The organism is Odoribacter sp. AF15-53 (genome assembly GCF_003479425.1).
Classification (GTDB): Bacteria; Bacteroidota; Bacteroidia; order Bacteroidales; family Marinifilaceae; genus Butyricimonas.
Genome location: NZ_QUHC01000004.1, coordinates 288357 through 346027 on the forward strand (window position 1 = coordinate 288357; position 57671 = coordinate 346027).

The following is a 57671-nucleotide window of genomic DNA, read 5'->3' on the forward strand; positions in this document are numbered from 1 at the left end:
AGGACAAATGATTTTTATCCTGATTTTGCGAAGAGTTTGAATCTGGCGGATGAAGTGATATTACTGGATATTTATCCGGCCCGGGAACAACCGATTCCGGGGGTGACATCCGGGTTGATCGCAGAGCGTCTGACGGTTCCTTTCGTACAGGTAAGCAAGGATGAATTCCCCGAGTACGTGCGGAAAAACGTGTCGGAAGGTATTTTTATGACCATGGGTGCCGGAGATATAGATAGGTTTATTCCGGTTTTTACTGAAATGTTTAATTATCCGGCTCGTTGATCCGGGTTACAGGTTGAATCTGAGGTTCTGCAAGTTGTAAATTGCAAGTTTGAGTACAACCGATAGAGAGAAATTTGATTCAACCTGTTATTTAAAATAAGAAACTTTAAATTTGTAGCCTGAGAATAGAGATGAAACGCATTTTACCTTACATATTATCTTGCATTTTGCTTGTATACCTGATAATTGTGCTTACCTTTGTGGCGACAAAATCGGGGGAGGTAACATGTAGAGGGGTACGGGTGACTGTCAAGAATACAGATGTCAACGTGTTTGTCGATGAGGAAGATGTAATGAAAGCAGTAAAGAAGGGGTACGGAAACATTATGGACAAAAGTATATTGGCGGTAAATAAAGATAGTTTGGAAAGAGTGCTTGTCAAAAATCCGATGATTAAATCGGCTCAGGTTTACTACAGTTTAGACGGTTATATTCATGTAAATATCCAGCAACGTGAACCTGTTTTGAGAGTGATGACAGGTGAAGGGTATTACGTTGATCGTGATGGGAAAGTGATGCCGTTATCTTCTAAGTTTACTTCCAGGGTTGTTGTAGCAACCGGAGATATAAATAAAAAATTCGCATGCGAAAAATTAGGACCTTTTGCGATGAAGCTGAAAAAGGAACCGTTTTGGGATGCATATATCGAACAGTTGGTCGTCAGATCGAACGAGGATGTTGTGATGATTCCTAAAGTGGGAGATTTCCGAATCGTTTTGGGAAAGGTCGAGGGTTGCGAGGAGAGGTTGGAAAAATTGATGCTATTTCTGAAAGACGGGATCGCAAAAAAAGGGTGGAATCGTTATAAGGAGATAAATTTAAAGTTTGATAACCAAGTAGTTTGTGTTAGAAAATAAATATAGATATTATGGGGTTTGTAGCTTCTTTGGATATGGGATCTGAAAAAATGGTGATGGCTCTCGGGGAAAAGTCCGGGAGTGATTGTCGTTTGGTCGGTATCCTGAGTGTTGCCTCGCAAGGAGTTAAACGAGGCAAGATCGTGGATAAACTTCGAGCGAAAGCGTGTATCCTGCGTTTGTTGGATCGTTTCAAGGAGGAGTATCAGGTGCATATTGATGCGCTGAACGTAGCCTTGGGAGGTGCGTGGGTGAAGCAGATCGAGGATCGAGAGAATATCAAGTTTCCTCGCCCGAAAAATATCGATCCGAGTGATTTGCAGGAGACGGAGAAAAAGTGCCGGGGTGCGGTTGCTTCCGGGGATGAAGAAGTGGTGGATGTCGTTCCGTTTGCTTACTACGTGGACAAAGAAAGTGAAATTGACCCGATAGGAGTTACCGCCAGAAGGTTGGACGTGCATTATCACGTGTATGTGGGGCGGAGTAGCGAGTTGAATGTATTGAGAGATTTGCTCGGAGGTTTAGGTATTGATAAAGTTGACTTTTATTCTGTTGCGGGAGCTTCACAGAAAGCTTTAATTACGCCGAATTCCGACATGCGTAATTTCACGTTGTTGGATTTAGGGGCGGATAGCATAAAAGTTCAGGTTTTTCAGGATGGTCTCGTTTATTTTGACGAGGAATTACCCTTGGGATGCAGTGCCGTGGATAGAGACATAGATACGGCCTTTTCGATCAATGATCGGGAAAAAGCCCGAAAGTTGAAAGAGGAATTTGGTATGGCCTTGCGGGCAGCTTGTAAGAATCGGAAGTTGATGATTCCTGAAACAAAATACTGTATAGATAGTCACGATCTGGTCCACGTGGAGCAATGTCGTTTGGAGGAATTGTTGGAAGGGGCTATTTTCCAGATGCAGGAAAGTGGTTGTTACGAGGATTTGGATGACGGTATTTTGTTGACGGGTGGCGGTAGCCGGGTTACGGGGATCGAGGTGTTGTTATCCAAATTGTCCGGTCACTCGGTGAGTTTTGCCAAAGTGGTGAGTGTAAAATCAGATCGAGAGACTAATTTGAAGACTCCGGAGTATTTTACCGCATTGGGATTATTGCAATGCGAGCGTAAGGAAGTGAAGAAACCTAAAACCGGTTGGTTTAGTAATTTTTTTAAAGAGTAAAACGATATAATACCTTTCAGCTATGCTTAATGAAGATGATTTATTGGTTGTGAACATTCCCCCGCAGGAAGAATCGATTATCAAAGTAATTGGTGTCGGGGGAGGCGGTAGTAATGCCGTGAACCATATGTGCCGTCAGGGTATTCGGGGGGTAGAATTCGTGGTGTGTAACACGGATATACAAGCGTTGCGAATAAGTCCCGTGAAGAATCGGATTCAGATTGGTAAGGAACTTACCGAGGGACGCGGGGCGGGGAGTTTGCCGGAACGTGGTAAGCAGTCTGCTATTGAAAGTTTGGATTATATCAAAACCATATTGGAACGTAACACGAAAATGGTGTTTATCACGGCAGGAATGGGAGGTGGAACCGGAACAGGAGCCGCGCCTATTATTGCCAAGCAAGCTCGGGAGTTGGGGATTCTGACGATAGGGATTGTTACGATTCCTTTCAATTTTGAAGGACGGAAACGCGTGGAGCAAGCGATGGAAGGGGTGGATGAGCTGTCGAATTACGTGGATGCCTTGTTGATTATCTGTAACGAAAAGTTGCGGGATATGTATGGTAACCTGAAATTGTCAAGAGCGTTCGAGATGGCCGACAACGTGTTGACAATTGCAGCCAAGAGTATTGCCGAGATTATCACGTTGAAGGGATTCGTGAATGTCGATTTTGCCGACGTGGAAGTGGTGATGCGGAATAGTGGTGTGGCGTTGATGGGTGCCGGGGAAGCAGTGGGAGAAAACAGAGCTTTGGAGGCCGTGAAGATGGCTTTGGAATCACCGTTACTGAATAGTAATGATATTCGCGGAGCATCAAATATATTATTGAATATGTTATACGGTAGTAAGGAGATCACGATGGATGAGATTACCCTGATTACCGATTACGTGAAAGAGTTGGTGGGGAATGAGGTTGACGTGATCTGGGGAGCCGGAAAGGACGAGGCGTTGGGTGATGAGTTGCATGTAGCCGTGATAGCTACCGGTTTTAACGGTTCGCCGATAGAGAGAAAAAAGACTAATATTTCCTTCAAGGTGGAAAAGGTGGAAGAGTTGGAAATGCAGACGATCGATGCCCGTAAATTGGAGGAAGAAGAACGTCAGCGTAAACAAAAGTTGGAGGAGAGTCGTAAGTTGCGTCAGCAACGGGAAGAACAACGCGGGGAGCGAAAGCGTCGGGAAAGAGTGATCGTGTTTGACGACGATGATGATGAAGAACCCGAAGTTGTGCAGGAGAAGGAGGTGCGTCCTCGTAGTCGGGTAGAGGAGTATGATCGAGAATTCGAGTTGGAGAATGGACGGAAGCGGGGGAAAAATGAGGTGCCCGACGTGGACAGTTGGTTCAAGCGTAAGCTGGGGAACATGTTCAATGAAGATATGAATAGGGATTCAAAAATGTAATAGTGGACGATCATGGTAGACGGATTGATAAATTTTAACCAGTTTGAGATTACTACCCCGATTATAAAAGTGATCGGAGTTGGGGGTGGTGGCGGTAATGCCGTGGAATACATGTACAGACAAGGGATTTGTGACGTGGATTTCGTGTTGTGTAATACCGATTCGCAGATATTGGAACATAGTCCTATCCCGACCATTATTCAATTAGGGAAGACCCTAACCGAGGGACGAGGAGCAGGAAACCGACCGGAGATCGGGGAGGCTGCCGCTAACGAGAGTATAGACGAGATCAGAGAGTTGTTGAGTACCAACACGAAAATGGTATTCATCACGGCGGCTATGGGGGGAGGTACCGGAACAGGTGCGGCCCCGGTGATCGCCAAAGTAGCCAAGGATATGGGGCTTCTCACGGTGGGTATTGTCACGATACCTTCTCGTTTCGAGGGTCCGAAACGCTTGGATCAGGCCCGTGAAGGGGTAAAAAAATTGAAAGAACACGTGGATTCTTTAATTATCATTGATAATGAAAAGATACAACGAATATTCGGATCGCAGACATTGTCGAGTGCTTTTGCCAAGGCTAACGACGTGCTGAATATTGCTGCCAAAGGTATTGCAGAAATTATTACGTTACCGGGATATATAAACGTCGACTTTGCCGACGTGCGAACGGTAATGACGGATAGTGGTATCGCTATCATGGGAGCGGCGCGGGCTTCCGGTGAGGACCGGGCTAAAAGAGTGATTGCCGATGCATTGAATAGTCCTCTGTTGAATAAGAGCGATATTTTGGGAGCCAGTGACATCTTGTTGAATATTACATCCGGGACGGATGAAATTACGATGGATGAGATGAGTGAAATCACGAATTACGTGATCAAGGAAGTAGGTGATAATGCGGCTATAATCTGGGGTGTAGGGACGGATGAGGCGCTGGGAGATGCAATATCCGTGACGGTGATTGCAACCGGTTTCCCCATGGAGGACGTGGAAAACACGTTCACGACACCACTGAAAGGAGTTGTACCCGGAGGTGATTCTTCGGAGGCGGTAGATGCCGCCCGGACGAAGAAGATCAAGGACGGGGTGAAAGATTACGTACAGGTCATTTTAAAGGAATCGGAGGTTGTGCTTCAACCGGATCTGTCACCCGAAAAGATAGAAGAATTGGCAACGACTCCGGCGTATACACGGAGACATTTAAAAATTGACAGACCCTAGCGATTTAGTGATTTAATGATTGCATGATTAAGTGATTCCCTGTTTGTATTTAAAGACATTAGCCTTGTGGGGAGGAATCTAAAATCTAAAATCACTAAATCTGAAATTGTAAGGGGGTAATTTAAAAAAGTTTAATGGAAAAATTTAAAGAATTAGGATTAGACGGGGAGATTCTTAAAGGAGTCGCAGATTTAGGGTTTGAAACACCGAGTCCTGTACAAGAGAAGGCTATCCCTGTTATTTTGGGCGAAGAAAATGATTTAGTTGTGTTAGCCCAGACCGGGACGGGAAAAACAGCGGCTTTCGGATTGCCGTTGTTACAGAAAATAAATCCGGAATGGAATAATGTTCAGGTGTTAATCCTGAGTCCCACGCGTGAGTTGTGTATGCAGATCGGAAGTGATTTGAAAAAGTACTCGAAGTATCGTCCGGATATCCGGGTTACCTGCGTGTATGGAGGTACGGATATCAGAAAGCAAATGAAAGAGTTGCAGAGGGGGGTACACGTGGTGGTGGCTACACCGGGACGTTTGGTCGATTTGTTGAACCGAAAAGCTGTGAATATCGAGTCCGTGTTTGCTGTCGTGTTGGATGAGGCCGACGAGATGTTGAACATGGGATTCCAAGAAGACTTGGATTTTATTTTGAGTAACACGCCGACGGAAAAGAATATTTACTTGTTCTCGGCTACCATGCCTAAAGAGGTTGAACGGATTGCCAAGAATTATCTGGTGAACCAGAAAGAGATTTCCGTGGGGAAAAAGAACCAGGGTGCCGACACCGTGTCTCACCAGTATTATATGGTGCGTGCCAAGGATTGCTACGAGACATTGCGCCGTATCGTGGATTGCGCTCCGAGTATGTACGCTATTATCTTTACCCGTACGAAGAATGATGCGCAGGATATTGCCAAACATTTGCAGCGCGATGGAATTGATTGTGATGCTTTGCATGGTGATCTGAGTCAGGCCCAGCGAGATAGTGTGATGAATGCCTTCCGGGCAAAACGCTTGAAAGTGTTAGTGGCTACGGACGTGGCTGCCCGCGGTTTGGATGTGGATTGTTTGACGCACGTGATCAATTATAATTTACCGGAGGACGTGGAGAGTTACACGCATCGTAGTGGTAGAACCGGACGTGCCGGAAAAGAAGGTATTTCAATCGCTATTATTCACTCGAAAGAGAAAGGTAAGTTGCGTAGGATTGAAGGAATCTTGAAAAAGAAGTTCGAATATAAATCGGTACCGGGAGGGGAGGAAATTTGTCGTGCCCAGTTATCGTTCTACGCGGATAAGATCGTGGCTTCCGAGGATCAGGAAGAGATGGAAATGTATGCTCAGGGCGTGTATGATAAATTCGAGGATTTTACGAAAGAGGAGTTGATCCAGCATTTGGTTTCTTACGAGTTCGGTAAGTTGTTGAAAAAATACAAGAACACGGTAGACTTGAATATCGAGGATGATGATCGGGGAAATCGTTCCGACCGGGGAGATAGAGGAGGTGATCGCCGTGATCGGGGGGATCGTCGAGATCGAGATCGCCGCGGACGCGGAGACGAAACGGCATATAGTACCTTTACCCTTAACATTGGACGTGAAGATGGTTTGACGCCTCGTGATCTTATGGGGTTGATTAATCAATATTCTCGTCGTCGAGGTATAGGTGTTGGTGGAATCAGAATTTTTGATACCGATACAAAATTCGAAATTGATGAAGATAGTGCATCTGATTTCGCTGTAGACTTCAGCAAAGTAATCTTTAATGGAATTCCGATAGAGATGAAAGCAATCCCGACACGGGACAGAGGTCGTCGTCGGGATGATCGGGGAAGAAGCGAGTTTTCTGGAAGAAGTGATCGTCGTGATCGTGACAAGCGGGAAAGTAGTGACCGCGGAGGACGACGGGAAGATCGGAATGGGGGAAAAAGGAGAGGTAGACCGGGAAGTGATCCGAAAAAGCCGAGAAACTTTAATAGATCGTCTTCTCGTAGCTAAATAATTTGTAAATTTGAAAATGCGAAAACGGGAAATTCACATTTCACGTTTTCGTATTTTCAAATTGCTACATATTCAAATAAAAAAATTATGGAAGTTTACAGTGCCAAATTTGTGACAAGTAATACGGAGGTAAAGAAATGTCCGGAGCCGGATAAACATGAGTACGCATTTATTGGGAGATCGAATGTGGGGAAGTCATCGTTAATTAATATGTTAACGAACCACGGTAAACTGGCCAAAACGTCTGGTACTCCGGGAAAGACACAGTTGATTAATCATTTCTTGATTAATGATGAGTGGTTTCTGGTCGATTTACCGGGATATGGATATGCTAGAACGTCAAAGTCTCAACGGGGACAGTTCAGTGCCATGATACGAAACTATATTTTGCAACGGGAAAATATGATATGTCTTTTCGTATTGATAGATAGCCGACATGATCCTCTGAAGGTCGATTTGGAATTTATGGAATGGTTGGGAGAGAATGGGGTTCCTTTTGTCATGGTTTTCACGAAGGCGGATAAACTGACTACTACCGAGCGGATGAATTGTATTTCCAAATATCAAGAAAAGATGAAGGATACATGGGAAAGTATGCCAATGGCTTTTATCACTTCTGCCGAAACCAAGTTGGGACGTGTGGAATTACTGTCTTATATTGAAGAGCTGAATCAGTTGGAAATGGAATAGAGTTTATAAAGTTTATAAAGTTAGTGGATCTCTGCGGGGCGCTTTGTTTATGGCTGCTTGTGCTGCCGAATCACGGAATGGGGATGGTTTTGTGAGGGGAAATCTAAAATTTAAAATCTAAAATTCTCATGGAGTCTATCGGATTATACCAATTGAATTGTTTGGTGAAACGAGAGTTAAAGAATCGTTTCTCGGATAGTTTTCTGGTTGTTGCCGAGATTGCGGATGTGAAGGAAAATCGCTCCGGGCATTGTTATTTGGAACTAATAGAGAAGAGGGAAGAAGATGATGCGATTATTGCCACGGCCCGGGCCACGATCTGGTCCTTCACGTATAGAATGTTGAAGCCTTATTTTGAGACTACGACGGGAAAATCTTTACAGAAGGGAATCAAGGTGCTTGTTAAGGCCGAGATCGTTTTTCATGAGTTGTACGGTTATTCTCTGAATATAAAAGATATTGATCCCACGTTTACGGTTGGGGATCTGGAACGTAAACGGAAAGAGATTCTTGATCGCTTGACACAAGAGGGGGTGATTGATATGAACAGGGAGTTGGAATTCCCGATGCTTCCGAAAACTATTGCGATCATATCTTCACCGACGGCTGCCGGGTATGGCGATTTTGTGGATCAATTACATCGTAATGCTTACGGGTATGCATTCCATACCAAGTTGTTCCCTGCCGTGATGCAGGGGGAGAAAACGACGGAATCTATTATTGCTGCGTTGGAAAGGATTTACGAGTATGAATCGCTTTTTGATGTGGTTGTTATTATTCGTGGAGGTGGTTCCCAGACAGATTTGGGAAGCTTTGATTCGTATGAATTGGCTGCCAATGTGGCTCAATTCCCCATTCCGATACTTGCCGGGATCGGGCATGAGCGGGATGAAACGATCGTGGACCGGGTGGCCTATCGTAGTGTAAAGACCCCCACGGCTGCTGCTGCTTTTCTGATAGAGTGTTTCCACGAGGTTGATGCCCTGTTGGAAGAGGCTAAAGAGAGTTTGACTCGGGAGACGAAAAGAATATTGCAAGAGGAAAAGACTCGTCAGGTTGTAAAAATCACGGAGTTTAAGCAATTTACCCGTTTGTTTCTCGAAGGACAAGCGAATAAATTGGTGTTGTCTTCACGAAGGGTTGAACATGCCTCGCAACTTTTTATCCGGAATCGAATGAGCGGGTTCGAGCAACTGGGAGTGAAGGTGGAAGGGAAACTGGGTGTGTTGTTTGATCGTCAGAAAAGTCGCTTGGAGGATATACAGAAAACGTTGGCGCGTAAGACAACCGAAGTTTTTACTGCCAATCGTTATGTTTTGGAGTTGGCTGAAACGAAGATGAAATATGCCGATCCGAAAAATATACTGGAGAAGGGTTTTTCAATTACCCGGGTGAACGGAAAAGCTGTCCGGGAGACTGGTAAGGTGAAGAAAGGGGATATGCTTGAAACCGAATTATTCAAAGGGGTGATTCGGAGTGAAATTAAAGATATTGAAACAAACGTCTAATAGAATTGATTATGGAAGAGAATTTGACATACAAGTCAGCCATGGAGGAAATTGAAAACCTCGTGAAGTTGTTGGAAGATAATAAATTGGATGTAGATGAGTTGAGCGAAAAAGTAAAAAGAATAGCAGTGCTTGTTGAATTCTGTAAAGGGAAGTTGCACCGGACTGAAGAGGATGTGAACAATGTGTTGAAATCCATTGTCGAGTGATGAGATTTTGTGGGTTGGGAATAGGATTCCTGTTTGTGGTTTCTCTCGTTTCCGGGCAGAATCAGACCACGGTGCAGCACTTCTGGAATCAAAAAGAGGTAAAACATGCGGCGATTGGCGTGTGCGTGAAGCATGTGGAGAGCGGGGATGTCGTGTATGAATATAATGCGGGTATGGCTTTGCGTCCGGCTTCCGTGGTTAAATTACTTTCTTCCGCTTTGGCCTTGAAACGGGAAGGTGATTCTCTGACTTACAGTACAAATGTTTTTTACTCGGGAAAGTTAGAAGAAGGTGTGCTTGCCGGGAATATTATCGTGCGGGCGGGAGGAGACCCGTCTTTGGATTCGAAATATTTCCCAGAAGCTTGTTTCGTGGATAGTGTCGTTTCGGCGGTACTAGGTATGGGAATCAGACGAGTTATCGGGAATATCATCGTGGAAACAGGAGATTCTCCTTCTCGGATTCCGGGTTCGTGGCCTTGGGAAGACGTGGCGAATTATTACGGGGCTTTATATCATTCTTTTAATTACCGAGATAATACTTACACGCTTAATATGAGATCGGGAAAAGCGGGTACTCCCGCCCGGTTGCTATCTGTTGTACCCTCCGTTCCGGGGGTTAAATTTCGGAACGAGGTTTTATCTTCCGTGAAGAACTCGAATGATGCGTGGATATATGGAGGACCGGAGGCGGCGACATTATTAATTCAGGGGACAATTCCTGCCAATCGTTCCTTGTTTGCGGTAAAGGGAGCGATGCACCGTCCGGAAGATTGTTTTCTGGTTGAAGTAGAGAAGCGATTAAAGAAAGCGGGCGTGGTGGTGGACAAGCAAGAGGTTGAGAAGGGAAACAACGGACGGCAACTCTTGTTGACGATGATTTCTCCTTTATTGAAGGATATCGTTTTTTACACGAACAAGAATAGCGTGAATCTTTTTGCTGAAGCGTTGGGTTATTTGATCAGCCCGACAGATTACGCGAAAATTGTGAAGGAAGAATTGAATCATATCGGGATTGATTCTTGCGGGATTATCTTGAAGGATGCCTGTGGGCTTTCCCCGGCGAATGCTGTTCCGGCAGAAACTTTTACGGATTTGTTACTTTGGGCAAGAGAAAGTTTGGGAGATGCCTTTCTAGCTTCGTTACCCCGGGGAGGGGTGGATCGGGGGTTACGGGTATATTCTGATCATCCGGTTTTGCGAGGGAACGTGGTTGCTAAAACGGGTTCCATGTTTGGCGTGCGGGCGCTTTCCGGTTATTTGAAAAACAAGAAAGGGGAGACGCTTGCTTTTACGATTCTTGTTAATAATTACGAGGGTGATCCCGTGAAGGTGCAAGAGATTATGCGGGATTTTCTAAGAGAGATGGCAGAAAAATAAAACCGACTTCTAAAAGTCGGTTTTATTTTGTATTGAAATTATTCATTTTTAAATTGAGCATCCCCGAATGCTAATATCGGGTATGTGATGAAGGGGAAGAAGATCGTTGCAATCGTGAACCCGATACCTTTTCCGAATTTAGCTAAGAATTCCTTCAATGCGATGATCATCATGATAACGTTAGCGATCGGGATAAAGATCATGATCAAAAGCCACCACCACGGTCTGTTAATGATTTGAAGCATCACGTAAAGGTTGTAAATAGGGATAATGCCTTCCCAGCCTTGTCTTCCTGCTTTTTCATAGACTTTCCATGAAGATACGAGCATTAACACCACGATCAACAAGTAAATAATAGAAGTTAACATAGGTTTGATTTTTAGTTAAACATTTTATGTGTCTGAAATAAATAAATTCTTCCCTAATACTGTACACACTGTATTTTCGGGACAAATGTACAAAAATAGGAGTGATAACCCAAAGATTTTTGCGCTAATATTAGGAGTGTTTTGTTACAAAAAGTAAGTTTTGTTTGCTTCTTGTGTGAGGTGAGTTTCTTTTGTGCCTGTTTTTGGAATTGAGTGAAGGGGGAAAGATATGAGTATGCTGATAGATGGGAACAGGTTATTTCAAATACGGTCTTCGAATTCCACGGGGAAAGGATTTGTTCGCTGCGCTTATCGAATCATGGGCGATCTAGTGGCGTTTTTCGTGGAGGATTCCGGGTGTGGAATTCCCAAAGATAAAATCCCGACAATCTTTGATCGTTTCACAAAATTGAATACCTTTGCCCAAGGTTCGGGGTTAGGATTGGCTATATGCAAAATGCTTGTTGAAAAAATGGATGGAAGCATAGGGGTACAATCCGAGGAGAATGAAGGTTCTATATTTAAATTTACAATTCCTTATCAAGAAATTGTTATCGAAACGGATATAAACGATATGGAAAATAACGATATTAAAGAAAACATAAGCGCGGGTAGAACGATTCTTGTGGCGGAGGATGTGGAGAGTAATTTTCTTCTACTAAAAGCTATTATCGGGAAAACTTATAATCTGCTTCATGCGTGGAATGGGAAAGAAGCTGTCGAGCTATACGAAAAATCCCAGCCTGATCTTATTCTGATGGATATCAAGATGCCGGAAATGGATGGATTGGAAGCCACTCGGATCATTCGTCAATCTTCTCAGGAAATTCCAATTATTGCTTTAACTGCATTTGCGTTTGATGACGACCGAGTGAAGGCTCTGGGGGCTGGATGTAACGACTACCTGACCAAACCTCTGTCGGCCGTGTTGTTGAAACAGACAATCGCTAAATATTTAGTATAGAATAGCCTTTGGCGAGTTGCAGGTTTTGTAGGTTACAAGTAGCAAGTTATTTCCCTGCAAAGCAACTCTTTTTATAATCACAGAATCTATTCGCTTTTAGTTTTTTAACTTTTAGCTTTCTATCAACCCCTTTGGCTCCTCTTAAACAGGGGAGGGGATATTTTCGTGTAGAGTTGGAGCGTTTTCTTGTGTTCGTTACTCCTCTTGTTTATTTTGGATTTAACTATTTTAGATTCCAACCGCACAAGGGATAGCCTGCGGTGAGTTGCAGATTATAAGTTTAAAAATTTTTGAATAAAAAAGGTTGGCAAGTAATAGGTATTAACCTGTACTTGCCAACCTGTATTTATAACTTGTCTTTGGAGGTTATTTCACTTCCTCGAAATCGACGTCTGTTACTTCCTGGTCTTTTCCCCCGTTAGCTGATTGTTGTTGATCGGCGTGAGGAGCTCCTTGTTGTGCGCCGCCTTGTTGTTGTTGGGCGTTGTACATTTCCTGAGAAGCGGCTTGGAACACGTTGTTCAATTCGTCGATAGCTGAATTGATCGCTGCAACGTCCTGAGCTTTGTGAGCGTCTTTCAGTTTTTGCAAGGCAGCTTCAATCGGTTGTTTCTTGTCGGCAGGTAATTTATCTCCAAACTCTTTCAATTGTTTTTCAGTTTGGAAGATCATGCTGTCGGCTTTATTGATCGTGTCAATGCGTTCTTTTTCCTGACGGTCGGCTTCCGCATTAGCGGCTGCCTCGTCTTTCATTCTCTTGATATCGGCATCTGAAAGTCCGGACGAAGCTTCAATACGGATGGATTGCTCTTTTCCGGTAGCTTTGTCTTTTGCGGATACTTTCAATATACCGTTGGCATCAATATCGAAGCTTACCTCGATTTGTGGTACACCACGCGGGGCTGGTGGTAGTCCGTCCAGATGGAAACGTCCGATCGTCTTGTTGTCTTTTGCCATGGGACGTTCTCCTTGCAGCACGTGAATCTCTACGGACGGTTGGTTATCTGCAGCCGTGGAGAACACCTCTGATTTCTTGGTCGGGATCGTCGTGTTGGATTCGATCAATTTCGTCATCACTCCACCTAATGTTTCGATACCCAAAGAAAGCGGGGTTACGTCAAGCAATAACACGTCTTTTACTTCTCCGGTCAATACACCACCTTGGATAGCGGCACCTACGGCAACAACTTCATCCGGGTTAACTCCTTTTGACGGGGCTTTGCCGAAGAAATCCTGTACCTTTTTCTGAACGGCCGGGATACGGGTAGAACCACCCACGAGGATCACCTCGCTGATATCCGATGCACTCACGTTGGCATTCTTCAATGCCCGACGGCAAGGCTCGATCGTGGCTTGTACCAGATGATCGGTCAGTTGCTCGAATTGTGATCTTGTTAACGTTCTAACCAAGTGCTTTGGAATTCCGTCTACCGGGAATATGTACGGCAGGTTGATTTCCGTTGAGGTAGAACTTGACAATTCTATTTTTGCTTTTTCGGCAGCTTCTTTCAGACGTTGGTGAGCCATCGGGTCTTTACGGATGTCCACGTTCTCGTCTTTCTTGAATTCGTCGGCCAACCAGTTAATGATCACGTCATCGAAATCGTCACCTCCTAGGTGAGTATCACCATCGGTTGATTTAACCTCGAACACGCCATCTCCCAGTTCCAGGATAGAGATATCAAAGGTACCACCTCCCAAGTCGAAGACGGCAATTTTCATATCTTTATCTTGTTTGTCCAAACCGTAAGCCAATGCTGCGGCTGTCGGCTCGTTGATGATACGTTTTACGGCTAATCCGGCAATTTCTCCGGCTTCTTTGGTCGCTTGACGTTGCGCGTCGTTAAAGTATGCCGGTACGGTGATCACCGCTTCGGTTACTTCTTGTCCGAGATAATCTTCGGCCGTTTTCTTCATTTTCTGGAGAATCATGGCAGAGATTTCCTGGGGTGAGTATTTCCGGTCACCAATTTCGACACGTGGGGTGTTGTTTTCCCCTCTTACAACTTTGTAAGGAACACGGCCGATTTCTTTTGATACTTGATCATAGGTTTCACCCATGAAACGTTTGATTGAATATATTGTTCTCGTCGGGTTCGTGATAGCCTGACGTTTTGCAGGATCACCTACTTTTCTTTCGCCGTTATCAACAAAAGCAACAATAGATGGTGTCGTTCTCCTACCCTCACTGTTAGGGATTACCACTGGTTCGTTACCTTCCATAACGGCAACGCAAGAGTTCGTGGTTCCCAAGTCTATTCCAATAATCTTTCCCATATTGTTTAATATTTATAATGTTATTATTTTCTATTTACTTTTTCGTTCTTTGTCCCTGAATAGTTTCAAGAACATTTATCTTTTATCAAACCGTGTGCCAGTTGCCAAATAAGACTTATTTTCACAAAAATGTCTTATCACGTGGCTGTTTGATGTCATATTTACTGACAGAACGTCATAAATCGAAGTGTGGTATCGAGCCAACGTGACAAGCTGGAAGTTTATAAGGTCCATAAGGACACCCGTGACCTTATGGACTTTATAAACTTTATAAACCTTATGGACTTTATGAACTTATTTTATATCTTTATACCCTTTAAAGGTCTTATACAATCGGTATAGTATATTAAGTTGTAGTGTAAAAGAGAATATCGTGAAAGAAATAGTTAGTAAATCTATTCAAGTGATCGGTTTCACTGCGGATGTTAATTATCAACAATCTGCCACGCAAGTTGGTAAAGATGCGTGGCAAAACAATATAATTCTACTGCGAGCGGGAAGTGGAGAGGAAAAATTCCGGAAGGTTCTGGATGAGGTGGAAGCGGATGAAATTATGCTGGTCGACCTAGATCGGGTGGCGTTGTCCGCGTTGAATGTCTGGGAACAAGATTACCGAAAGACGAGACGGGGGGACCATGTCTATTACGTGAGTAACCGGAAACGTAAACTGTGGTTCGGATTCATGGACACAGAGTTGTGGCGTGGAGACCGGGTTATCACGGATTCACCCGTGTTGATCGGGGAAAAGTCCCTGTTCATGAAGGCCTATGCCGGCGAGGATCTGGATGGTAATTTATTGCGGGCGGTGAGTTATAGCCTGCAAAAAGGATACGTGAAGTTCGGGAAATTGGAGACGACCGTGACGTGGAAAGATGCGGTTATTGATTCGAACCCGGCAGTGAATTATTTTTGGAAGGTTCCTTTCCGATTTTTGATGACAGGACGTTTCTTCTCGACCCTGTTCAATCCGACAGAGCGGTCCCGTCGGGACATGATCTATCGTATGCTCATGCTATTGTTCGGATTGTTTGTTTTTTTCTACATGCCTTATATCAGCAAGGATTATGGGATTAGCGGGGATGAGTTCGTGGATCACCGTCATTCAGGTTACGTGTTGGATTACTTCACGAAAGGGGATAAGGCCGCGTTGAATCAGCCAAAGACGGCGTTGCATCTTTATGGTAATTCCATGCAGGTCGTGGCGGCTGTCGTTGCCAACATGATCGGGGCGGATGACGTTTATGCCGTGCGTCATGTCGTTTGTGCGTTGGTGGGGGCGTTGGGTGTCATTGCGATCGGGCTTCTCGGGTTGCGCTTCGGTGGTGGATTATGCGGGTTGATTTCCATGTTGCTACTTTTTTTCTCTCCTCGCTTTTTCGGGCATAGCATGAATAATTTGAAAGATATCCCCTTCGCGGTGGGCTATCTGGTTGCGATATTTTATTTTGTACGACTGTTTGACCGTTATCCGGTGATCAAGCTACGTCACGTGTTGGGAGCCGTGCTGGGTATTGCGCTGGCGTTGGGAACCCGTTCGGGAGGATTGCTATTGTTCCCGTATCTGTTCATGTACGGTGGGTTGTTTTATATCTTGTGGGTCGGTTTCAAAGAATTCTATAAATTCCTGAAGTATCGTAAGGATGTCGAGAATATTCTGTTTCTTATCGTGATCGTGCTGTTTGTCGGCTATTTTTTGTCGATTATTACATGGCCTTTCGCGCTGGCTCGTCCTTTCACGAACGTGGTGGTATCGCTAAAAGAGTTCACGAATTATAATATCGGGTTGCGTACGATATTCGAGGGACAGCAAATGATGTCAAACATGTTACCCGTGCATTATGCTCCGAAATATTTAATGATCGGGTCTCCGTTGGTAGTGGTGGTCGGTTGTATCGGGTACCTCTTTTTCATGTTCTTCCGCAAGAAAGAGTTTTCATTACTCTCTTTCTTCTTTCTCTTCTCGCTGGTTTTCCCCGTGTTTTGGGTGATCTACCAGAAATCGAATCTTTACGGGGGAATTCGCCACTTGTTGTTTGTCATGCCGTTTATGGTGTTGCTGGCAGCTCGTTTCTGGACATTGCTGTTATCCGTTTCCCCGAAATACTTGAAGGGGATTGCTACTGTCGTGTTTATCGGGTTGTTGTTCCTACCCGCTCGGCACATGGCCAAGAATCATCCCAATGATTACGTTTATTTTAACGAGCTGGTGGGTGGATTACATGGTGCGTACGGGGACTACGAGACGGATTATTACTATAATGCCTTGAAGAAAGGCGTGGATTGGTTCAAGAAGAACGTGGATTATAAAGGACATCCGGTCCGGATAGTGACGAATCATAGCGCTAACCTGGAACATTATTTCCGGAAGGATACGAACGTGAAGATTGTTTATAGTCGTTATTACGATAAGTTTAGCAAGGATTGGGATTACATGATTTTTGATAACGTGTATATCAATAGTTTTCAGTTGAAGAACGGTCTTTTTCCCGTGAAGGAGGGATTCCTGTATTCCGTGGATGCCGAGGGGTTGCCGATGTGCGTGGTGGGTAAAAGGACATCCAAGGAGGATTATCAGGCGATCAAGTTGGAAGAAGAGAAGAAGTACCCGGAGGCCATTGACAAACTGGAAGGTTATTTGAAGGCTCACCCGTGGAACGAGGAGATGTGGATGCGGCTGAGTAAATTATATTATGCTTCCGGAAAACCGGAGGAGGCTTTACGGTGTACGGGAGAATCCTTGAAATGGCAGCCCCAGTTGATGGATGCCTTGAACATAAGAGCGTTGAGTGCCCTGGATTTGAAGCGTTTTGCCACGGCTCACCAGGCTGTGGACGCGATGTTGGCGCAAAATAACGTGGCTTCTTCTTCCTATTATTTGAAAGGATTGATTTATTATTCCGAGGGTAAGGATAAAGAGGCACTTGATTACGTGAACAAGGCCCTGAGGTATCATGGCGGAAACGTGCAGGCATTGGCTTTGGGCGGTGATATTCTGAGACGGAACCGGAGTTATTCCAAGGCGATCGAGCCTTACGAGAAGGTGGTGCGGGCCAAACGAGCGGATGAACGTGTTTTGCTTGCCTTGGCCGAATGTTATTGCCGCACGAATAATTATAAATTGCTGGATCAGATAACCGCTTTGTTGCGCGATCAAGGACGGGACAAAGTGGCTTTGCAAAAGATAGAGCTCCGGGCCTTGATACAACAGAAACGTATGGATGAGGCCGAGAAGTTGATGACGCGGATGAACGGGGTCGAGGAGGATAGCGAGTTGCTTCTGTTGCGGGCGTTGTGTGATCTCGCTGCCGGGCGTAGGGCTGCCGCGGTGGAGAACGCGGGGAAGGCGATAAAATTGGATCCTCGAAATGGCGAAGCGCTCGAATTGCAGCGTTTTTTGACGAAAGAGGTAGAGATTCGTAAATAAATAAGCAGCGGATGGAAAAAATATGTGTTATCATTCCTTGTTATAACGAGGCCCAACGCCTGGAAGTGGACGTGTTCCGGGAGTTTGTGAAAAGGGAGGGACGTTTTGACTTCTGTTTCGTGAATGACGGTAGTCAGGATAATACTTCCGAGGTCTTGCAACGGGTCGTGGAGCTGGAGCCGGAACGGTTCTTGCTGGTGGATAACGCCGATAACCGGGGAAAGGCCGAGGCGGTCAGGTGTGGAATGCTGTATGTCGATTCTTTAAATCGCTACACGGTCGTGGGATACCTGGATGCAGATCTGGCCACGCCTTTGGAAGATTTGTATTTGTTGGCCGACGAGATGGATCGGAAGCCGGAAGTCGGGATGGCGATGGGAGCTCGTTTGAAACGTCTGGGTGCCAACGTGCAGCGAAAAGCTTATCGCCATTACCTGGGACGCGGGTTTGCTACCGTGGTTTCCATGTTGTTCCAGCTTCCCGTGTATGACAGTCAATGCGGGGCAAAGCTTATGAAGAGTGAACTCATCCCCGTGGGTTTTGGAGAGAAATTCAATTCCGGTTGGCTTTTTGACGTGGAGTTGCTTTTGCGCGTTCGGAAAGAACATGCCGATTATGACCGGATTATTCATGAAGTTCCCTTGAATACGTGGATAGAGAAAGGGGATAGCCGCATAAAATTCAAGCATTTGCTGAAAATGCCTAAAGAGTTGTTCCATATCTATTGTCGCTACATGTGACGGGCATTAAAATTGGCTTCAAATCAAAAGCCGATTTTATATTATTGCAGGTATTCCGGGTGTCTTTTCAACCATACGGCAGCATACGAGCAGGTGCCTTCCGGTTTCAAATGGTTGGCTCTGGCATAATCATAAGCGGCTTCCGTGAGGGCTCCGGCAATTCCTTTTCCTTCCAGGGAGGGAGGAACGAAAGTGTGAACGATATCAAGACTGTTGTCCGTTAATCTGTATTCGGCGTAAGCGGTCATGCCTTCCAGTTCTATTTCAAAACGTTGCCGCGTGGGGTAGTGGGTGACTTTGTAGTTCATAAGTTTCATTTTTTTGATGTAACGAAAGTAATCAATAAAATGTTTTGTATCGCTTTTTCTATTATATTTGATTGAGAAAAGAGGATAAATTCAAACGAGAGATTATGATTGAAGCACCCGAAGCACTGTGTTTGGCCGAGCAATTGAATGAAACCATAAAAGGAAAAGTTATCACGGACGTTATTGCCGGTTACACGCCGCATAAGTTTACTTTCTTCCATGGAGACCCGGAAGCGTATCCCGCCAGATTGCTTGGTAAAACAGTGGATGGAGCCTGCGCGTACGGGGGAATGGTACAAGTAAACGCCGGGGATACCCGGATGGTTTTCAGTGACGGGGCAAACCTTCGCTATTACGCTCCTGAGACAAACCTTCCGAATAAGCATCAATTCCTGTTAGGGTTTGAAGATCAAAGTTGTATCATCGTTTCCGTGCGGATGTACGGTGCCGTGTTGTGCTTCGAGGAGGGGGATTTCGAGGGGAATTTCAAGGAATATTACACGTGTGCGAGGAATAAACCGCAGGTTTTGTCCGATGCTTTTGATAAGGATTATTTCATGGGGTTGATAAATGACGAGCCGGTGCAAAAGAAGAGTGCCAAGGCGTTTCTGGCTACTGATCAGATGATTCCCGGTCTGGGAAATGGTGTGTTACAAGATATTTTGTATATCGCCAAGATACACCCGAAAACGAAAATTGCGTCGCTTCCGGCGGAAAAGAGAGAGGAGTTGTTCTATTGTGTCAAGAAAGTGATGCGGGAGATGTATCAACAACGAGGACGGAATTCGGAAAAGGATTTGTTTGACAATAAAGGCGGGTATATCCCATACCTGTCTAAGGATACGATGGGGACCCGTTGCGTGCGTTGTGGTGATCTTATTCTGAAAGAGAATTATTTGGGAGGTAGTATTTATTACTGTAACACGTGTCAGGTATGAGATATTTTATTCGTCAGGCAATCGAAAGTGATATTTCCGCGCTGAAACAGTTGTTCCGGCAGACGCTCGCGGTCGTGAATATTGAAGATTACACGTCCGAAGAGATTGCCGATTGGGTTTCTTGCGGGGATAATGACGAACGTTGGCGGGAATTGGTGAACGATTATTACATGTTGGTTGCGGATGATCGTCTCAGTGATAAACTGGCTGGTTTCTCGGCTTTATCTTCACAAGGGTATCTGAATTCGATGTTCGTGCATGTAGATTATCTTAATCAAGGGGTTGCCTCGGCTTTGTTAAACAGGTTGGAGGAATGGGCCATGGAGCAACATATACGGGTGGTTACCGCCGACGTGAGTATCACGGCTTTAACTTTTTTCCAGAAGCAGGGGTTCGTGATCGAGAAGGAACAACTCTGGAAAGCGAACAAGTTGTTGTTGAAGAATTACAGGATGAGTAAATGTCTATAAATGAAAAATCCCGGAGGTTAATCCGGGATTTTTCATTTTATCTGTTGTGATCTTTCAAAATGACATCGTGAGCTCCACCTTCCACGATACTGGTGGAAGATACCAACGTGATCTTGGCTGTTTTCTGTAATTCCGTGATGGAGGTAGCACCGCAACTGCACATGGTAGACCGGATTTTACCGATCGTTACATCCAGGTTATCTTTTAATTTCCCGGCGTAAGGCACGTAGCTGTCAACTCCTTCCTCGAATTTTAGTGATTCGCTACCACCCATGTCGTAGCGTTGCCAGTTGTGGGCACGATTTGAACCTTCGCCCCAGTACTCTTTCACGTAAGAGTTATTTACCATTAATTTCTTGGTGGGAGACTCGTCGAAACGGGCAAAGTAACGTCCCATCATCAGGAAGTCGGCACCCATGGCGAGAGCCAGTACCATGTGATAATCGTGTACCAGTCCACCGTCACTACAGATCGGCACGTAAATACCGGTGTCTTCGAAGTATTTGTCACGGGCTTTTGCCACGTCGATCACGGCGGTAGCCTGTCCGCGTCCGATACCCTTTTGTTCGCGGGTGATACAGATGGAACCTCCACCGATACCCACTTTAATGAAATCGGCCCCGGCTTCTACGAGGTAGCGGAACCCGGCTTGGTCAACCACGTTCCCGGCACCCACGAGTACTTTTCCGTTATATTCTTGTTTGATCCATTGTAGCGTCTCTTTTTGCCATTCCGAGAAACCGTCGGACGAGTCGATGCACAAAACGTCAACTCCGGCTTCCACCAGGGCGGGGACACGTTCCTTGTAGTCGCGGGAGTTAATCCCTGCACCCACCAGTAACTTTTTGTCCGTCGTGTTCAACAATTCGTTCGGGTTATCCTTGTGGCTATCATAATCCTTGCGGAATACGAAATAAGCAAGGTTCTGGTCTTTATCAATAATCGGCAATGTATTTAATTTGTGATCCCAGATGACTTGATTGGCTTCGCTAAGAGTCATACCGATTTCTCCCACGGTTAGTTTGGAGAACGGGGTCATAAATTCCTTTACTTTCCTGTCTTTCGGGTCTTTCTCCCCGCGGTAATCCCGGCTGGTTACCAATCCCAGTAATTTACCGTTGGGTGTTCCGTCGTGCGTTACTCCCATCGTGGTATGTCCCGTCCGTTTCACCAAGGCGAGCACGTCTGCTAACGTGGCTTCCGGGGTGATATTGGAATCGCTGGTCACGAATCCGGCCTTGAATTTTTTCACCTTGCGAACCATTTCTGCCTGTGATTCGATCGGTTGCGACCCGAAGATAAATGACAATCCTCCGTTGCGGGCAAGTGCTATTGCCAATCCCGAGTCGGAAACCGATTGCATGATCGCTGAAACAAAGGGTATGTTCAGTTCGATGGCTGATTTCTCGCCTTTTTTATACTTTACCAAGGGTGTTTTCAATGAAACGTTGGTAGGAATACACTGTTTCGTGGTTAAACCGGGAATAAGCAGATATTCACCGAAAGTTCTTGATACGTCGTCTAAATAGATTGCCATAGAATTTATCTTTATACGAATTGATTAAAAATTGGGCAAAGATAGTCAAATTCCCGGAATAATCAGAGTCTCCCGGTTTATTTTTCAGAGTAAACGCGTGAAAACGCTTCTAACCCTTTGATTCAAAAGTTTATAAAGTCTATACAGTTCATAAAGTCCGTGGACCCTGCGGGAGCTTTGTCCATGGCAGCTAAGCTGCCGGTAAGCCTTGTCCGAAGGACACCCGTATCCCCGTATATTCTCACCGGAGACAAGTCGGTGATTCACTAGTGCTTCACTAATGCTTCGATTAGGCTTTAATTATACATCGATTATGCATTGATTGAATATTCAATCAATTTTCAGTCAACTTTCAGTTAACTTTCAATGAACTTATTAGCGAGACACTAGCGAGACTACGGTGCGGGTTACCGTCGTCTACCTTCCACCCTTGCTTCCTCTCGGGCAAATGCTTTCGCCTTGCTAGAGTCGAGAACTTGTTTTTTGTTCAATCATGTTTGACTCTAAAATACTAATCAGTTCACTAAAATTGTAGTAATTGCTAGTAACCATGTTGTTAATTAAATAAGTCGGTGTTTGGTTTATTTTATTTTTAGCGCACCAGGCGACGTGTGATTTAATCATGGTTTTAACCCGCTTGTCAATCTCCGAGGGTCTGGATAAATATTTATCAACTTGCGGGTAGGCAGAAATGTACCGGGGTAATTCGTCAAGGAATTTATCGGGATCTGCAAGATATAACATGGCGAAGTACAATATCACGGGTAAATCTTTTCCCAGGGTTGTTCGCCACGAGATGAACACGAATTCGATCACGATTGTTCATACACTTCGATGTTATAACTTTACAAATATAGTATATTTTGATAAAATCACCTGTCATATTTTAGATATTAAATAACCTAATTCCCTCTTTCTAGCGTATAAGAAGAAACAAATACATAAATAATTACACGAATGAAAACAAATGCATTTATCATTACTTTATTGATATGCTTGAGCGGTGTTATTTTATCCAACACGGCTGAGGCTTGTACCCGGGTGGTTTATCTGGGACCGAATGGGATGATCGTTACGGGTAGAACGATGGATTGGAAGGAAGACTTGCGTACGAATCTGTATGTATTCCCGAGGGGAATGAAGCGTGCCGGGGCAGATTCCGGTAACACGATTCAATGGACATCCAAATACGGCAGTGTCATCGCTGCCGGGTATGATATCGGCACGGCAGACGGGATGAACGAGAAAGGTTTGGTTGCCAATTTGCTGTATCTCACGGAATCATCTTACAATCGGCCTAATGACAATCGGCCCGTGATGGGAATCAGTATCTGGACGCAGTATGTACTGGATAACTTCGCGACGGTGGATGAGGCCGTGGCGGAATTGCGGAAAGAGACGTTTCGCATTGATGCGCCGGATATGCCTAATGGTGCGAAATCCACGATGCACCTGGCCATTTCCGATGCCACGGGAAACAGTGCTATTTTCGAGTATATCAACGGGAACTTGGAAATTCATGTCGGTAGACAAAATCAGGTAATGACGAATTCACCGACCTATCAACAGCAAATTACCTTGAATGATTATTGGAAGCAAATTGGCGGACTCGTGATGTTGCCCGGGACTAATCGGGCAAGTGATCGTTTCGTGCGGGCTTCTTTCTATATCGGGGCAATCCCGCAGACTTCCGACTGGCATATGGCCGTGGCTGGCGTGTTCAGCGTGATGAGAAATGTTTCCGTGCCTCTCGGAATTTCCACGCCGGATCAACCGAATATCTCTTCCACCCGGTGGCGTTCCGTGTCGGATCAGAAGAATCGGGTGTATTATTTCGAGTCCACGCTCACGCCTAATGTCTTTTGGATATCGTTGGATAAGCTGGACTTTTCCGAGAAGGCTCCCGTGCGAAAACTGAATCTTGCCAACGGGGAGATTTATGCCGGGGATGCGGCAGGTAAGATGGTGACCAGTGAACCTTTCCGCTTTTTGTTTCACTGATACACGCTCTAAAAGTCCGTAAAGTCCATAAGGTCCATAAAGTCCATAAGGTCGATTGCCCCCTGCGGGGCGCTTTGTTAACGGCAGTTTTAGCTGCCGACATATACTGTTCGAAGGACTTTTATGACTTTATGGACTTTTTCAGAAGTGCCTGTTGTGTAAATCTCGATTAAAGAGTACTTTCGCGGGTGATGAAGCATATCGAGTGGAATATTGATCCCGTTGCATTTTGGGTAAGCGAGGTACCGATCATGTATTATAGTATCCTGTTGATCGCGGGAACGATATTGTCCGTGTGGATACTGAAGCGGGTTTACCGGGCAAACGGGATTCCATGGGAGAATCTTCAGATTCTCGTGATGTTGAGTATTGCCGGGTTGTTTTTGGGTGCCCGGTTGGGGCATTGCTTGATATACGATTACGAGTATTATTTCGCGCATCCTTTGGAAATTCTGTTGCCTATACGAATAAAACCGGATGAAGGGGTGGTGTTCGTCGGGTATCAAGGGATGGCCAGTCACGGGGGGCTTGTGGGGTGGATTGTCGCGATGGTGGTTTATTCCAGAATGACGGGAGAGAAGATTTTACGTACCCTGGATTTGATAGCGTTAGTGTTGCCGTTAGCGGCTTGTTTTATTCGTTTGGGAAACTTTATGAACTCGGAAATTGTAGGAATTCCGACGAATGTCCCGTGGGCTTTCGTGTTCGAGCAGGTGGATGCTTTGCCGCGTCATCCGGCACAAGTGTACGAGGCGTTGGCTTATCTCGCGATCTTCGGGTTGAACATGTTGCTTTACCGGAGAGTCGGTTTGGATCGGTACCGGGGGATGTTTCTGGGTGTCACGTTGACACTCGTTTTTACGGCTCGTTTTTTGATCGAGTTTTTGAAGGAAAGGCAGGTGTCCTACGAGGATCAGATGGCGCTGGATGTGGGACAGGTGTTAAGTATCCCTTTTATTATTCTCGGTATATTTTTTTTCATTCGGGGAGTGTATAGAATGTCTTCCAGCAACTAATTACTCCCTGTATTCGAGCCGATTCGCTACGGAAGGAATATATCAGTACTACCATTATTCCAGGGTATAATCAGTTTTTTTCCAGACATTCTACAGGGCTAGCCGCCACTTGGCCGCCACCTAGCCGCCAGTTAACCGCCATTTTAACAGTAGTTATGCTTGTTGAACGGGGAATAGCTTTTGGCGAACGGAATCTATTGAAGATTTATTCCGAAGTTATAAGGATGGCACGGGGATAAGTGTTACTAGGGCAAGTGTTTTTTATCCGTTTCGAATAGTTGGGTTATTCGTAAGCCAGGCGGACGTTATCAACCCAGAATTTGTTTCCTATCGTCCCGATGTAGGCTTCCCCGTAACTGGATGATACTCGCACGAAAAGGTGGGTGGGTTTGTCATTCGTGTCGCCCCAGCCGACTTCTTCCACGGGTACGGATTTCCCTTTACTGTTGATGCAGTATAACGATTGTTCTTTAGGGATCAGTTGCATATAGCTTTTGTACCCGGCCTGTTTCGTGGGATCACCGTAGAGGATGGCCAGTCTGTAGTTGTTGTTCCAGTCGGGCGTGTTTTCGGAAATCCGCTCGACGGTAGTCCCGATCCGTTTGGCGTACACGTTTCCATTTTCATCTTCCCAACGTTTCTGGAGAATGACGTATATCTCGGCGGAATCACGTCCCGGGACATCAACGATCTTGCTGAAACCTGTTGCCTTGATACGGTGGTCCGTGCCGGGTGTTTCCATCTTGTAATCGAAGACTATGGCGGTGGGTGTTTCCGTGAAAGGAATTCCCGCGTTGAGTTTACTTTGCGGGTTCTTGGTATCCTTGATCGGTTCGAGCATCTCGCCCAAGTATATGGTTCCCGGAACGAGTACGGTAATATTCACGATCCCGAGTACTTTACATTTTTCCATGAGGGTTTCAACGCGGACACATTGGCCGTCATCCCGTTTCTCCGGGAACACGGAGATGCTGCATTTGGTTATGCCGCTGACTTTTGCCATCACGTTGGAAGTTCTCCACGGCGATACGGAAGAGCTGTTATAGGGTTTGTCTCCCCGGATCGTGTCAACGGGAGCCACCTCGTAAAGGATTTTCGTGTTTCCCCCGATCACGAAGGATTCGTCGATGATGCGTACCATCCAGCTATTGAAATCCCCGTACGGGATGAGCTTTTCAGTGCCTTTTTCCGGGGTCTGTGCTGTTACGAATAGGTTTATCCCGAGAAGGAAACTAAAACATAAGAATGCTTTTATTATCGTGGTCGTTTGTTTTTTCATTTCTTGTCGTTTTATATTGTTTCAATATTCTGTATTACGATAAAATGGTCTTGAGGTTGGCATGCAAGAAATGTGCCAGTGTTAATATTATGGTCGGATATTGTAAATTATGTTGTTATCGTGTTTATTATTAGGGGATACACGTAAATGTTAAATAAAAGAGCTATCTTTGAAGAGTTTTAAATATGTTGTAGTATGATAATGAAAAAATTAAATATTGGGAATCTGTCAATCTCGGTGCCCATTATTCAAGGTGGAATGGGGGTTGGAATTTCTCTCTCCGGTTTAGCATCGGCCGTGGCGAATGAAGGAGGAGTTGGCGTGATTTCCAGTGCCGGATTGGGATTGTTATACCGGAATATGTCGAAAGATTATATTCAGGCAAGTATCATGGGTTTGAAGGAGGAATTGCGGAAAGCTCGTGAGAAGACGAAAGGCGTGATCGGCGTGAATGTTATGGTGGCGATGTCGAATTTTGCCGATATGGTGAAGACGGCTATCGCAGAGAAAGCGGATATTATTTTTTCCGGGGCAGGTCTCCCGTTGAATTTACCGAGTTTCTTGCAAAAAGATAGCGTTACCAAGCTGGTTCCTATCGTGTCATCGGCACGTGCAGCGAAAGTGATTGCCGAGAAGTGGCATAATTTGTATAACTATTTACCGGATGCTTTCGTGGTGGAAGGGCCGAAAGCCGGGGGACACCTGGGTTTCAAGGATGAGCAGATTAATGACGAGCATTTTTCTCTGGAGCATATTTTGCCGGAGGTGATTGCCGAGGTGAAGGATTTGGAGGTGCATTACGGGAAGGATATTCCGGTGATCGTGGCCGGGGGAATTTACACGGGCGAGGATATCAAGCGTTTCATGGATATGGGTGCTGCCGGGGTACAGATGGGAACGCGTTTCGTGACGACGGACGAGTGTGATGCTTCCGATATTTTCAAGCAGACTTATATCGAGGCGAAACAGGAAGATATACAGATTATCAAAAGTCCGGTAGGTATGCCGGGACGTGCGATTTTCAGCAAGTTTATACAGAAAGTGAAAGAGGGCCAGAAACAACCCAAGACGTGCATGTGCAAGTGTATCAAGACGTGTGATATCAGTAAGAGTCCTTATTGTATTATCGCTGCGTTGTACAATGCTTTTAAGGGGAACATGGATAACGGGTACGCTTTTGCCGGGGCGAATGCATTCCGGGCAACGAAGATTGTTTCGGTGAAAGAGACTTTCCGGGCGTTACTGGATGAGTTCAGTCGTTCGGGAAAATAATAGATATTTATTACCTTCCTTTCGACAAGTCGGAGGAGGGTAATGCTTTTTTCATATTTTTCAACGGATTTAGGCGGGATGTAGGTTGTATGGTCTGCGTGTCGCCTATTCTTAATGGGTTTTCAACCAATTCGTGGAGTGATTCCCGATGATCCCTTGATTGTAAAAACGTAGGTCTTGTGCGATTGGAATCCTAAAATCTATAATTAAAAAGGTTGCCACCAAATGCTGTATATGGCGAATGCGGCAATGGTCAGTAATCCCGTGAAGATGATGACTGAGGTTTGGCGCATGTGGGTAGGATGTTTCACGAGTTTACGATCCCGGTGATATTGCAAGCTATGAGCGATGCTATTTACACGAAGGCAGAAGCGGTAAATCCCGTAAGTTATAGCCCCGGCAGCGAAACCGACAACGGTTCCGAAAAGTAAATCACCGGGATAATGTACACCCACGTATATCCGGGTGTAGCAAGTTACTATGGCCCATAGCATGAAAAACGTGGTGAGCGCTTTGTTCTTGAACAGGAGCATCACGAAGCAGGCTAGCGCGAACGTGTTGGCCGCGTGACAAGAGGGGAAACCGTACATGCCGCCTCGTTTACCGTTGACGATATGAACCAGATCGGCAATTTCGGGATTACGTGAAGGTCGGGGGCGTTCGAATATGGGGCGTAATATGGAACTACATGCCTGATCGGCAATCACTATCAGTAAGGCGAACATTAACGTGGTGAATATAACCATGCGTATGTTCATGTTTTTGTATAGCACGTATAGGATGGAGGCGTAGAGGGGTATCCACACGAGTTTACTCGTGAAGATATACATGAACGAGTCGAGGTATGGCGTGTGCATACCATTCAATGTGAGGAATATCGTACGATCGAGAGCTTGCAATGATTCTAACATGAGATTTGAATCTTGTGGTTAAAAATAAATTATAGTCAGCCGCTATTTAAGGGATGATTGAAAGGCAAATATATCATTTTTCGATATATTTGCAAAATGGTTTGAGGCAAACAAGTTTACTCAAATTATTTTGCAGGTTAACAGGTTACAAGTTGATGAATATATGGTAGTATTTCCGAATGCGAAGATCAATATAGGGTTATATGTCACGGAGAAAAGGCCGGACGGGTTTCATAATTTAGAGACTGTTTTTTACCCGATAGAGTTACGGGATATTCTCGAAATCACGGAGATAAAAGGTGAACGGGGGAGTTGTGTTTTCACATCCACGGGGAGTCCGATTGATTGTCCGCCGGAGAAGAATCTGGTTAGCAAGGCTTATTCTATCTTGGCGAGTGAGTATGAGTTGCCTTCGGTTGAAGTGCATTTGCACAAGATCATTCCTTACGGGGCCGGATTGGGGGGAGGTTCTGCCGATGCGGCTTTTATGCTGGTGGGGCTGAATCGACTGTTTTCGTTGGGGTTGAATGAGGAGCAGTTGATGGGATACGCTGCCCGTTTGGGGAGTGACTGTCCTTTTTTCGTGCGGAATCATCCCGTGTTTGCTTTCGGGAAAGGGGAGTTAATGGAGGCCATTGATTTGTCGTTGAAGGATTATGTTATGGTGCTTGTAAAACCGGATCGGGGTGTTTCCACGCCGGAGGCTTACCGGGGAATAACTCCTCGTGCCGCTTCGTTTGACTTACGGGAGTTGGGAAAATTGCCCGTGTGTGAATGGAATGGTGTTGTCGTGAATGATTTTGAAACTTCCGTGATTCCGAAGGTGCCTGAAATACAAGAAATAAAAGATACATTGAATGCTTTGGGGGCTGTTTACGTGTCCATGACCGGAAGCGGTTCTGCCGTTTACGGGTTGTTTGACCGCTCGGTGGAGGTGGGAGAGACTTTTCCCGGATACTTCGTGTGGAAGAGTAAATAAGGACGTGCGTTGCTTGCGAGTTAAATGCTTTTTGGGTTATATAGGGTGATTTTTGACAAGGGAAACGGGTGATATGCGGAAGTTGAACTGAAAGTTTCTAAACGAAATTACCGGAAAGGTGTGATTGATAGGAGCGGGAAAGAAGCTGTTCCTTGTGAATATATGTATACTTTTATCGTTGAGGATGGTTATTGCATAGTGAAACCGTATAATAATAACGGGCAAAATATATGGGTGAAGTTAAAAGAGGGATAAATACTTTATTCGTGTCAAGTTGGAAGTAAAAATGAGTGTGAGGTTTTGATAGAGCTACTTTCAAACTCCCTCTCCCTCCGGCTCTCCCCTTACACGGGGGGAGAGATGATCACCAAGCGGTTTCTCCGCCTGTGTAAGGAGAGGACAGGGGTAGTAATTCCAATAATGAGACTTTTTAAGTGTCTTCGTTTATTGAATTAAGTTTTTATCTCCCCACGAAAGCATACACGAATGAAGATATTCCGGCAAAGATGAAACTGAGTCCGGTCCAGATAATGATGTTCAGTATCCCGAACAGGGGAAAGAAAACAATCATGAAAGAGAAGAACAGGGTGACGATTCCCGCCACGAATATCCATCCCCAACCTCTGATTTTCAGTGAAGACATTTGCAGGGATTCGGCAATATAGTCGATGCTTTTGAACATGAGGATAAAGCCGACGATGTAAGGAAGAATGTCTTCGGTGATGACCGGATGGATCAACAGGATGAAACCGATGATCAAATCAAGTATACCGATAAACAGGCCCCAGCCCCAATGACGAGAGCTTCCCCCGGCGAAGGCGTTCATGACTTCGCTGATGCCGATCACGATGATGATAATACTGAAATACATGGCCAGCCCGTAATAGGAAGCTACCGGGTGGCGAATGATTCCCACGCCGAAAACGAATAACACGATACCCATGATAAGGTATAACCATCTGAATCCTTTAGATCCCGTAGATGTTGTTGCACTTGTTGTAGTCATTTCTTTTTTATTTAAGTTTAGTTTATTTCTTTATATGTGGAATGCTTCGAAAAAGTTGTTATATTGTCATTAAAAAATTAATAACTAATTGTCCGGGAAATACGTTTCACTTGGTAAAATGAGGGTTATGAGGAGAATATTATTATTACTAATGTTGTTTTTGGTAAATTATATGGTTATGGCACAAAAGAAAGAATTGACGGCAGACGAGAAACAAGTGATACTTCATAAGGGTACGGAAAGACCTTTCACGGGGAAATACTATGATTTTAAGGCAAAAGGAACGTATGTTTGCAAACAGTGCGGAACTCCGCTTTATCGTTCGGAGGATAAGTTTGATGCCCGGTGCGGTTGGCCTAGTTTTGATGACGAGATTCCGGGGGCCGTGAAGCGGGTACCGGATGCCGACGGGCGTCGGACGGAAATTGTATGCGCTCATTGCGGGGCCCACTTGGGACACGTGTTCACGGGAGAGGGATTCACGCCGAAGAATACGCGTCATTGTGTGAATTCGATATCCATGGAATTCATTCCAGATAAAGAGTTGAAGGTGGATACGGCTATCTTTGCCGGGGGGTGTTTCTGGGGAGTGGAGTATTATATGAAGAAAGCTCCGGGTGTATTGGCCGTGGAGTCCGGGTATACCGGGGGAAAGGTTGAAGATCCTTCTTACGAGGAGGTGTGTGAAGGAAACACGGGACACGTGGAGGCCGTACGGGTGTTGTTTGATGCTTCGAGGACTGATTACGAGACGTTGGCGAAGTTGTTTTTCGAGATACACGATCCCACGCAGCTGAATTATCAGGGACCGGATTACGGGATGCAATATCGCTCAGAAATATTCTACACGAGTCCGGAACAGAAGGCCGTGGCGGAAAAGTTGATACAACAGTTGAAAACAAAAGGGTATGACGTGGTAACTCGTTTAGCTCCGGCAACAACATTTTGGGTGGCGGAGGATTACCATCAGAATTATTACGAGCGTAAGGGGGCTTTACCTTATTGTCACGGGTACACGAAGCGTTTTTGAGGTTTAAAGTATCGGGGTGATTCGGATGATTCCTTTCCGGTCTTTCGTGAAGACAATACATTTCAACCGGATAGCTTGTTTCTCGAAATCTATGAGGATGGCCGGGTTAAAGTGTTTGCCATTGATGCGGGTTTCAAAATGCACGTGTTCGGTGGTAGCCCGTCCGGTACGTCCGACAAGGGCTAACGGGTCTCCCGCGTTTACCCGGTCACCCGATTTTACCAGATGCTTGAAGTTATGACTGTACACGGTTTCCAGACCGTTGTAATGACGCACGACAATCACGTTTCCGTATCCCTGTGCTTTGCCGGCAACTCGTACGATACCTGAAAAGGTGGCTCTCACGGTGTCTTTGGCGAATGTTTTCAGATCAATTCCCGTGTGCATCCTGCCATTTCGTTTTCCATAGGAGGAAAGTACTCGTGCCCCGGGCAACGGGAATGAAAATTCATCGTCCGGAATCTGATCCAGATCCAGAATGTGATTTCTTGCGCGTGAAAATAACAAGGGGTCTCCCGCTTGTACGTATCGTTTTTCCTGTGCATTGAAAGTTTCGGTTATCGGGTAGGTCTGTACAAAAAATTCAGTGATCTGGGGTTGAGTACAGGAATATAAATCAGGGATTTTCAGTAAGTCTGAAGCTTGTAAGACCGGGGTGGGAAAAGTTGCGGGAACTTTCGTCAGGTGTTTCTGCGAACAGGAACAACAGACGAAGAGCCATAGGAATATCCATCTGTATAATGATAAAGTGCCTTGCATATGTGAATTTATTGGGCGCAAAGCTATGAATTTTTATCTGTTTTTCAGTAAATTTGCAAGGGAATAAATACCGAAGTATTTATTCCCTTGCGTTACAAGTTGCAGGTTGCGCCAGGGGGCGCTGCAGGTTACAAGTTGAGAATTTACTTGTGGCTTTCAACTTGTAACCTGTAACTTGTTAACTTGTAACGTGGCGTTGCCACATAAAAATAGAATCATGAAAATTGCTGTACCAACTAGGGGAAATGTTATTGACGATCATTTTGGACATTGCGAGTTTTACACGTTGTTCACGGTAGATGATGCCAAGAATATCACGGATACGGAGACCTTGCCTTCTCCTCAAGGATGTGGTTGTAAATCGAATATCGCTTCCGTGTTGAAAGAAAAAGGGGTGAGCGTGATGCTTGCCGGGAGTATGGGTGATGGAGCTTTAAAAGTTTTAAGTGACCAGAATATCAAGGTGTTGCGAGGATGTAAAGGGGAGGTAAGAAAAGTCGTGGAAGGGTATTTGAAGGGATTCGTGCTGGATTCCGGTATCGGTTGTCATCATCACGATGAAGGGGGCGAACATCAATGTAGTCACGGACACTGAGAGTATTTAGAATGAAGGCGACGGGAAGGAAAAGTGTTAAAATATTTTGTTTTTTTCAATAGAAATTATATATTTGAGCAGGAAAAAACAGAGAAAGTCGTTTTTATAATGTATACCACAAATCTATTAAATGTTGCAAGGTATTGTGGGAGTGAGAGTAAGGATTTTTCATCCTTACTCTTTATTTATAGTGACGAGCACTTTATCAATCCGGGCTGCATCCATGTCCACGATTTCAAACTCGAAATTATACCAGGTTAATTTTTCTCCCGTGTGAGGGATATGTTCCAGTATTTTCAAGATTAATCCGCTTAACGTGTTGTAATAATGTCCCGTGTAGAGGAATTCCATGTCGAAATAAGCCAGGAAATCATAGAAGGGGCATTGACCATCCACAAGATAACTTCCGTCTTCTCGTTTCACGATGTCCGGTTCTTCACCTATTTCGGGGAGATCCCCGATTAAGGCTTTCAGTATATCTTGTAAAGTCACGATTCCCTCGATACTTCCGAACTCGTCGGTAACCAGTCCATATTTCGTGTGTCCTTGTTTTAAGTGTTCCAAGGCATTGTACACGCTTTGATTCTGGGGGAAATATTGGGGTACGCGAATGATCGACTTCAAGTTAAAGTCGGGGGATTCGATGGTTCTGAAAAGGTCTTTCAGGAGGACGATACCCACGATATTATCCAGTTTCGTGTCGGCCACGGGATAGATCGTGTGGATGTGCGTGTTGACAGTCTCCCGGATAGTGTCATTACTATCGTTGATATTCAACCATACCAAATCGCTCCGGTGTGTCATGATAGAACCGATATCCCGGTCTCCAAGGTTGAACACGCGTTCCACGATATCCTGTTCTACTTCCTGTATCTCCCCTTCGGCAGTACTTTCTTGAATAATTGCCTTGATTTCCTCTTCCGTAATTTTATTTTCATTTGATTTATTCAAGCCTAACACCCGCATCATGAATGACGTGCTGGCGGAGAGCAACCACACGAAAGGGGAGGCTATTCGAGAAAGGATATTCATCGGGCCCGCGATCAGTTTGGCCATTCTCTCCGCGGCAACCATCCCGATTCGTTTGGGGACAAGTTCTCCGAAAATTAACGTGAGATAGGTCACCACGATCACGATAAGCGTTTTGGATATCAGCAGGGCATGGGGTTTTAATACCTCGATTTTTTCAACCCATACAGCAAGGTCTCCCGCGAGAGCCTGCCCGGAATAAAGACCGGTAAGGATACCGATCAACGTGATTCCGATTTGAATGGTTGAGAGGAAACGATCCGGCTGATTGGCTAATTTTAAAGCTCTCTGGGCGGATTTACTCCCGGTTTTGGCTTCTGTTTCAAGACGGGATTTACGGGCTGACACCATGGCTATTTCAGACATGGCGAGAACTCCGTTTAATAAAATAAGTCCTATGATGATTAGAAATTCCATATTTTAATTTATGATTTTAAATTTTAGATTGAGTGATTACCATTTTCAATTCTTCGTTTTCAATTGTTTCCGGTCGTATGATTAAAAGTGAAGGTAACTTGGAGAACAAGTCCCGACTTTTTGCGACTTTTTCGCAAGTTACGTAACTTATAACTAACAGACACTCTTTGTTTTTAATTAAAGGATTAGATGTTAACGGTTTATCCATGATGAATTTAACCGGATCGTGTTGCACGAATTCCGTCATAATTCTGGATTCCAAATGTTTATTCACCTGTTCATGAATAAAACAGATCCGGATTGTCATACTCTGTTCGCCTAACCGGGTTCTGGCATAATTGAACAAGAAAAGATCGTCTTCGTTATCTACGAGTAGTAAAACTTCGGATGTCTGCGTGTATCCTCTGTTCACGAAAATACCTACCGAGCAATTCACTTGGTTCATGATTGATTCCAGCTTTTCCTTTAATAAGGTGCCGGGTAGGTTTAGAGATTGATTTCTCAATTTCGTGATGAATCGGGTTATTGCGGCAGACTTTTTATTTTTTCCTAGATTGATCACGGGGGATTCTTGCATGAATTGTTGCCCGGCACCCACGAAGAGATAATCTATTTTTTCTTCATTAGCCATGTTTACCATGCCTTGAATCAGTTTATCCGTAACTTGATAACGCTTTTCGACTTTTAATTCCAAACGTTGGGCCTCTTCTTTCAAGGGGAGGAAGCTCTCCTTGGCGTATTCGGTGGCTTTTGCCGGGTTTAGTTCGGTTCCTAGCGTAAAGTGGGTAGCGATGATATGACTCTCTTTCAGACGGTATCCGAGTAACAGGTCAGCCATGTTAAGCAAGATTTTTCCCGATTCCGGACGTCCGAAGGATAACATGACTCTCCGCACGTGTTTGTGAGTTTCTTTGCCTTTTCGGAAAACTCGTTCCACGAAAGCTAATAAGGGGGTGGCCATGAACGTGGTTATAAGGGCCATGATAACCAGTATAACAAAGATTTCCGGGGGAAGAACACCCATTTCGTACCCGATGTTTAAAGCCACGAGTTCCATTAACCCGCGGGTATTCATCAATGTTCCCACGATAAGACTGTCTTTCCAGTTTTCCCCGACGGCTTTCGCGGCCAAGGTGCAACCTCCGAGTTTGCCCGTGATAGCTACCAGTATGAACAGTAAGCACACGCACCAGAGACTCGGAGTGTTTATCAGACCGATTTCCGTGCGTAATCCGGTGAAAGCGAAAAACAAGGGAAGGAAGAACACGAGTGCCAGATCTTCGACTTTTTCCATCATGATTTTTCGGAATCCGGGAGAAGGCGGCATCACGACTCCGGCAATGAAGGCGCCGAACAGGGCGTGAATACCGATCACCTCGGTTGTTGCAGCCGAAAGTACAAGGATGAGGAAAATGAAGCCCACGAATGATTTGTTAATGACTTCCGAGTACGCGTATATTTCCCCGATCTTTTTCAGGAAAGGACGCATCACGAGAAACATGAAAGCGATGTACACGAGGGTGAGACCGATCGTGTAGAGGGCACTGACGAACGTTCCGGCTTTGGCTATCGCGATTACGATGGCCAGCAGACACCATGCGGTGACGTCATCATTTGCCGCCGAAGCGATGGAGAGCGTGCCGATGGGGGTTTTCGTCATGTTGCGTTCTTGCACGATACGGGCTAACACGGGAAAGGCCGTGATACTCATGGATATCCCGATAAATAAGGCAAATGGTAGGAAGGCCGTTTGATTGGCCGCATATTCTTCATATACCCAGATGGATGCGAGAATACCCAAAAAGAACGGCACGACGATACCGGCATGGCTGATCACCAGTGTCTCGTTCAATTTGTTCTTTAGTAGCCTAAAATCTAGTTCCAAACCGATGACGAACATGAACAGGACTAGACCGATCTGACTTAACAGGTTCAGGTTTGTCAGTGAGTTTACGGGGAAGAGATGTGCGAATAATTCCGGGAAGAAATATCCGAGAAGAGAGGGGCCAAGTACGATACCTGCCACGATCTCCCCGATAACACCCGGTTGTCCGATGTATTTGAAAAGAAACGAGAATACACGTACGGTCAGTAGAATCACGATGATCTGGATTAACAAGATCGTCAAAGAACTTGTCATGTTCTCGGAAAGAATATTCCGGAACATCCCAAATGCCGATTCGTTTCTATTGATCGCGTGTGCTGCCGAATAATGGTCGAATTTGTTCCCGAAAGTGAGGGCCAAATAAATAAGCCCTCCGAAAACGGTTATCATTCCGACATATATCCAGTAATTCTTACTGTTTCTTTTCATGATCCCCTGTAATGACGCTATTTTTTATTCTTCATCCGTTTGAATGCCCGGAAGATTTCACCCACCCAGAGTACAAGGGAGGTGGAAAGCGTGATCCATATCCATTCTTCCCAGCTTAGTGGCACGGTTCTGAAAACGGAACCTCCGAAGTTGACGACAAGAATTTGTCCCACAACTATAGCCATTCCCACGGTGAGGAAACCTTCGCTTCTGAATAGGTCTTTGAAAGCCGAGTCGTTCGTGCCGAAGGTCTTGGCATTAAACATATTCCAGAATTGCAACATCACGAATACGGTAAAGAATATTGTCAGGTTTCGTAGTCCTTCCGGGGTGGCGGCATCTATTCCTCCCACGTAATGAGAGAGTATATAGAGTAATCCCAACAGGATAGCCACGAAGGTGATTCCGGTGGCAAGTATCAATTTCTGCATTTGCGGGACGATGATGAAAGCATTCGAATCTCTCGGTTTGCGTTTCATCACTTCCGGACTGGGTGGGAGGGAGGCCAATGCCCCGGCCGCAAAAGTATCCATGATCAGGTTAACCCATAACATCTGGGTTACCGTGATCGGGAGCTCCGAGCCGAACAGGGAACCGAGCAACACGATGATTAAGGCTGCCACGTTGATGGTTAACTGGAACAGGATGAAACGCTGGATATTCTGGTATACCGAACGTCCCCACATGACGGCGGAAGTAATACTGCTGAACGAGTCATCGAGCAACGTGATATCACTGGCCTCTTTTGCCACGGAGGTTCCGCTACCCATGGATAAGCCCACGTGAGCATGATTCAGGGCAGGGGCATCATTGGTTCCGTCTCCGGTAACTGCCACGATCGCTTTTTTCTGTTGCAGTAATTGTACGAGTCTTTGTTTATCCATGGGACGTGCCCGTGACATGATCTTTAAATCCAGTACCCTGTCAAGGGCTTCTTTGTCTGTCAGTTGGGCGAATTCAACTCCTGTGATCACGTTACGTTCCGTGTCTTTTTCTGTCCACAGGCCGATTTGACGTCCGATTTCTTTTGCCGTTCCGGGAGTATCACCCGTAACCATTTTTACTTGGATTCCGGCATCAAAGCAACGTTTCACGGCATCCGGTACGTCTTGACGGATGGGGTCGGAAATTGCCACGATACCCAAGAAAGTCAGTTCCGTGTTGTACAAACGGCCATCTTTGAAATGAGATTCGTTATCTTCAATGATCTGGTAAGCGAATCCCAAGGTACGCATGGCTTGATTCTGGTATTCCAACAATTGTTTTTCAACCGTTGTCTTGTAATTGGAAATGGGCTGTAATTCCCCGTCAATCAAGGCATCCTTGCATTGAGCGAATATGATTTCCGGGGCTCCTTTCACGTACAGAATCTTTTTTCCCATGACGGGAGATTCGACCAGCGTGGCCATGTATTTTCGTTCGGTGGAGAAGGTCAATTGATCTATGACCGTGGCATTTTCACGAAGCTCTTGGTAATTAACCTTTTGCTCGTTCAACCAAAGTAACAAAGCAGCTTCTGTCGGGTTGCCGAGAGTTTTAACCTTTACCGGGTCTGAGAAATCCAGAAAGGCGGTCGTGTTGATGGCGATACCTTCCTTTATCAGTTTTGAATTTTCATTATCTGATAATTGCTGATCGTTTAGACCGTAGAAATTGGTTTTGTACACGGTCATTTGGTTCTGGGTTAATGTACCCGTTTTATCCGTACAGATCACCGTGGTAGCTCCCATGGTTTCACAAGCATGCATTTTTCGAACCAAGTTATGGGATTTCAGCATCTTGCGCATACTGAGTGCCAAACTTAGCGTGACGCTCATGGGAAGTCCTTCCGGGACAGTAACCACGATAAGGGTTACGGAGGCCATGAATGCGGCTAGAATTTTCTTACCCAAGCCAAGCGGAATCCAAGCATGCGGGTCCCAAGGTTTTACCCCGAAGGCCAATCCGATAGCGAGCATGATCACTAAAGCCACCAGGCCGTACAGGAACCAACGTCCCCAACCACCTTCTTCAATACTTTTCGGGAGTTCTTTTTCTTTCCCCCGCAAGGTATGGACATCGTAGATTACCGGAACCCACACTTTGGCAAGCATGATGATAGCCGCGATGATAACGGCCCCGACCAATCCGAGTTGTCCTAATCCCGGAGTCGGGTAGGCGGGATTAAAGAATATACCTTTGATGAATAGTATGGAGAATGTCAGGGCGGCACCGCAGAAACCGACGATCCCGATGAATTTAGCCAGCGATTCCAGTTGCTTGTCCAACGGGGTGGGCTCTTCGCTCTTTTCCGAGGACTTTTCGGCTACTTTACCGAACTCGGTAGAGTCACCCACGGCAAGTACCTGCATCACCCCGTGACCGTCGGAAACGGTCGTTCCTCTCATCACGTGGTTTGAGGGATACGTGGCTTCCAGGTTAAATTCGGATTCGATGACCGTTTTATGGGCAATAGGTTCTCCGGTCAGGCTGGATTCGTTTACTTGCAACGAAATGGCTTCTAAAAGTACCCCGTCGGCAGGAATTTCCTCCCCCTGTTCCAACAGTACGATATCATCCACGACTATCTCTTTTTTGGCAACCTCGTGTACATTCCCGTTCCGGATTACCTTTACCATCGTGTCATCATTTACTTGATTCAACACGTCGAATTTCTTGTTGGCATCCCACACGAACCAGGTGGCAACCCCGGTAGCCAGTAAGATGGCCACGGCGATACCGATTGTTTCGGCGATCTCGATGATTCCTTCCGAGAAATACATGGATATGGCGATCCCCCCGGACAGGAATACGGCGACCATTAATATACGAATAACGGGATCTTCGAAATTCCCGATGAAAATTTGCCATAAAGAATCCCTTTTCGGGGGAGTTAACACGTTGGCTCCGTGTTTTTCACGACTTTCCAGCACTTGTTTATCCGTGAGTCCTGTGTAGTGTTTACGTGATTCCATTCTGTAATTTAGTATTTAATTTTGTTTTTTTTACGTGTTGACCGAAAAATAAGATACCCGAAAAAGCAAATTCCTACCATCAACATAACAATGGAGATTTCGGTGAAATACTTTTCCAGTAGTTCTTTTCGGGAATATAAAAAGTAACCGGCAATCGCCAGGATCAGGTTCCATATACCGCTTCCGGCTGCCGTATAAAATATAAAGCTGTTTAACGGCATTTTGACCAGTCCGGCCGGAAGTGAAATAAAACTTCTTACCCCGGGGGTAAGTCTTCCAATCAGAGTGGAACTTTTGCCGTATTTCAAAAAATATTGTTCGGATTTTTCTATTTTTTCTTTTGACATCCGCAGAATCTTTCCCCAGCGTGATTCCGCGAACGTGTAAATAAATCTGCGCCCCAGCGTGTAGGCCAGCACGTAATTGAAAAGGGCACCTAATACTGATCCGATTGTGCTGAACAAGACGACCAGCGTGAAATTGAGGTCCCCGTTGGCAGCTTTCCAGGCTGCGGGGGGAACGATCAGTTCTGCCGGAAAAGGGATGATGGAACTCTCTATTGTCATGCATACGAGAACACTCCAGTAATTCACGTTATACATATACCAATCGAGAACGGATTGAAGCCAATCGACCATATATTTGTTTTAGTTTATACTATTTTATACTCGCTTTTTTGTCTGTTTTCCCGTTAAGATCGTGTCATAACAGCAATTCATTCAAAGAGTAAATATAAAATCCTTGACTGTGGCGGGTGGTCAGGTACTGAATAAAATGCCGTTCGTTTTTTGCCAACGACACTTTAGCCGGAATGTTTTTCCCGCCGTACATATTATTATGCGAATACAGGTTTGTTTTAGGTGGTTTATTTAACCCGAAACGTCGTCCGTGGGGAACTGTAATTCCCTCGTCTGCCCCTAATTGGTAATAAAATGAATAGTGATTGCTGATGTAAATCGGATATTCCGCCTCGGATAGCTGTTCGGTTTGTGTAGGCAAAATCGTCTCTTTCTCTGTCGTGTATCCTCGCAGTCCATTGACAATGAGTGTTAAAGAAAAAATAAAGACAGGTATGTATACAAAAAACAGCCTTTTCATTATAAAATTATTTACTGGCTCAAAAGTAATATATTTTTGAGAAAATATTGCTTTTCCCTTATGCTTTTTATTGTCGATAAGTTCGTTTTATTACGTACCTTTGCGGTGAATTAGAAATATTCAGATCATGACGGTAAAAATGATATTAGGATGTATCGTGGCTCTTTTGGCGTTAGTGAACCCGGTACAGAAAGTGTTGATCGTTACCTCGTTGCAGGAACGGTTTAGCCAGAAAGACCTTCGGTATATATCCATAAAATCGTCTATCACGGCGGCCCTGATCCTGATATTCTTCCTTTTTTTGGGAGAGATCACGTTTAGTTACGTGTTTCATGTCGAGTTGTATTCCTTCCAGATCACTTGCGGGGCGGTGTTGATGTATAACGGGTTGTCGGGACTGTTGAAAGGTTTTTTCCTGAAGGTGGACGAGCATATAAAATTGGCGGATTTGACCACCGTTCCAATAGCCATACCCATGATTGCCGGACCTGCCACGATTACGGCCGCCGTTACTTTCCCGGTTCAATACGGGCGGGAGATCACGATTATATCTATCCTGATCGCTTTGGTGGTGAATCTGTTTTGTATGTTACAAGCCCGTCGGATCGGGAATTTCCTGATCAAATATAATTTTATGAACCCGTTAATTCGTATTATCGGGTTGATAGTTGCCACGATCGGGTTGCAGATGATATTTGACGGGATTACCCTGTTTATAAAGACGTTGACGGTGTGAGGTTTATAAAGTCCATAAGGTTTATAAAGTCCATAAGGTCTATAAAGTCCATAAAGTCTATAAGGTCAGTGGACCCCTGCGGGGCGCTTTGTCTACGGCAGCATGTGCTGCCGTTAAAGTTTGTCCGAAGGACACCCGTGACTTTATGGACTTTACGACTTTATGGACCTTATAGACTTATTTCAAGGTATCCATTCGATGATTCGGTTTGTCGGGTGATTCTCTCGCCATTTTATGAAGTCAGCATAAGTACGGATTCCGTCTTGGATAACAGCTTGGTAATATTCGATCCCCATGATCTTTTCGGTGTCGGGGGTTTCGTATTTCAGTTGTAGAATCGTGTTCCGGGTTTCCGGTGTCAACACGGTTGCGATACGTTCGGCGACGCGTTCGAAGTACCCGTCATAGCGGGAACCTTTCAAGATGTGGATCATGTCGATTTGCCACGGCGTGTTATCCGGGGAGAGATACGATGCATGCCATTCTATGCAGTGTTCATCGGTATCAATCGAGTTGATATATTCGATTTGTTTGATTGCCGGGTGTTCGGCGATTCGGGTTATTGCGGCAAAACTTACGGAAGGGGTTAGCGTGGGGGTATAGATATGAAAGTCAATATCCTTGTGCTTCATCATTAGTCCCATTTTTAATGAACCGACAAGATTAATTTCGGCCCCTACAGATTCCCAAATAGGAATAATACGGGTGTCCCGGATAATTTGCCGGGCTTGTTCCATATTCTGGGCTGCGATATTTAGTAAGTTTTCCATAGAAATAGTATTTTAATGCCGCAAAATTAGTGATAATATAGAGTAATAGAAAATGAATGAATATTCCTTGATTTTCTTTTTCGTTTTCTTGGAACATTGTTTATTATTGTTTAAATTGGTAGCTGAATATTTAAAAAATCGGCTATGAAATATATTGTGTCATTTGTGCTTTTTTTGGGGTGTTTTGTTTGGTTTGGGAATAGTTCGTTGGTTGCTCAGGTGTATAAAGACAAACAAAAGGATGAGAAAAAAAAGATTATTCGGGAGCAAGCGATAGAGTTATTACTAAAGGAGCAACAAGTAGCGGCAGAACGGGCTGCATTGATGGAATTGTACTGGGCGTTGGGAGGTGAGGAGTGGCGTACGAATGAAAATTGGTTGAGCGATCGGCCTGTTGAAGAATGGTACGGGGTGAAGCGGAATTATGATAATGGGATGTTGAGCTTGTATTTAGGGTCGAATGGTTTGAAAGGAGTCTTGCCGGGTTCTATTTTTAAGCTAAAGACATTAGAGGTTCTTAATCTCTGTAATAATGGGATTACGGGGGAGATTCCTGTAAATATAGGTGAATGTTCGGCATTGAGACAATTATCCTTGAACGGTAATCGTTTGACGGGGAAAATTCCCGGTGGGATCACCGAACTAGAGAATTTAGTGTCGTTGGACTTGGCACGTAATGAATTATCGGGAGAGATTCCCGCCTCGCTCGGGAATATAAAAGAATTGAAATTTCTGAGACTGGAAAATAACAGGTTGATTGGTAGTATTCCGGCAAGCATTGGTAATCTTTCACGATTGGAGTATATGAATATTTCAAGTAACTTGCTGGTAGGAAAAATTCCGGAGGAGTTTACGCTTTTGGAGAATCTGGAAGAGGTGTATTTATGTGATAACCGTATGCGGGGAGCTTTACCGTTGGATTGGAGTAATATGAAGAAATTGCATACTCTGTCGTTAGAGAACAACCGTATAGACGGAGAGATCCCCGCGTCATTGGGAAATGCGAAAGCTTTGAGGTATCTTTGGTTGAGGAATAATTTGTTAAGAGGACCGATACCGGTTACTTTAGCTGATTTGAATGAATTATTGAGGCTAGAGCTGGCGAATAATCGGTTGACAGGAGCGATACCCGGTGGGCTGTTTGCTTTGCCGAAATTATATAGTTTGGGTTTGTCGGATAATAATTTGTCCGGGCCGTTACCTTCTGATATAAACAAGGCTATTTTGTTATCCTCTCTTGATTTGAGTAACAACCGTTTGAGTGGGCCGTTACCGTTGGAACTTTGGGAATTGACGCAATTAAGTTTTATTAATTTGAGAAATAACAGGTTTACTGGAACTATATCCCCGGAAATAGGAAAGATGACGGCCTTGACTTCGTTGGATTTGACTTCTAACAAGTTTTCAGGCGAGTTGCCGAAGGAGATCGGGGAGTTAATGCGGTTACATTCTTTGTTGCTTTCGGAGAACGAGTTTTCTGGAGAGTTGCCGGAGACATTGGGCAAGCTGGCTCACCTACGGAATTTTTACGTGAAGACTAATCATTTTTCCGGCCCTTTCCCGGTTGTATTAACGAAATTAGTTCAGTTGGAATATTTGAACTTGAGTTTTAACTGTTTTTCGGGTGAGATTCCATCCGAGATTGGTAACTGGGAAAGTATGAAGCATTTGTATTTATGGGAAAATCAGTTTACAGGGAGTATACCTTCGACAATCGGTAATTTGCGCAACTTGACGGAATTGAGTCTGGGACAAAACCGGTTAACCGGAATATTACCCAAGGAGTTGGGTGAGTTGAAGAATTTGTCTAAAGTATTTTTGAATAATAATGGTTTTACCGGGCAACTTCCTGTCGAAATAGCGGGTATGCGAAGTTTGACTTTTCTAAACTTGGCTAATAACCGATTGTCGGGTGAGTTACCGGAGGAGTTGGGTGAGTTGGAGGCGTTAGAAGAGTTGTATCTGGGTGTTAATATGATAACGGGGACATTTCCAAGCACGATAGGCAAGATGAAACGTTTAAAAGTATTGAGCGTGTTTGGGAACCGGATGAGCGGTGTATTACCTCCTGAACTTGGTGATATGGAAGGACTTGAAAAATTGTACCTGACGAATAATCAGTTTGAGGGGGCAATCCCTCCGGAGATCGGTAATCTGAAGCGCTTGAAAGTATTGGCTATACCGAATAATAAGTTTTCGTCACTTCCGGAAGAATTAGGTGATTTGGAGGGATTAGAAGAATTTAACGCATCCGGAGCTTTTACGGGGGGAGTTTTACCCGAGAGTGTCGGTAATCTGAGAAATTTGAAGTTATTGTTGTTAGGGGCTAATAAGTTATCTGGAATGATTCCTTCCGGAATCGGAGATTTGACACGGTTGGAAAGAGTCGATTTGTCCATGAATGAATTAAGTGGAAGTATTCCTGTTGGAATAGGCTATCTGGATCGCTTGACAATATTGGATGTATCCGGGAATAAATTGAGTGGAACAGTGCCTGCAGAGATCGGGAATATGCGATGTTTGACGTTGCTTCGGCTGGCTCGGAATGAGTTGGAAGGAAGTTTACCTGTGGAGCTGGGATGGCTCTCTGAATTGGAGGTGTTGGATGTAGCATCAAATGAATTAACCGGAACATTACCCGCCGAATGGGGCGAATTGCGAAATTTGAAGTCTTTGATTCTCACTCGGAATAAAATTAGTGGAAGTATCCCGGAAGAATGGGCGGGAATGGAAAAACTGGAAAATTTTATGGTGATAGATAACGCTTTAACAGGGAAAGTGCCGGATTTTCTGTTTAATTTACCTACGTTGAAGCGGATGTTGATTGAAGATAATTTCTTAGAACTTACCACGGAACAAAAAGCATTGAATCGGAAAGGTGGTGTTTATTTTTTATTGCCGCAAAAGAAGAAAGATATTTGATTTTGATCACCCACCTATTCTTTTCCCGTGTATAAGGAAAGAATAGGTGGGTGATCATTTTAATTGGACTTCAGTTGAGAGTCGGTGACATGTTTTTCCTTGTAAGGGAATCCTTTCTCGAACTCTTCGACTTCTTCCGGGGTAACGTTGAATACCGGGTCTTCATAGAATTTTCCGCTGATACGGGATAAACTACCTTCGTGTAATTCGAAAATCATGAACGGGTCAAAATTTTCTCCTTCACGGGTGGTAATGTGGTATTGGGCGGCATTTTTGAATCCGAATCGGTGGTAATATGCGGGATTACCAAATAGGACGATAGCTTTGTAACCGAAGTTCCGAGCCGTGGCTTGGGTATGTTTTATCAGTAAAGAACCTATTCCCTGTTTTTGGAGGGAAGGGGACACGCTGATCGGTCCCAGGCAAAGAACTTCGTGTTCCATGCCCGTGTTGTCGATAACTTTGGCTTTCGTGCATATCACGTGTCCCACGATTTCCCCGTTTTGTTCGGCCACGAAATCGAGTTCCGGGATAAAACAAGGGCTTGTCCTGATCTTGTGTAACACGAGATGTTCGTCTGCTCCGGGATGATACACGTCCCAGAAGGCTTCCCGGGTGAGGTTGTCAACAAAGGCGTGGTCGGTTTCTGTTTCCAGTCTGATCGTTGTATTCATATTCCTTTTCCTTTTATTCATTTTTAATTCCGATGTAAAAGACATAGCCGTAATATTTTTTGTATTTGCGGTAATAGTTCTGTTCTTCCAGTTGATTTTGGGCGAATTGCCGGGCCGTTTCGCTGTAATCGTATTGTTCGAGGAACGATGTGACACAGGCTTGCATGGGTTTGTAGAAATGATCTAACCAGCAATCTTCAGGCACGATAAAGTGTGCTTGGGGCGTATACCCGGCGTCTTCCATTTGCTTGACTTTGTTTGGTATCGTGTCGATTTCGGCGTAATGAAAGTGCCAGAAATGATTAATCTCTTCGGGGCGTGTGGGGGTAAGCCACGAGACTTCCGACACGGCGATTGCTCCCCCGGTTTTCAGGAATTTTCTCCATTCGTTGAGTCCCCTCCGAAAACCGATATTGTAGATAGAACCTTCAGCCCAGATCAAGTCTAATTCTTCTCCTTCAAAAGGTAATTCAGCCATCGAACCTACGATGCCTGTAACCCGGTCGTCATAGCCGTGGCGTTTCATTCTCGCGTTGAAGAGGTCGATCAGCTTGGGAGATATGTCCATACCCCTGATCGTCCCGTCGGTATGGGTTGCGAGCGTGAGGGTTTGTCCCCCGCTACCGCAACCGAGGTCTGCGACTTTTGCGTCTTGCGGGAGTTTCCCGACGAGGTTTAATGCCTGGCAGGTCGTTTGTTCACTACCGGGTCCCTGACGATTTAACCGACCGAAAAAGTCCACGATCATGTCGAAATCGAAATCTTCTACTAGTTTTAGTTCTTTTCCCATAATTGATATAAATATAATGATTAAGTTTGAATCTCGCACCTTGTGGGCATGAAGATTCGGGTAAAGATTTCCGGGGTACCCGTGAGGATACTTGAAAATCGTAAAATGAAGCCAAATAAAAATTATTTTCGGGTGTGAAACTCGAATTGAAAGGTCCAGTCTGAAGAGATTACAGACTGTTAATTACGCATTTATCTTCTTAGAGTTTGTCGTTTTCAAACAGCAATGTTTTAATTTATCGTGCTCAAAGATAGTTTATTTTGAATTAAATTGATGGTTTCAACGGAAAATTCTTGTTTATCAAATATTTCTTTTGGATTTGGGCTGAAAAGAAAAGATTTTTGAACGAAATAATCATTTGCAAGATGGGTATATGTTGTATATTTGTACATGGTATATTTATAACTTACCTGTTTTCAAGCGAAATGATATGAAGAAATTTATAAAAGTTCCAACGGCTCTTGTTTCTGTTAACTGTACCAAAAGTTCTTTAAAGCTGGATGGTTGTTCGGTGATTGAATCCTGTATCCATAGCATGGGAGGGAAGGGAACCATGTTTCTGGAAGAACATTTGTTGGTGTTCGTGCTGGAAGGAACGATGACCCTTTTCTATGGAAACCAGCGGTTTGTCGTGCATGAGAATGAGATGATATTGCTGAAAAAGGCGATGTTCGTGAGATACGAAAAGGAGGGTAACCCGGATCATGATAATGTTTTTGATAGTTTGATGTTTTGCTTGAAAGACGAGTTGTTGAAAGAGTTTCTCACGATGGCGAACGTTAAAATACCCCGTATCACCGAAGAGGTGAAGAACACGGTGAACCCGATGACGGATTGTTTAGTGGCTTTTGCCCGTTCGTTGAAGCCTTATTTTAATAATCCGTCTTCCGTGAACGAGGGATTACTTCGGATTAAAATCATGGAGTTATTGTATAACGTGTCCGAGTGTAGTAAGAATATCTTCCGTCAAATACTTCAACTTCGTCAGCCTGTGCGTAATGATATCCGGCAAGTTGTCGAACAGCATTACTCGACTCCCGTGACCTTGCCGGAATTGGCTTATCTTTCCGGGAGAAGTTTATCCAGTTTCAAACGTGATTTTCAGGTGATATATAATATGCCTCCGGCACAATGGATTCGGGAACATCGGTTGGACAAGGCGAAAGACATGATCGAGAGTACGGTCATGCCCGTTTCGGATATATGCTATTCGCTGGGATTCGAGAATCCCACCCATTTTTCCCGTATTTTTAAGAACCGTTTCGGTAAATCGCCCTCGGATTATCGCCAATGAGCAAGGCGTTTCGCTTGAGTCTATAAGATCCATAAAGTCTATAAAGTCTATAAGGTCAATAGCCCCCACGGGCGCTTTATCAACGGCAGTTCTACTGCCGTTGAACTTTGTCCGAAGGACACTTGTGACTTTATGGACTTTAAGAACCGGGGGTGCAACTTTATGGACTTTATGGACCTTGTCCTTATGGACTAATAAGAAATAATATTTGAACTAAATAGCAAATCCGAATGGAGAGTATTACACTAACTTTGTAATATAGAGATAAAGCAGAGTTAACGTAATTGAACCACTAAAAAATGAAAGCTATGAGTGCAAATAGTAATGAGAATGCTACCGGGTCCACGGGGAAAAGGATTTTGATTTTAAATGGCAGTCCCCGGATGAACGGGAATACCGCAGGGTTAATCGCGTCTTTCACGGAAGGGGCGATTCAAGCCGGGCACGTTGTTGATCGCTTTGACTTGCAAAAGATGAATATCCGGGCTTGCTTGGGATGTTATAAGGGAGGGAAAGACCCCGATTCTCCCTGCGTGCAGAAAGATGATATGGATAAGATATATCCCGTTTACGAGCGTGCGGATATCGTGGTGCTTGCTTCTCCTATGTATTACTGGAGTGTCACGGGACAGTTGAAATGTGCGTTTGATCGCTTGTTTGCTGTTACCGAGAAAGACGCCGAATTCAGGAGCCCGAGTAAGAAGTGTATTATGTTGATGGCTGCCGAGGGAGATACACGGGATAACTTTGAACCGGTGGTTCATTATTATCATGCCTTGCTAAAACATCTGGGATGGACGAATTTGGGTGAAGTTTACGCGGGTGGAGTGGTGAACGTGGGGGATATCAAGGGACATTTGGCCTTGAAAGAAGCTAGGGATTTGGGCGTTTCTATTTTATAATTGATGATATATATGAAAGTTTTATTGATTAATGGTAGTCCTAACCGGTTAGGTTGTACCTACACGGCATTACACGAGGTGGAGAACACGTTGCACGGACATGATATCGAGACGGAAATTCTGTATCTGGGTAAACAGCCTGTTGCCGGGTGCATCGCTTGTATGAAATGTGCCGAGACGGGATATTGTTTCCGGGAAGATCAAGTGAGGGAGGTACAGACCCGTTTGGATGAATTTGATGCTATCGTGATCGGTTCCCCGGTGTATTACAGCGGGGTGTCCGGGCAGTTGGTGTCTTTCCTGAACCGCTTGTTTTTTGCTTCGGGCAACCGTATGGCCGGTAAACTCGGAGCGGCAGTCGTGTCCTGTCGGCGGGGCGGGGCTTCGGCTACGTTCGAACAGTTGAACCAGTATTTCACGATTAGTAATATGCCGATTGTTTCCTCACAATACTGGAATTCCGTGCATGGTTTCACCCCGGATGATGTTCGTAAGGATCGGGAAGGTTTGCAGACGATGCGTACGCTGGGCGAGAACATGGCATGGTTACTGAAATGTATCAAGCTGGGACGGGAACATGGCGTGGGGCTTCCGGAGTATGAACCGACGCAACGTACGAATTTTATTCAATGATTATTTGAATAAATGAAATCTCCGGGTGATTTTCCAATATCAGAAAATCACCCGGAGACTTGTTATTTTAATCTATTCATGACAGTGCTTTGTTTATATTTGGCTATATATATACTTACCTTGGGGTTGCTCCCGGATTACTTGTCATCCGGGTATTCTCCTACAGTTAGCTAATATACTTCAAGGTAGAGGTAATATCCAAGTATGAATATATTAATATTCAATTTTATCGAAGATGAATGCAAGGGGAATGCAGGATGAATGCTTGATGGTGATAATGAACTATCAAGCGGGTCCCGATGGGGTGATAATGAAAAATAGTGTTTCTATAATTTTGGTATAGTGTATTGCATGTTTTGTTTATCCTATGGTATGTTTGGAGATCGCGTGTTTATCGGTTCCCGTTCCTGAAATGCTCGATCATTTCGCTGGTAAGGCTGATATCGGATTCGGTGGCGGGGATGTTTTCCCGGTCGAACCACTCGGCGAGGGCGAGTTCTTCCCGGTCGAGAGTGATGTGGTTGTCACCGTCCATTTCGGCAAAGAAGCCCATTAACAAGGTGTCGGAGAAAGACCATGGTTGGCTTTTGTAGTATCGCAGGTTTTTGACGTGTAATCCTACTTCTTCCATGACTTCGCGTTTCACGGTTTCTTCAATGCTTTCGCCGATCTCGGTAAACCCGGCGAGTAGGGCGTAACGGGTATATTCCCGGTTGGCGTATTTGGATAACAGGATTTTATTCCCGTTGGTTACGGCGATGATGACCGCGGGCATGATTTTCGGGTATTCCGTGTTGTTACATTTCTCGCAGTATAGCATTCGTTCTTTATCGTGACGTACGAGCCGGTTCCCGCAATGACTGCAATAGCGGTGGTTGTCGTACCATTTGTAGAGGCTGTAAGCCGTGATCCCGGCAAAGGCCAGGTGACGGGGATTACTCGTTCGGAAAATTCCGGTGTCTTTCATTTCGAATTCCGGTTGTTCTTCCGGGAGGTGATTGACCAGATAGAAACACTCGTCATCAATGGCAAACAAGTAAATAGCTTCCTGATAGATTTCCTCCCGTGCGTTGGTTAATTCTTCGAAACGGGGAAAACGTAGGGTCGGGCTGTCTTTGCCAACCAGTACGGAATGCCCGTTGAAGTACAGGGCGTAACTTGTTGTTTCAGGACGTTTGGTTTTGTAAGCGTTCGAAAACGTGCGGGGAGCTATATCTTGAATCATACCTTGATTTATATTATCATTGAACGATTTGAATTCGGGGGGCAAAGGTATGAAAAATTTAAAATTAAAAAGAGTTCATAAAGTTCATAAGGTTTATAAAGTTCATAAGGTCAGTAGACCCTGGCGGGCGCTTTTTTCACGGCAGCCAGAGCTGCCGGTAAGCCTTGTCCGAAGGACACCCGTAACTTTATAAACCTTATAAACTTTACGAACTTTACAGACTCATTTCACCATATCGTAGTCAATACCGTTGACGTAGTAAATGGCATAGAAGTCTTTGTTATTATTTTTCATCCATTCCCGCATTTGGAGGATGCTGTTTTTCTCGGAATTGCAATGTGCCTCGTCTTTTTCGCCGTCGGCTTCTTCTTTGGCCAGTTCTTTTTCCCAGTTATCAATATATTCCTGTGAAAGACGTTGTTCTTGTAAAATTCCGGTCACGACGATCTCGGAATTGACGAGTTCTTTATTGAAAGCTTGGATGTTACCGCCGGCTTCAACCCGGATGGTGAGTTTTCCCGTCGAGTCGGCGATGAAACAACGGCGTCCCGAGTGAGAACAGGTGTGTGTCACGATACCTTTCAAGACGATCGTGTCGTTGATTTGCTGCTCGGCCTTGCTGAGTAAACCGTTAACGTCCACGGCCTTTTGAACCGGGGATATTTCGGTTACGGTTTCTTTCTTTTGGGTATTCTTACAGGCAACGATAGCAAGGGTTGCCACACATGCGATGATAAAAATAAATGTCGTTCTTTTCATGATTATATTATTAATGTTATTTCTTCAAGCGAGCTAAAATACATACGGTTATAAACCCGGCAAATCCCGTGAACAGCGTGATTATACTTGCTAGATATTTCCCGTAAGATTTTTCTTTGCGATAGAGGACAAAGGTAAGCAATGTCAGGATAATATTTATCCCGAAAGAGGGGAAATAATATCCGGAAATCCGGGGATACACGTAGCTGTTCGTACTGTCTTGGAAGTTTACCGTGAACGGGAACAGGTAGGGGAGTGTTTTATCCCATTGGGATTGACGTGCGGGACGGAACAGGCTATCTACTTGTTGCATGTTCTCGTTTTTTAAAGCGTAGGTGTATTCCCCGTCGGCGGATTCTTTGACCACGGTCCAGAAGAACATGTTGGCCATGATGGATACCCGGTCTTTGTCGGGATCGACGTTTTCCAACACTTTCACAAGTCCGTACCCGTCCGTGGAGAGGTAGTAGAGCGTGTGGTTCGTGTCGAACAGGAACCCGTACAGGCTTTTATTTTCAATGTCCATGGGGAACATGCACGATACGTTGATTGTTTCCCCGGCTTTCGTGTCTTTGACAAAAGGTTTGCCGTTTGTCATTTTCACATGGAGAAGACGGCCTTGACTATCCAGCACGAAATAACCTTCATCGTAAGCTTTCTGGCTCGTGGGTATTCCTGCCACCCACTGGGCGGGTGCCGTGAATCCGGCCCTTTGAAGGGCTTGCTGGAAGCGTGCGGATTTCTGCTCGTCGACTTGGTTGGTGGCCATGTCAATGAATTCGATTTTGTCTTTCAACCGGAACATATCGCTGGGATTTTCCAGATCGACTTTTCCCGAGCAGGATTCGAACATCGGGTAGAGTTCGATCACGGGGGTGTTTTTGTCTTTCGGTTTGTACCAGAAGAAGAAGTTGTTGCGGGCAATCGAGTGAAGATCGACCGGAACACCTTGTATCGAGTCGGGAAGAGCGTTCTCCATGGCTAACTGACGGTAATAAAACATGGGTAATACCCGGTCGAATTCGGCATCCGTGTATTCCTTACCACTCATGTCTTTCCCCTGCACGTTATCATTTTCCACGTCGATGTAGCAGAATTGGTTGATCACGGAGCTATAATAAGTGAACGGGTAACGAGAGGAGGAGTCCAAGGTTAACTGGACGAGAGACGGGATAATCCAAGATAACAGGAAAATGGATAACCCGATGTATAATATTTTTATTTTCATTTGCTTGAAGTTTAATCGTGTTATTGCATTCCTTCTTTAAAATGTTTAATGGAGATTTTGGGATAGATCGCCAAAAGTACGAGAACCCCGTACAGGAAGGGAAGCATGTATACGTAACTGCCCGGAACTCCCTGTATCATGAACAGGGACACGAGCAACAGGCCGATAATGGCGTTATATACGCGTTGTGCCCACACGGGTTCGAGGATGATCCACGCCGTGAGCAGGTAAGTTGCGAACCCGCACAATATCTGGGGTAAGACCGTGGAGAACCAGGCTGCTACCACTTCTCTCGGGAAGCTGGAGGACAAGCCCCACAGGAATCCCCCGTAACTGACGGTGAAGAGAGTTAATAGGCAAATAACGCCGAACCCTAGCATGAGGAATAAAATACGGTTTTCTCCCAGGGGGAGGTGCAGGGTTAGTTTAAACCGCTTTTTGGTCATTTCCGGGATAAACTGGGTGATTCCCATGACGATTCCGGCGAGTAGCGGGAGGACTTTTATCTGGTCAAGCAAAACGACGTTTTTCAGGATAAATACTTCCCATAAATGGGGCATGCCGACGTTGCGTGCGGCACTCGATATACGTAAAGCGATATATCCCATGGCGAGGGCGAATACTGCGAACATTAAGAGGATCATCCAGCGGGTTTTGATCCACTCTTTGAAAAGTAGTGCTTTATTCATCATTGTTTCCGTGTTGTTTTTTTAGATTAATATTTCCCGGTTAAACCGATAAAGGCATCTTCGAGGGATAGTGATTCCATTTTGAGGTCAGGGATTGATGCTCCCCCGGATTCCAGTATTTGCCGGACGTGTTCGAGGGACTCGAAAGAATAAACTTCCCATTGCCCGTTGTTTTTCTCTGCATTCCACAGCGATTCGTGTTGCACGGGAGTTTGCCCGTCAGCCAGCGAGAAGCGGAAGCGGTGGAAGTTTTCCATGATTTCCCGGGTCGGCTTGTGTATGAGTAATCGTCCGTAATCCAGAATCATGCAATCATCAATCAGGAGTTCCATGTCTTGGATGATGTGCGAGGTCAGAAATATGGTTTTATTCCCGCTAGAGGCGAAATCCCGCAGGTATTCGACGAACAGACGGCGATACCCGGGATCAAGGCCCATGGAGAAATCATCCAGAATGAGCAGTTCCGGGTCTTGGGCGAATAACAAGCCTAACGCTACTTGCGAGCGTTGGCCGCATGACATGTGGTTGATCTTTTGGTGGGGAACCACTTTTAGTTTTTCCATTAAACCGTAGAACGCGTCCCTGTTCCAGTTCGGGAAAAAAGCACGGTAATATTTTTCTATCTGTTCTATCGTGAAATAGGTGTGTTGTACATGACCTTCCAGTAATAACCCGATCTTGGCTTTCGTGGCGGGAGTGAGGTGATTCATGTTCTCGCCGAGAAGGTAACACTCCCCGGAACGAGGTTTCAGGTAACCATTCAGGATGTTAATAATGGTTGTCTTGCCTGTCCCGTTTTTCCCGAGTAACCCGAGTACTTTGCCTTTTTCAACTTCAAAGTTCAGGTTCTCGTAGATTAGTTTCTCTCCGTAATAGTGCGTTATGTTGCGACACTCGATTACTTTTTCCATTACAAAATGATGTTAGTGATTAAAACACGAAACCACAATGTGCTTGCAGCGTTTCCCGGTGCAAGTCGCTTTTGTAGGAGTCGTGTTGCCAGTTTAATTTGATGAAAATGCCCCTGTTTTTGGGTAGGGTATAATTCCAGCGCAATTCGATATTCGTGGTCCAGTTGTTGGTTGATAAATTGTCGTAAGCCGCGTAAACACCGGCTAGGGCGATTTGTTCCTTGTTGATTTCCGTGAGTTGCAGGTCGGCTGTTGAATTATTCCGGTATTCGCCGTCCAGGGTAAGCTGGAAGGCCGACTTTTTGTATCCCGCGGAGGCGAAGAAATTCATTCCCCCGGACAGGTATTCCAGTTTCATGACACGGGCGGGATCGAGGTATTCCATTTCGAACGAGTTGAAACCCGCTCTTGGGGACACGTACCACGTGAGGCGTTGATTCTTGTCACGTCCGTACACGCCCGAAAGGGTGATGTCGGTCCGTTTCACGGATAATTGTTCCGCCTCACCCGTTTTTTCATACACGTTTGTAGAAGCGCTCCCGATGAGTGATTCGATACCTTTTCGCTTCTGGTAGGATGCTTTTGTCCGGATCCCCCATTGATGTACGGATTGGAAGGAGGTGTAAGCGAGTTCCGCTTTCATCTCGTTCTGTTTGAGTTCATTCAGGGGGAGATCATTCAGATCTGAAATGATTTTCTCGAAAGAGAATTTTTCATACCCGAAAGCCCCGGATAGTCCGGTTTTGTTCCGGGGAAGAATTTCAATGCTTGCCCCGTAGCGTTCCCCGTCGTAATAGATGGACGTGGCTCCCCGTCGGAAACGGACGTAATCCATGCCCAGACCGCTTAAATTATAGGTGACCGCGGAACCCAGTTCGCTAAAGAATTTGAGGTCGTTGGTTTGCTTGTATTTCCCGGCATGCAGGGCGATTCCCGCTAAGTATTGTCGGTTGAGTTTCACCGATATCCCGATAGACGCTCTCAGGTCGGAAACGATGTTTTTCGGGCGGGGATCTATTTTTCGGTATTCGATGAGGGCCCGGTAATTACCATATATACCCCACGTCAGACGCTCATGCTCCTGTGCATAACCTCCGGCGAAATAGTACTCTTCGAAATCCATTTCGCCCCCGATAGAATCGGCAACCACGTAAGGATATACCATTAAATAATCAGATGCCTCGTTCCATTCTACTTTTTCTTTCCGTCCCTTTTTGAAATAGGCACTTCCCCATACTTTGCTGTTGGCTTTCAGCGGCATGTAGGAAAATGCGTTAAAAGAGAAATTGCTCACTTCCGAACCAAGTTGGGGCAGGATGGCTTTATTGGCATTCTGTTGTTTCCAACCGATTTGAATTTCCGATATGGAAAAAGTATGGGCATAGTAGTTTATTGCCGGGTTGTCATAGAGTTGTGACACGAAATTCTCCGTTGGGGAGAAGTAGGTTCGTGTGCGGGTGTTTACCGGAATACTATCCTGAGCCCAAACCCCGAAGGTTTGAAATATAAGACTGAAAACCAGAATGAAACGAGAGATCATGATTTTGTTGGTTTAATAATTATTGTTTTAGAGACGGGGTGGCTTCGGGCGTGAAATCCAACGTGGAGTTGTTGGAATCTGCTAGAATAGCTCTTCCGTCTTCCGTGGTTGAGAAGGTTTTCCGGAGTACACTTTTCCCGTATCGGTTATTATCCTTGTCGATCACGCCGCAGTAGGTCCAACCCATGTCCAGCGTGGGGGAGGTAACAATCCATTGGAATTCAGATTTAACACTTAGGTTGACTGCATCGACAATCATTTCGTTGGGAACTTTATAGCAACTTTCAGCTTGAGGAATTTCGTATTCCCCGAAAATGAACATCCATTCGTAATCGTAAGTATAATTCTTTAAGAATTCTTCCATGTCTCCCAGGCGAGCGATCGCGTAACTGCGGAATCCGCGATTGTGAAATATGAATTTGCCGTAGGGGGTAAGTATGTTTGGCACTTCTGGGTTGTCAATGTCACCCCCGTCATCGTAATAAATTTCGAAATTCGCTTTGCTTAGGTCAAAGGATTGAGAATTTTGAGCGTGATGGTTGATGGCGTTGTCCGCGATAATCATGAATTCTCCCGGGTTAACCGGATGTTCCGTGCCGCTTCCCGGTATGGTCAGGATTGAGCTGACCGCCATGGCTTGATTCATGATATTGGGCGTGTAGTCTTGTTTATCCACGGTAAGGAATGTTGATTCGAGGATAGATAGCCCGTCAGCGTAAAGTACTTTATCCGTGTTGTTATAAATTTTGATGTACTTGTCACCGTCGTATTGTTTTCCTTCTTCGGTAAGTGTTCCCGTGAAGAATATTTCGGCAATGATGAAATCCGAAGATATCTGGCTCACGAACAATTCGGTGGTTAAAGATGCACTTGCTCCGGTGATGTTAACCGATTCCTCGTATCCCCGGATTTGTCCATTCATGTTCTTGCCTTCTCTCTTGTATTGAATGGCACCTTCCATGCTGATGTGGTACATTCCCTCGGGAATGGTTACGGTTACCTCGTTATTGGCAAAGGAGTTGTCACTGATCACCCGTCCCGTGTTGACATTCGTGAAGTTTACGACCATGTTGGAAATACTGGGATCCTCGTAGTCGGCGGGGAGTGTCGTTGTTAATTTGAATTCGGTCGTCTGGATGTTTTTGTCATCGTCCGTGCATGACAAGAGGTTGAAGATCGTCATGATCAACAAACTGAAAATAATAAAGTTATTTTTCATGTTCATCGTTTTATTTGTTTTATAATTTAATATTCAATTCCATTCCGAAATAAGGGATCGCCTTTCTTCTTACTTTAAGCCCGTTGGATTCGTAGTCCGGGTTGTAATCCAGGATGTTTGTCACGAACATGGAAAGCCCTATTTTTTTATTAAAATATTTTGTCGCCGAGAAGTTGACATTGACAGATATGGGTACCGTCGTTTTTTTGAATGCAGCTTCGTTGTATTTTTCAATCAAATGTTGGCGTTCAACATGTGTGTAGTCGGCTTCGGTATAATCGTGTTCTTCTCCTTTGATGTCGACGTATTTGATCGGGACCCCGTTTTTCTTCATGCTTTGTTTGTTAGAGAGCCACATACATTCTACCGTGGTGGCGAAATTCAGTCCAAGCGGTTGCAAGTACGTGTCGAACTTGAAATTCGTGTTGAACTGTTCCCGGATATACCCGTCGTCGTCCAGGTATAACCCGACGTATTTTAAGTATTCTCCGTTAAGCATGACGCTCGGTTGCTTGTATACCGGCTGGCTGTTGCTGTATCTCGATTTAAACCAAGCCCCGGTAATAGTGATTTTAGTGCGGATGGATTCGATTCGGTTGGAGGAGTATTGGAACTCGATTCCTTCTTTGACGATCATACTTCCGTTGGTGAGCATCCCGTAAGTACGGATAACCGTATCGGTTGTGTAGGTCAAATCTTCCAATTGAGGGGGACCTTCCAAGGAGGTATGGTCTATGGTTGACGTGTCATATTTCTTGTATTGAAAAGATCGGTGATAACTTGAATTCCTGAATCCGGAAGTCATCTTCTCGTAAAAATAGTTCACGGAAAACAAATGTTTGTTATAATCGAAATCCAGACGAATTTCCCATTTCCGGTTCCGGGCAGGTTCCAGGTTGAAGTTCGTCGGATTGATGATATAAGTCATCATGTTTATCCGGCGATAGTCGCTATTGGAATGGTAATAATTTAA

General features: G+C 44.9%; 50 protein-coding genes (2 of these 50 cut by a window edge). 26 read left to right on the top strand and 24 right to left on the bottom strand.

Annotated features, from left to right (window positions below; genetic code table 11):
• From murC to dacB, 10 genes are all read left to right on the top strand, one after another.
• Nucleotides 1–282, top strand: the 3' portion of a protein-coding gene (gene murC / locus DWW52_RS10960; RefSeq protein WP_118715545.1) for a UDP-N-acetylmuramate--L-alanine ligase. It extends 1086 nt beyond the left edge of the window; 282 of the gene's 1368 nt are visible here — the last part of the coding sequence; its start codon lies beyond the left edge, outside the window; its stop codon occupies nt 280–282.
• 200 nt (nt 283–482) lie between these two features.
• Nucleotides 483–1139: a cell division protein FtsQ/DivIB gene (locus tag DWW52_RS10965; RefSeq protein ID WP_233556841.1), complete on the top strand. Its 657-nt coding sequence runs from the start codon at nt 483–485 to the stop codon at nt 1137–1139.
• Between the two features lie 11 nt (nt 1140–1150).
• Nucleotides 1151–2314: a cell division FtsA domain-containing protein gene (locus DWW52_RS10970; protein ID WP_118715546.1), complete on the top strand. Its 1164-nt coding sequence runs from the start codon at nt 1151–1153 to the stop codon at nt 2312–2314.
• 22 nt (nt 2315–2336) lie between these two features.
• A complete protein-coding gene (gene ftsZ / locus DWW52_RS10975) occupies nt 2337–3716 on the top strand; it encodes a cell division protein FtsZ (RefSeq protein WP_118715547.1) in 1380 nt (459 codons plus the stop codon).
• 12 nt (nt 3717–3728) lie between these two features.
• Nucleotides 3729–4937: a cell division protein FtsZ gene (gene ftsZ / locus DWW52_RS10980; protein ID WP_118715548.1), complete on the top strand. Its 1209-nt coding sequence runs from the start codon at nt 3729–3731 to the stop codon at nt 4935–4937.
• 134 nt (nt 4938–5071) lie between these two features.
• Entirely contained in the window at nt 5072–6931 is a 1860-nt protein-coding gene (locus tag DWW52_RS10985) for a DEAD/DEAH box helicase (RefSeq protein ID WP_118715549.1), read from the top strand.
• Between the two features lie 90 nt (nt 6932–7021).
• The gene (gene yihA / locus DWW52_RS10990; protein ID WP_118715550.1) at nt 7022–7624 is read left to right on the top strand and encodes a ribosome biogenesis GTP-binding protein YihA/YsxC; all 603 of its coding nucleotides are present in this window, start codon (nt 7022–7024) and stop codon (nt 7622–7624) included.
• Between the two features lie 128 nt (nt 7625–7752).
• Nucleotides 7753–9132 carry an exodeoxyribonuclease VII large subunit gene (xseA, locus tag DWW52_RS10995; protein ID WP_118715551.1) on the top strand — a complete coding sequence of 460 codons (1380 nt, stop codon included), beginning with the start codon at nt 7753–7755 and terminating at the stop codon, nt 9130–9132.
• A gap of 11 nt (nt 9133–9143) precedes the next feature.
• Nucleotides 9144–9341: an exodeoxyribonuclease VII small subunit gene (gene xseB, locus DWW52_RS11000; protein WP_118715552.1), complete on the top strand. Its 198-nt coding sequence runs from the start codon at nt 9144–9146 to the stop codon at nt 9339–9341.
• Nucleotides 9341–10720 (top strand): D-alanyl-D-alanine carboxypeptidase/D-alanyl-D-alanine-endopeptidase, encoded by a 1380-nt coding sequence (gene dacB / locus DWW52_RS11005; RefSeq protein WP_118715553.1) that lies wholly within the window; start codon nt 9341–9343, stop codon nt 10718–10720. The genes xseB and dacB overlap by 1 nt, the downstream gene beginning before the upstream one ends.
• Nucleotides 10721–10758: 38 nt before the next feature.
• Here the strand turns inward: dacB and DWW52_RS11010 are convergent, their stop codons facing one another.
• Nucleotides 10759–11088: a DUF5684 domain-containing protein gene (locus tag DWW52_RS11010; protein WP_118715554.1), complete on the bottom strand. Its 330-nt coding sequence runs from the start codon at nt 11086–11088 to the stop codon at nt 10759–10761.
• Nucleotides 11089–11317: 229 nt separating this feature from the next.
• Between DWW52_RS11010 and DWW52_RS11015 the strand changes: the two genes are divergently transcribed.
• On the top strand, nt 11318–12052 hold the full coding sequence (locus DWW52_RS11015) for a response regulator (RefSeq protein ID WP_118715555.1): 735 nt from the start codon (nt 11318–11320) through the stop codon (nt 12050–12052).
• A 366-nt stretch (nt 12053–12418) separates the two neighbouring features.
• Here DWW52_RS11015 and dnaK read toward each other — a convergent pair whose 3' ends face one another.
• A complete protein-coding gene (dnaK, locus tag DWW52_RS11020) occupies nt 12419–14329 on the bottom strand; it encodes a molecular chaperone DnaK (RefSeq protein ID WP_118715556.1) in 1911 nt (636 codons plus the stop codon).
• Between the two features lie 373 nt (nt 14330–14702).
• Here dnaK and DWW52_RS11025 point away from each other — a divergent pair, with 373 nt between their 5' ends.
• Nucleotides 14703–17753: a tetratricopeptide repeat protein gene (locus DWW52_RS11025; protein ID WP_118715557.1), complete on the top strand. Its 3051-nt coding sequence runs from the start codon at nt 14703–14705 to the stop codon at nt 17751–17753.
• An 11-nt stretch (nt 17754–17764) separates the two neighbouring features.
• The gene (locus DWW52_RS11030) at nt 17765–18493 is read left to right on the top strand and encodes a glycosyltransferase (protein WP_118715558.1); all 729 of its coding nucleotides are present in this window, start codon (nt 17765–17767) and stop codon (nt 18491–18493) included.
• 41 nt (nt 18494–18534) lie between these two features.
• Here the strand turns inward: DWW52_RS11030 and DWW52_RS11035 are convergent, their stop codons facing one another.
• Complete coding sequence (locus DWW52_RS11035) at nt 18535–18801, bottom strand: GNAT family N-acetyltransferase (RefSeq protein ID WP_118715676.1); 267 nt, start codon at nt 18799–18801, stop codon at nt 18535–18537.
• A gap of 104 nt (nt 18802–18905) precedes the next feature.
• On the opposite strand from DWW52_RS11035, the gene DWW52_RS11040 reads away from it, so the two are divergent.
• Together DWW52_RS11040 and DWW52_RS11045 are read left to right on the top strand one after the other, a co-directional pair.
• Nucleotides 18906–19739 (top strand): endonuclease VIII, encoded by an 834-nt coding sequence (locus DWW52_RS11040; protein ID WP_118715677.1) that lies wholly within the window; start codon nt 18906–18908, stop codon nt 19737–19739.
• A complete protein-coding gene (locus tag DWW52_RS11045; RefSeq protein WP_118715559.1) occupies nt 19736–20209 on the top strand; it encodes a GNAT family N-acetyltransferase in 474 nt (157 codons plus the stop codon). The genes DWW52_RS11040 and DWW52_RS11045 overlap by 4 nt, the downstream gene beginning before the upstream one ends.
• A 37-nt stretch (nt 20210–20246) precedes the next feature.
• On the opposite strand, the gene DWW52_RS11050 is transcribed toward DWW52_RS11045, so the two are convergent.
• Nucleotides 20247–21746 carry an IMP dehydrogenase gene (locus DWW52_RS11050; RefSeq protein ID WP_118715560.1) on the bottom strand — a complete coding sequence of 500 codons (1500 nt, stop codon included), beginning with the start codon at nt 21744–21746 and terminating at the stop codon, nt 20247–20249.
• A 957-nt stretch (nt 21747–22703) separates the two neighbouring features.
• Here DWW52_RS11050 and DWW52_RS11060 point away from each other — a divergent pair.
• Nucleotides 22704–23747 (top strand): linear amide C-N hydrolase, encoded by a 1044-nt coding sequence (locus DWW52_RS11060; protein WP_118715562.1) that lies wholly within the window; start codon nt 22704–22706, stop codon nt 23745–23747.
• Between the two features lie 191 nt (nt 23748–23938).
• Entirely contained in the window at nt 23939–24763 is an 825-nt protein-coding gene (gene lgt / locus DWW52_RS11065) for a prolipoprotein diacylglyceryl transferase (protein WP_118715563.1), read from the top strand.
• Nucleotides 24764–25046: 283 nt separating this feature from the next.
• On the opposite strand, the gene DWW52_RS11070 is transcribed toward lgt, so the two are convergent.
• Nucleotides 25047–26042 (bottom strand): PCMD domain-containing protein, encoded by a 996-nt coding sequence (locus tag DWW52_RS11070; protein ID WP_199691985.1) that lies wholly within the window; start codon nt 26040–26042, stop codon nt 25047–25049.
• A 201-nt stretch (nt 26043–26243) separates the two neighbouring features.
• On the opposite strand from DWW52_RS11070, the gene DWW52_RS11075 reads away from it, so the two are divergent.
• Nucleotides 26244–27314, top strand: a complete 1071-nt coding sequence (locus tag DWW52_RS11075; RefSeq protein WP_118715679.1) for a nitronate monooxygenase family protein — start codon at nt 26244–26246, stop codon at nt 27312–27314.
• A 206-nt stretch (nt 27315–27520) separates the two neighbouring features.
• Here the strand turns inward: DWW52_RS11075 and DWW52_RS11080 are convergent, their stop codons facing one another.
• Entirely contained in the window at nt 27521–28225 is a 705-nt protein-coding gene (locus DWW52_RS11080) for a phosphatase PAP2 family protein (RefSeq protein ID WP_118715564.1), read from the bottom strand.
• 163 nt (nt 28226–28388) lie between these two features.
• Between DWW52_RS11080 and ispE the strand changes: the two genes are divergently transcribed.
• Nucleotides 28389–29204, top strand: a complete 816-nt coding sequence (gene ispE / locus DWW52_RS11085; RefSeq protein ID WP_118715565.1) for a 4-(cytidine 5'-diphospho)-2-C-methyl-D-erythritol kinase — start codon at nt 28389–28391, stop codon at nt 29202–29204.
• Nucleotides 29205–29664: 460 nt separating this feature from the next.
• Here the strand turns inward: ispE and DWW52_RS11095 are convergent, their stop codons facing one another.
• Nucleotides 29665–30210 (bottom strand): HdeD family acid-resistance protein, encoded by a 546-nt coding sequence (locus DWW52_RS11095; protein ID WP_118715567.1) that lies wholly within the window; start codon nt 30208–30210, stop codon nt 29665–29667.
• 172 nt (nt 30211–30382) lie between these two features.
• Here DWW52_RS11095 and DWW52_RS11100 point away from each other — a divergent pair, with 172 nt between their 5' ends.
• Nucleotides 30383–31240, top strand: coding sequence for a bifunctional methionine sulfoxide reductase B/A protein (locus DWW52_RS11100; protein ID WP_370449512.1), 858 nt, complete (start codon nt 30383–30385; stop codon nt 31238–31240).
• Between the two features lie 3 nt (nt 31241–31243).
• On the opposite strand, the gene DWW52_RS11105 is transcribed toward DWW52_RS11100, so the two are convergent.
• Complete coding sequence (locus DWW52_RS11105; protein ID WP_118715569.1) at nt 31244–31999, bottom strand: M23 family metallopeptidase; 756 nt, start codon at nt 31997–31999, stop codon at nt 31244–31246.
• A 217-nt stretch (nt 32000–32216) separates the two neighbouring features.
• Here DWW52_RS11105 and DWW52_RS11110 point away from each other — a divergent pair, with 217 nt between their 5' ends.
• The gene (locus DWW52_RS11110; RefSeq protein ID WP_118715570.1) at nt 32217–32594 is read left to right on the top strand and encodes a NifB/NifX family molybdenum-iron cluster-binding protein; all 378 of its coding nucleotides are present in this window, start codon (nt 32217–32219) and stop codon (nt 32592–32594) included.
• A gap of 174 nt (nt 32595–32768) precedes the next feature.
• Here DWW52_RS11110 and DWW52_RS11115 read toward each other — a convergent pair whose 3' ends face one another.
• The 5 genes from DWW52_RS11115 to DWW52_RS11135 all read right to left on the bottom strand — a co-directional run bounded on the left by DWW52_RS11115 (nt 32769) and on the right by DWW52_RS11135 (nt 40406).
• Nucleotides 32769–34040, bottom strand: coding sequence for a hemolysin family protein (locus tag DWW52_RS11115; RefSeq protein WP_118715571.1), 1272 nt, complete (start codon nt 34038–34040; stop codon nt 32769–32771).
• A gap of 16 nt (nt 34041–34056) precedes the next feature.
• Nucleotides 34057–36354 carry a cation:proton antiporter gene (locus DWW52_RS11120; RefSeq protein WP_118715572.1) on the bottom strand — a complete coding sequence of 766 codons (2298 nt, stop codon included), beginning with the start codon at nt 36352–36354 and terminating at the stop codon, nt 34057–34059.
• A gap of 17 nt (nt 36355–36371) precedes the next feature.
• Nucleotides 36372–39308: a calcium-translocating P-type ATPase, PMCA-type gene (locus tag DWW52_RS11125; RefSeq protein ID WP_118715573.1), complete on the bottom strand. Its 2937-nt coding sequence runs from the start codon at nt 39306–39308 to the stop codon at nt 36372–36374.
• 8 nt (nt 39309–39316) lie between these two features.
• Nucleotides 39317–39946: a DedA family protein gene (locus DWW52_RS11130; RefSeq protein ID WP_118715574.1), complete on the bottom strand. Its 630-nt coding sequence runs from the start codon at nt 39944–39946 to the stop codon at nt 39317–39319.
• A gap of 64 nt (nt 39947–40010) precedes the next feature.
• On the bottom strand, nt 40011–40406 hold the full coding sequence (locus tag DWW52_RS11135) for a hypothetical protein (RefSeq protein WP_118715575.1): 396 nt from the start codon (nt 40404–40406) through the stop codon (nt 40011–40013).
• A 127-nt stretch (nt 40407–40533) separates the two neighbouring features.
• Between DWW52_RS11135 and DWW52_RS11140 the strand changes: the two genes are divergently transcribed.
• Nucleotides 40534–41142 (top strand): MarC family protein, encoded by a 609-nt coding sequence (locus DWW52_RS11140; protein ID WP_118715576.1) that lies wholly within the window; start codon nt 40534–40536, stop codon nt 41140–41142.
• 182 nt (nt 41143–41324) lie between these two features.
• Here the strand turns inward: DWW52_RS11140 and DWW52_RS11145 are convergent, their stop codons facing one another.
• A complete protein-coding gene (locus DWW52_RS11145) occupies nt 41325–41912 on the bottom strand; it encodes a phosphoglycerate mutase family protein (RefSeq protein WP_118715577.1) in 588 nt (195 codons plus the stop codon).
• Between the two features lie 144 nt (nt 41913–42056).
• Here DWW52_RS11145 and DWW52_RS11150 point away from each other — a divergent pair, with 144 nt between their 5' ends.
• On the top strand, nt 42057–44834 hold the full coding sequence (locus DWW52_RS11150) for a hypothetical protein (RefSeq protein WP_118715578.1): 2778 nt from the start codon (nt 42057–42059) through the stop codon (nt 44832–44834).
• A gap of 59 nt (nt 44835–44893) precedes the next feature.
• Here DWW52_RS11150 and DWW52_RS11155 read toward each other — a convergent pair whose 3' ends face one another.
• Entirely contained in the window at nt 44894–45508 is a 615-nt protein-coding gene (locus tag DWW52_RS11155) for a GNAT family N-acetyltransferase (RefSeq protein WP_118715680.1), read from the bottom strand.
• 13 nt (nt 45509–45521) lie between these two features.
• Nucleotides 45522–46298 (bottom strand): class I SAM-dependent methyltransferase, encoded by a 777-nt coding sequence (locus tag DWW52_RS11160; RefSeq protein ID WP_118715579.1) that lies wholly within the window; start codon nt 46296–46298, stop codon nt 45522–45524.
• Nucleotides 46299–46728: 430 nt separating this feature from the next.
• On the opposite strand from DWW52_RS11160, the gene DWW52_RS11165 reads away from it, so the two are divergent.
• The 3 genes from DWW52_RS11165 (at nt 46729) to DWW52_RS11175 (ending at nt 49127) form a co-directional block, all read left to right on the top strand.
• Nucleotides 46729–47592, top strand: a complete 864-nt coding sequence (locus DWW52_RS11165) for an AraC family transcriptional regulator (protein ID WP_158582571.1) — start codon at nt 46729–46731, stop codon at nt 47590–47592.
• A 308-nt stretch (nt 47593–47900) separates the two neighbouring features.
• Nucleotides 47901–48494, top strand: a complete 594-nt coding sequence (locus DWW52_RS11170; RefSeq protein WP_118715681.1) for a flavodoxin family protein — start codon at nt 47901–47903, stop codon at nt 48492–48494.
• A 12-nt stretch (nt 48495–48506) separates the two neighbouring features.
• Complete coding sequence (locus DWW52_RS11175; RefSeq protein ID WP_118715581.1) at nt 48507–49127, top strand: flavodoxin family protein; 621 nt, start codon at nt 48507–48509, stop codon at nt 49125–49127.
• A gap of 391 nt (nt 49128–49518) precedes the next feature.
• On the opposite strand, the gene nudC is transcribed toward DWW52_RS11175, so the two are convergent.
• The 8 genes from nudC to DWW52_RS11215 form a co-directional block, all read right to left on the bottom strand.
• A complete protein-coding gene (nudC, locus tag DWW52_RS11180) occupies nt 49519–50352 on the bottom strand; it encodes an NAD(+) diphosphatase (protein ID WP_118715682.1) in 834 nt (277 codons plus the stop codon).
• Between the two features lie 222 nt (nt 50353–50574).
• Nucleotides 50575–51111 carry a hypothetical protein gene (locus DWW52_RS11185; protein WP_118715582.1) on the bottom strand — a complete coding sequence of 179 codons (537 nt, stop codon included), beginning with the start codon at nt 51109–51111 and terminating at the stop codon, nt 50575–50577.
• 16 nt (nt 51112–51127) lie between these two features.
• Nucleotides 51128–52339, bottom strand: a complete 1212-nt coding sequence (locus tag DWW52_RS11190; RefSeq protein ID WP_118715583.1) for a DUF4857 domain-containing protein — start codon at nt 52337–52339, stop codon at nt 51128–51130.
• A 20-nt stretch (nt 52340–52359) separates the two neighbouring features.
• Nucleotides 52360–53031 carry a hypothetical protein gene (locus DWW52_RS11195; RefSeq protein WP_118715584.1) on the bottom strand — a complete coding sequence of 224 codons (672 nt, stop codon included), beginning with the start codon at nt 53029–53031 and terminating at the stop codon, nt 52360–52362.
• A 23-nt stretch (nt 53032–53054) separates the two neighbouring features.
• Nucleotides 53055–53939: an ABC transporter ATP-binding protein gene (locus DWW52_RS11200; RefSeq protein WP_118715585.1), complete on the bottom strand. Its 885-nt coding sequence runs from the start codon at nt 53937–53939 to the stop codon at nt 53055–53057.
• Nucleotides 53940–53958: 19 nt separating this feature from the next.
• On the bottom strand, nt 53959–55479 hold the full coding sequence (locus DWW52_RS11205) for a DUF6850 family outer membrane beta-barrel protein (RefSeq protein ID WP_118715586.1): 1521 nt from the start codon (nt 55477–55479) through the stop codon (nt 53959–53961).
• A 19-nt stretch (nt 55480–55498) separates the two neighbouring features.
• Nucleotides 55499–56698 (bottom strand): DUF4876 domain-containing protein, encoded by a 1200-nt coding sequence (locus tag DWW52_RS11210; protein WP_118715683.1) that lies wholly within the window; start codon nt 56696–56698, stop codon nt 55499–55501.
• Nucleotides 56699–56717: 19 nt separating this feature from the next.
• Nucleotides 56718–57671, bottom strand: the 3' portion of a protein-coding gene (locus tag DWW52_RS11215; protein ID WP_118715587.1) for a TonB-dependent receptor. The gene runs 1818 nt beyond the window's last position; only the last 954 of its 2772 coding nucleotides appear in the window; the start codon falls outside the window, past its right edge; its stop codon occupies nt 56718–56720.

Coding starts and splice junctions, on each gene's coding strand:
- ftsZ (WP_118715548.1), top strand. CDS start 3,729: ATGGTAGACGGATTGATAAATTTTAACCAGTTTGAGATTACTACCCCG.
- DWW52_RS11170 (WP_118715681.1), top strand. CDS start 47,901: ATGAGTGCAAATAGTAATGAGAATGCTACCGGGTCCACGGGGAAAAGG.
- DWW52_RS11160 (WP_118715579.1), bottom strand. CDS start 46,298: ATGGGAAAAGAACTAAAACTAGTAGAAGATTTCGATTTCGACATGATC.
- DWW52_RS11015 (WP_118715555.1), top strand. CDS start 11,318: ATGAGTATGCTGATAGATGGGAACAGGTTATTTCAAATACGGTCTTCG.
- DWW52_RS11035 (WP_118715676.1), bottom strand. CDS start 18,801: ATGAACTACAAAGTCACCCACTACCCCACGCGGCAACGTTTTGAAATA.
- DWW52_RS10985 (WP_118715549.1), top strand. CDS start 5,072: ATGGAAAAATTTAAAGAATTAGGATTAGACGGGGAGATTCTTAAAGGA.
- DWW52_RS11135 (WP_118715575.1), bottom strand. CDS start 40,406: ATGAAAAGGCTGTTTTTTGTATACATACCTGTCTTTATTTTTTCTTTA.
- DWW52_RS11125 (WP_118715573.1), bottom strand. CDS start 39,308: ATGGAATCACGTAAACACTACACAGGACTCACGGATAAACAAGTGCTG.
- DWW52_RS11010 (WP_118715554.1), bottom strand. CDS start 11,088: ATGTTAACTTCTATTATTTACTTGTTGATCGTGGTGTTAATGCTCGTA.
- DWW52_RS11120 (WP_118715572.1), bottom strand. CDS start 36,354: ATGAAAAGAAACAGTAAGAATTACTGGATATATGTCGGAATGATAACC.
- DWW52_RS11155 (WP_118715680.1), bottom strand. CDS start 45,508: ATGAATACAACGATCAGACTGGAAACAGAAACCGACCACGCCTTTGTT.
- yihA (WP_118715550.1), top strand. CDS start 7,022: ATGGAAGTTTACAGTGCCAAATTTGTGACAAGTAATACGGAGGTAAAG.
- DWW52_RS11060 (WP_118715562.1), top strand. CDS start 22,704: ATGAAAACAAATGCATTTATCATTACTTTATTGATATGCTTGAGCGGT.
- DWW52_RS11150 (WP_118715578.1), top strand. CDS start 42,057: ATGAAATATATTGTGTCATTTGTGCTTTTTTTGGGGTGTTTTGTTTGG.
- nudC (WP_118715682.1), bottom strand. CDS start 50,352: ATGATTCAAGATATAGCTCCCCGCACGTTTTCGAACGCTTACAAAACC.
- ispE (WP_118715565.1), top strand. CDS start 28,389: ATGGTAGTATTTCCGAATGCGAAGATCAATATAGGGTTATATGTCACG.
- DWW52_RS11145 (WP_118715577.1), bottom strand. CDS start 41,912: ATGGAAAACTTACTAAATATCGCAGCCCAGAATATGGAACAAGCCCGG.
- DWW52_RS11205 (WP_118715586.1), bottom strand. CDS start 55,479: ATGATCTCTCGTTTCATTCTGGTTTTCAGTCTTATATTTCAAACCTTC.
- DWW52_RS11200 (WP_118715585.1), bottom strand. CDS start 53,939: ATGGAAAAAGTAATCGAGTGTCGCAACATAACGCACTATTACGGAGAG.
- xseA (WP_118715551.1), top strand. CDS start 7,753: ATGGAGTCTATCGGATTATACCAATTGAATTGTTTGGTGAAACGAGAG.
- DWW52_RS11195 (WP_118715584.1), bottom strand. CDS start 53,031: ATGATGAATAAAGCACTACTTTTCAAAGAGTGGATCAAAACCCGCTGG.
- DWW52_RS11115 (WP_118715571.1), bottom strand. CDS start 34,040: ATGGAATTTCTAATCATCATAGGACTTATTTTATTAAACGGAGTTCTC.
- xseB (WP_118715552.1), top strand. CDS start 9,144: ATGGAAGAGAATTTGACATACAAGTCAGCCATGGAGGAAATTGAAAAC.
- DWW52_RS10970 (WP_118715546.1), top strand. CDS start 1,151: ATGGGGTTTGTAGCTTCTTTGGATATGGGATCTGAAAAAATGGTGATG.
- DWW52_RS11045 (WP_118715559.1), top strand. CDS start 19,736: ATGAGATATTTTATTCGTCAGGCAATCGAAAGTGATATTTCCGCGCTG.
- DWW52_RS11100 (WP_370449512.1), top strand. CDS start 30,383: ATGGTTATGGCACAAAAGAAAGAATTGACGGCAGACGAGAAACAAGTG.
- DWW52_RS11075 (WP_118715679.1), top strand. CDS start 26,244: ATGAAAAAATTAAATATTGGGAATCTGTCAATCTCGGTGCCCATTATT.
- DWW52_RS11105 (WP_118715569.1), bottom strand. CDS start 31,999: ATGCAAGGCACTTTATCATTATACAGATGGATATTCCTATGGCTCTTC.
- DWW52_RS11130 (WP_118715574.1), bottom strand. CDS start 39,946: ATGGTCGATTGGCTTCAATCCGTTCTCGATTGGTATATGTATAACGTG.
- DWW52_RS11210 (WP_118715683.1), bottom strand. CDS start 56,698: ATGAAAAATAACTTTATTATTTTCAGTTTGTTGATCATGACGATCTTC.
- DWW52_RS11175 (WP_118715581.1), top strand. CDS start 48,507: ATGAAAGTTTTATTGATTAATGGTAGTCCTAACCGGTTAGGTTGTACC.
- DWW52_RS11040 (WP_118715677.1), top strand. CDS start 18,906: ATGATTGAAGCACCCGAAGCACTGTGTTTGGCCGAGCAATTGAATGAA.
- DWW52_RS11140 (WP_118715576.1), top strand. CDS start 40,534: ATGACGGTAAAAATGATATTAGGATGTATCGTGGCTCTTTTGGCGTTA.
- dacB (WP_118715553.1), top strand. CDS start 9,341: ATGAGATTTTGTGGGTTGGGAATAGGATTCCTGTTTGTGGTTTCTCTC.
- lgt (WP_118715563.1), top strand. CDS start 23,939: ATGAAGCATATCGAGTGGAATATTGATCCCGTTGCATTTTGGGTAAGC.
- ftsZ (WP_118715547.1), top strand. CDS start 2,337: ATGCTTAATGAAGATGATTTATTGGTTGTGAACATTCCCCCGCAGGAA.
- DWW52_RS11185 (WP_118715582.1), bottom strand. CDS start 51,111: ATGAAAAGAACGACATTTATTTTTATCATCGCATGTGTGGCAACCCTT.
- DWW52_RS11165 (WP_158582571.1), top strand. CDS start 46,729: ATGAAGAAATTTATAAAAGTTCCAACGGCTCTTGTTTCTGTTAACTGT.
- DWW52_RS11095 (WP_118715567.1), bottom strand. CDS start 30,210: ATGACTACAACAAGTGCAACAACATCTACGGGATCTAAAGGATTCAGA.
- DWW52_RS11030 (WP_118715558.1), top strand. CDS start 17,765: ATGGAAAAAATATGTGTTATCATTCCTTGTTATAACGAGGCCCAACGC.
- DWW52_RS11070 (WP_199691985.1), bottom strand. CDS start 26,042: ATGAAAAAACAAACGACCACGATAATAAAAGCATTCTTATGTTTTAGT.
- DWW52_RS11080 (WP_118715564.1), bottom strand. CDS start 28,225: ATGTTAGAATCATTGCAAGCTCTCGATCGTACGATATTCCTCACATTG.
- DWW52_RS11050 (WP_118715560.1), bottom strand. CDS start 21,746: ATGGCAATCTATTTAGACGACGTATCAAGAACTTTCGGTGAATATCTG.
- DWW52_RS11190 (WP_118715583.1), bottom strand. CDS start 52,339: ATGAAAATAAAAATATTATACATCGGGTTATCCATTTTCCTGTTATCT.
- DWW52_RS11110 (WP_118715570.1), top strand. CDS start 32,217: ATGAAAATTGCTGTACCAACTAGGGGAAATGTTATTGACGATCATTTT.
- dnaK (WP_118715556.1), bottom strand. CDS start 14,329: ATGGGAAAGATTATTGGAATAGACTTGGGAACCACGAACTCTTGCGTT.